A 57,671-nucleotide genomic window follows, 5' to 3' on the forward strand; every position below is an offset into this window, starting at 1 on the left:
GTGGTCAATTACAAGGTCTACAGTAATTTCTGGATTAATTTTATCAGGATCCCCGCCCATATCTGCCATTGCTTTACGAAGCGAAGCCAAATCTACAACAGCTGGAACACCTGTGAAGTCTTGTAAGATTACACGAGATGGTTTAAACGGAACATCGATATCTTGAACATCTTTTGTTCCCCATTTCGCTAAATTTGTAACATGTTCTTCTGTAATTACGCGTCCATCTACTTGACGAAGTACAGATTCAAGTAAAACTTTAACGGAATATGGTAATTGAGATACGTTGCCAACCCCTGCGTTTTCAAGCGCTTTCAATTGATAATAATGATACGTTTTTCCATCTAGTTCAAAAGTTGCACGTGATTGAAATGGATTATGTTTGACCATTATGTTTCCCCCCTGTTAAACGTGACTAAGTTGTCTGAATATAAAATGTAGACAAACTTTTCAATACCTTACGATAATATCTTATTACAACTTTCTAAATAAGTAAATAATAAGAAACTTATGGATTATCATAAGTTTTCTTTATCTTTCTAAATTTGAATAGTGTCCATGCTCTTTATTAATACTATTACTATAAAGTAAAGCACTCTTTCAGCGTTTTACTTTACGTTCATATATGCTATGAACGACTCATGGTTCGTCTATAAAAAACATTATAGAGGTGAGAAAAATGGGTAAACGAAAAGCCAATCACATTATTTCAGGAATGAATGCTGCATCCGCACAAGGACAAGGAACTGGTTATAACGAAGAGTTCGCAAACGAACCTTTAACACCAGCGCAGCGACAAAATAATAAGAAACGAAAAAAGAATCAGTAACGAAAAATCCCAAAAGGTACACCTTTTGGGATTTTTTTTAATGTTTATAACGTAACAACTCCGAAACTGTTACAAATCGATACCCCTGCTTTTTCAGCTCAGGTAAAATTTTTGCTAATGCCTCCACTGTTTGACTACGATCACTTCCTCCATCGTGCAACAGTACAATATCTCCACTTTTAGCATTTTTCACAACATGATTTACAATGGATTCTGTACCTGGATTCGCCCAATCACGAGGGTCTTGATGCCATGACCATAGAACAATTTGATACCCAGCTTTTTTTGCCGTAGTAAATACAGCATCATTAATATATCCACCTGGTGGACGAAACAATAAAGGTTCTTTCGCCCATTTTTCAAAATATTTCTTTCCATTTAAAATATCATTTTCTAATTTTTCATCTGACGAATTGCTCGCATACAAATGATTCATCGTATGATTTCCAACTTCATGTCCTTCTTTTAACACTTGCTTTACTAAATATGGATTACGCTGAACTCGAAATCCAATCATAAAAAAAGTCGCTTCTGCCTTATATTGATGTAATAAATCTAGAATTTGCGGCGTATATGTTGGATCTGGTCCATCATCAAACGTAATTGCAATAACCTTTTCATTATTTGGCACTTCCCACGTTACATAGCCAGTTGGCTCTAGTTCTTTTCTGAGCAACATTTTCGCTTCCACTTTTTCCACTTGAAATATATGTACTGCGCATAGTAAAGAAAAAACTAATAGAAAAACCTTCTGTTTCAACATAGCGTTCGTTAAAGTAATAAGGTTGTCGAATACACAACAACCTCATTTACTTTTCTAATTGATCTACATTTCGCATAATATTTTGGAGATTATTTTCGTATTGCTCAAGTTGTGGACGTTGTGTTTCCGAAGCTACTTCTAGCGCATTTTGAATCTGTTCATACGCTTCCTGGACCTCTTGGCGTAACTCTTTTAAATCATGACCGTAGTTTGGATCATTTTTTACAATGTTGTTAAATGTATTTTCTGCTTGTGTAACTCCTTGCTGTGCAGCTTGAAAAGCTTGTTGTTTATCTTTATGATATGGCATTATACAATCCCCTTTCTATAATAGTTAGTCCCATTTATCTTTACCTTTTTTTCTAAAAACATTCTCGTATAAATTCGCAAACTTCTCTCATTCTAATAGGAAGAGGAGGTGTTATATACAATGGGCAAAAACAATCGTGAATCTAAAGAAAAAAAAGGCCAACCTGAACCATTAAGCGGATCTCATAAAGTAAAAAACCGTAACCATTCTCGTCAAAAAAATCATGCGCATCATGATATGTAAAACAAAATATTCACACTAGCTACCTTTGCCACATACAATGTTTATATTTTTTCATTTATTCTTCACCTCTAGTTCATTCATGCATAACATAGTATGAATTGAGATTTTACGGAGGGTGTCTTACATGGGCAAGAAAAAGAAGGATTGTCTTTTTCATGTTGATGGTTTCGAAGAATGGATGGATCAATTTTGTTCTGATTCTTGTAGTAACTTTAGTTTTCCAAATCAAATTCATATTGACCTTTGTGAAACAGAACAAGAATACATTTTGGAAACAGATGTACCAAATGCAACTGCACAAAATGTACTCATTAAAAAGATGGAGACAGGCCTAAACATTTGCATACTTCATAAAAACACTTCTTTACAGCGGATCATTCCTTTACCTGCTAATATCATTTACAAGAAGATGCTAGCCTGCTTAGAGAATGGATATTTAGCCATTCATATTTCCAAAAACGAAGTTGCCAATAAGCATGAAAACAAAGTTCTTTTTTCAAATTAAGGATCACTATAAATTCAAATATAAGCCCCAGTAACTTGCTGGGGCTTATTTTATTTCACTTGTATTTCAATATTAGAATCTCTATCATATCTTTTGTTCAATAAACCTTTTGTAACTAAAAGTACAGGAAATGCTACAGTTGAAAATATAGCTAGCGCTGCAAATACTACAAACCCATTTTGATACCCGTAATAATCGAGAAGTACTCCCCCAAACCAAGGACCAATTACTCCTCCAATTCCTGAAAATCCCATCGCTCCGAAGTATGTTCCTTTCAGATTGGAATCAGCGATCTCATCAATAAATACATCTGTCATTGAGAACATTAAAACTTCTCCAAATGTAAAAACAATTGTACAAATAGCTGCCCCTAACATGGATTCTACTAGTCCAAATCCAAACAATCCCCCGCTCACAAATAACGTTCCAACCATAATAGACGCTAATGGCGTATACTTTTTACACATTTGAATAACAGGGTATTGAATAACTACTACCGTAATTGCATTTAAAGCTAGCATATATGAGAACAACTTCACTCCATCCTGAAATATATGTGCATTTGCAAAATATTGAGATACTGTCGTGGTTAAATGTGAAAAACCACTATTACTCAAAATAATCCCGACTAAAGCAACTAGAAATACTACATCCTTTCGCAAAATGCGAATTGCATTTAACATTGTAACAGGCTTATCTGTATTTACTTTCTTTTGTTCAAGTGGGTACTTCTTAAATTGGAACGCTAATATAGCTGTATATAGAATGTATACTCCAGCTGCTACTAAAAAAGGGATTGTTGATTTTGCACTTCCGATCTGTAATCCGACAAGTGGGCCAATCGCTACCCCAACATTTATTGCACCGTAACGCAAATTATATACGAGTAAACGATACTCTGGTTTCGTTAAATCTGATAATAAAGCTCTTGATGTCGGTTCAAAAAAAGACCGACATAACCCATTCAAAGCGTTTAATAGAAAGAAACTAAAAACATGATCTGCAACTGAAAACCCTATAAATACAAAAACCCAAACGATCATGGACCATATCATAATCGTTTTCCGGCCAAATCGATCCGATAAATTCCCCCCAATAAAACTAGCAAAAACTCCAACAAGCGCACTCGTTCCAATGATAGCACCGGTCATTCCAGCTGATACGTCTTTAACAGTCGTTAAATAAATCGCTAAAAAAGGAATGCTCATTGAAGTTGCAAACCTAGCAAATAATGTCCCTATAATGATACTCATTCCAAGTGGATGAATATTTTGTAACTTCCCCTTCATCTTTAAACCTACTCTCCCTTTTCTTACATAAAAAAAGAAAGCAAAGGATCTGCTTTCTTTTTCCTTTTTCTATACTTGAGATGTTTATACCCGAGCTGTTCTCGTTATCTCCATATCAATTCCATATGTAAACTGTATTTCTTTACAAACATCTTTAATCAAAATAGCTACATTATACTTTTCATTAAATTCTAAAACAATGCTTTCTACTTCTTCATATGTATACTTATATTCGCCAGTGATTACACTTTTTAAATCAAAGCATTCATTAACACAAAGCTGGACGAGTAATTGATCATACTTCTCCATTACATCTTCTTTTTTCCAAAGTAACTCCTTTACATATAACCGATCAAATTTCACACTTTCTCGATTACATTCCGTTAAAATCCGGGTCATCTCATTTAATTCTCGATATAATTCGGAAATATTTCTGCTTAAACTAAGCAGCTTATCTACGCCGTTTTCATATAACATATTCATTCCACCCCCGCATTTTCTTCTTATTATAGCAAGAAAATTCTAAAAATAGTTTCTTTCTTCTGAAATATTAGGAAACTAATTTCAATTGCTTTACAATGAAACTAGCTAACACGAAAGGGGAAAGAAAATTGGAGCAAAAATTATATTACAACGATGCTTATCAGCAAACCTTTACAACTAAAGTTATAAAACAAGAGCATGATACAGAAGGAAACTTATATGTTGTTTTAAATGAAACTACATTTTATCCAACAGGCGGCGGACAACCACATGACACTGGAACTTTAAATGGCATTCCGGTAATTAATGTTGAAGAAATAGATGGAGAAATTCGTCATTTCATAGTAGAACAATTACATACAGAAGAAGTAGACGGGAAAATAGATTGGCAACGTCGTTTTGACCATATGCAACAACATACGGCTCAGCACATTTTATCCGCTGCTTTTTGGGATCACTTTAACATACCGACGATCGGGTTCCATCTTGGAAAAGAAACTATAACCATTGATTTAGAAACTGCTAACCTTTCTACAGAAACTGTTGAGAAGGCCGCACAAATTGCTAATCAAATTGTTTTTGAAAACCACCCTATTCGTATTGAATGGATGAACTTAGAAGAGGCCAAAGTGTTACCCCTTCGCAAAGAACCAACTATGACAGAAAATATACGGGTTGTTATCATCGAAAACTATGACTACAACGGTTGTGGTGGAACACATCCGAAACGTACAGGTGAAGTAGGTCCTATTCAAGTACTTAATTGGGAGCGCAATAAAGGTGGCATCCGCTTAACATTTATCGCTGGTTGGCGCACACTTAAACTAATGGGACAACAGCAACAAATTATGAAAGATGTTTCTAAACAATTAAACAGTAGCGAAACTGATATTCCAGCAAAAGTAGCACAGATTCTTACTTCTCAAAAAGAAAACGAAAAAGCAGTACAAGCAATGAATGAAAAATTATTATTTGCAGAAGCGAATGAACTATTACAACAATCTGAAGAAATACATGCTGGAACACTTATCTCTCGAGCATTTACAAATCGCTCTATGCAAGAAGTCGCAAAACTAGCTGCTATCATTACAGAACAACAAGAGCATGCAATTACGTATTTCGTCATTGAAAATGATGACAAACTACAATGTATTTTTGCTTGTGGTAAAGCAGTGACACTCGATATGAATGCTCTTTTAAAAGATGCCCTTCCTACAATTGAAGGAAAAGGTGGCGGAAATAAAAAGAGTGCTCGTGGTGGCGGGAAAGCGATTATGACTGGGGACAAGTTTTTAAATCAACTTGTTTCTTCTTTACAATCAGCTTTGTAAAACATTTTTGTGAAGGATAGCTACCAGCTATCCTTCATCTATACTTACAAACCAATATTTCGTTTCAATCCTTGATAACTCCCTGCATTCGCAAACCCTTCATTTACAAGCTTTATAAAAGTTTCCGAAAAACCGTACTGACTTAATTCTATAATTGGTACCATTTGCACATCATGAATCGGATTATTATCAAATTCATTAGAAGGAAGTATAATTTCACCTTCTACCTTTTCAAGTAAAAATGTAATATGTAATAAAGATGGAAGAGCATCTGGTTTATCACAAACATAGAGTAGCTTCTTAATTTTAACTTCTAACCCTGTTTCTTCTCTCATTTCTCGAATCATTGCTTCTTCTAACGTTTCACCGTTCTCTACTCTTCCTCCAGGTAAAGACCAATTCCGGTTAGAAACTTTTTGGTTTACTAACAATACCTTTTCATCTTCAATTAAAATTCCAGTAACACGAACTTGCATTACATTTTCCATATGTACTCTCCTCTTCCCATTAAATTTACAAATTAATCCTTCCCTAAAAAGAACGTACGTTTTATAATTAAAGAAAATTATGGAAGAAAGAAGTTGTTACATTCATGCGTCCACCTTTAACAAAAACTATATCTCTTGAAGATTTCCAAAACTATTATTGGTTAAAAACAGAACTGCAAACATTTTGTCGTGAGCACGATTTACCAGCTAGTGGCTCTAAAATTGAAATAACAGAGCGTATCTCACATTATTTAAATACAGGTAAAATATTCAAAAATAGTTTTCATCAAAAAGTAAGTAAAGCTCCCCTCTCTCATAAAGACCTTTCTCTTCAAGCGATTATCACTGAAAATCACCGCTGTAGTGAAGATGTGCGTGCTTTTTTTAAAGAAAAAATTGGAGCAAACTTCCGCTTTACAGTAGCTCTTCAAAAGTTCTTTAAAGAGAATATCGGAAAAACATATGAAGACGCTATAACGTTTTGGTATGAGGAAAACGAACGTAAAAAAGACCCCACATATAAAACAACTATCGGTACACAATTTGAATATAATCGTTTTACTCGCGACTTTTTCGAAGATCCAAATAATAAAGGAAAATCAAAAAGTGATGCTATCGCTGCTTGGAACGAAATAAAAGCAAAGCCTGGTAGCAATGTTTATGTTCCTCAAAAAGTAGAAAACTAGTTAACTTGCTAGTCTTCTACTTTTTCAAATAAAAGAGCAAGCCCAATTCCCCCACCAATTCCTAATGTCGCAATTCCATATTTCATATGCTCTCTTTTAGCCTGATAAAACAAGCGCGTTACAAGCATAGCTCCAGACGCACCGTACGGATGACCAAGCGCTATTGCACCACCATTTACATTTAACTTTTCATACGGAATTTGTAACTCCTTTGCACAAGCCACAATTTTTGAAGCAAATGCTTCATTTATTTCAAAACAATCAATGTCCTCTACTTTTAAATTCATTTCACTTAATAATTTATTCACTGCAAATATCGGACCAGTCCCTGGAAGATTCGGATCCACTCCAACTACAGCACTACGAACGAAACGAAGAACAGGCTTATATCCTAATTTCCGAGCTTGCCCCTCTTCCATTACAAGAACAGCACATGCTCCGTCGTTTACACCACACGAATTCCCTGCTGTTACCGTTCCATTTTGTAAAAATACAGGTTTCGTTCTCTTAATCATTCTTTCATAATTCATTTCTCGCTTAATAGATTCATCTAATAATCCATTAAGTGATAATATTTCATCTTGTATATATCCATTTTCTAACGCTTGTAATGTCCGGTTATAACTAAGACAAGCGTACTCGTCTTGCATTTCCCTCGTTATGTTATAACGCTCCGCGACATATTCAGCCGCTACTCCCATATCTGGATCCCCAATTGTTTCAGGCGAAAACCGCGCTCTATTTTGAAAAGGTGACGTACTTGTACTCTCTACTCCCCCGGCGATATAACAATTACCTGCTCCCCCTTGAATGAGATGACACGCCGTACGTACTGCCTCCAATCCAGCACCACATTGCCGGTCAATCGTTACACCAGGAATATGATAACCGAGCCCTGCTTCTAAAGCAGATAATCTTGCAACGTTACCTCCTGGTCCAACGACATTTCCTAATATGACATCATCTATTTCTCTCTCAATTCCTTTACTTAGAAACGTAAGAAGCGGCGCTACTAATTGCTGAACTTCATAATCTTTTAACATCCCATTCTTCTTACCGATGGGTGTTCTTTTCGCCTCCACAATAACCGCTCTATTCATATATCTTCTCCTGGTTTTCAATCATATTTTTTGCTGCAACACGAGCAATCTTCCCGCTATTTGTATAAGGTATTTCATCAACAAAATGCCATTCTTTCGGTATTTTAAAAGAGGATAATCGTTGTAAGCAAAAACTCTTTAATTGTTGCTTCGTAGCACTTCCTTTTACGATAGCGACAGGCTTTTCACCCCAATAATTATCTTTCACACCAACTACAACAATTTCTTCAACAGCTGGATGCGTATATAACAAACTTTCTATCTCTTCTGGGTAAATATTGATTCCTCCAAATAAAATCATGTTCTTCTCTCTACCAACAATATATATAAAGCCTTCTTCATCTTGGTAACCCACATCCTGCACTGTCATCCAACCATCCTTGGACAATTGCGGGATTATAGCTCCATCCGATACATAGCCCATAAAAAACTGATCACTTTTTACATAAACAGTTCCTACCTCGCCTACCTGTACTTCTTCTCCTACTTCATTACATACTCGAACTTGTACATTATGACAGGGTTTCCCTACTGAATTCGGCTTTCTTTCACTCTCTTTATCGACCAATGCCGTTACAAAGCTTAGCTCCGATGCACCATAAAATTCATATCTTTTTGCATAAGGAAACATATTCTTCATCTTTTCTTTCGCTTCAGCTTCCCATTTCGCTCCTGACGAAATAATTTTCATTTCACCTTCAATTACTTTATTTTCTTTATACAAAGACTCAAGCATTGTAGGAACTGTATACATTACAGAAATATTCTCTACCTTTATACTAGATAGCACTTGAACTGGTACAAACTTTCTCATTATGTGTACCGTTTGCCCTAAAAACAATGCACTTATTGCCCCATATAAGAATAAAGAATGAACAAGCGTCCCAGCTATTAAAATAGAATCTGTATTTTTCATATGAAAGTCATGTACATTACAATCAAAACTATGTACCCATGACTGTTGAGCACGTAAAAATGCTTTTGCTTTCCCAGTCGATCCTGATGTAAATCCCATATAAAAAGGAGCGTTTTGTACATTTTCTACAGGATTATATGCAGGAGGATAGTTCTCAATCATTTCTTTCCATTCTTCAATCTCAATAACCCTTCCTTCTTCGCACGATATATCACTAAGCCTATACTGCTCCGCCACAATAATATCCGGTTTACTAATCGATATTCTTTCTTTAAGTTCATCTCGTTTCCATTTTATATCTAACGGCACACAAACCCATCCAGCCATTGCGGAACCCGCAAATATTTGTAAAAACTCAGTACAATTTTCTAATACAATTGCTACTGTTTTATTCTTCGATTCTTTTTCATTCAACCAGTTTGCTACTTTACAAACTGACTCGAACCAATCTTTATATGTTAACACTCTATCATTTTCTTTAATCGCTATTTTATTCGGTTGTAAAGAGGCATACTTTTTGTATTCTTTTGTAATCCCCATATGTGACGTCCTTTCTTTACAAAATAATAAAGAGAAACACGCAAGTAACGTGTTTCTCCTTTTTCTTATCCTGCATTTGTAATTTTTTTATTCTTTAAAGCAGGCGTAATAATATGTTTCAATGAGCGATGTAATCTTGTCACAAGAATCGCTGCTATAGTCGCCTTTATGCAATCACCTGGTAAAAATACGACACTTACTTTCATCGTTTCCCATACGGAAATATCCATTACGAAAGCTTGGACAATGATACCAAATACATAAACTACGAAAATACCACCAATTATATTAATGCATAATACTTTTATAATAGAAACTTCACGTAAACGCTCAATTAAATATCCAATGACAAACGCTCCAACGATATAACCAAGTAAATATCCTGCACTTGGCCCAACAAATACACTTGGACCCCCGCGTCCACCAGCAAGTAATGGTGCTCCAACTCCAACTATAAGTAAGAAAATAAGCTGACTTAATGCACCGAGACGTGATCCTAACAGTCCACCAGCAAGCATAACACCAAGTGATTGTAATGTAATCGGAACTGGTGTAATAGCAAGAGCAATTGGAGGTATTAACCCTAACACTCCCATAATAGAACTAAATAAAGCGACGAAAACTAAGTTTTTTGTATTCATATTTGCTTCTCCTATTTGTAAACTTAAATTAGATTTTAGATAACATATTATAGGAGTTATATTATCTTTCTATCCACCCTTTGTCAACCTTATTTCTACATAAGTTTACAAATGTAAATTCAATCACTTCTCTTTATGCAAATGCTCAAGTTCTTTCCTAAGCGCCTGTTTTAAAAACTTCCCAACAGATGTTTTCGGAATTTCCTCCATAAATACAATATCGTCTGGTAACCACCACTTCGCAAACTGTGGTTTTAAAAATTCATATAGTTCCTCTTTTGTAACAGTGCTATTTTTCTTTTGTACAACGCAGGCAACTGGACGCTCTTGCCACTGCGGGTGTGGAATTGCAACGACAGCCGCTTCAAATATAGCGTCATGTGCCATTAGAGCATTTTCAAGGTCAACGGAGGAAATCCATTCTCCACCGCTTTTAATAACATCCTTCGTACGATCAACAATTTTGACGCAACCTTCCTCATCGACTGTAACGACATCGCCAGTATATAACCATCCATCACGGAACCCTTCCACCGTACGCTCATCGTTATAATAGCTTGCAGCGATCCATGGCGCTCGTAAACATAGTTCTCCCATCTCCGTACCATCCCACTTCACTTCACCATTTGTACCGACTACTTTCATCTCTACACCAGGGACAAGATATCCTTGCTTCGATCTTATCTCAAGTTGTTCTTCATACGCCAAATCTGTTTCATAGCTTTTTAGACGTGCAAGCGTTACGAGTGGACTCGTTTCAGTCATGCCATATGCATGTACGAAAGGAACATTATATTTTTGCTCAAACGCTTTAATAACGCTTTTCGGTGCAGCTGCGCCTCCGCATAGTAATCTCGTTATACTAGATAAATCATAACTATTATTTTCTAACTCTTGTAAAACACCGAGCCAAATTGTCGGCACACCCGCAGCTATCGTTACTTTTTCAGTTTGAATCATTTCTAATAAAATTTTCGGAGTAAACATCGGTCCCGGAAGAACTTGTTTTGACCCAAACCAAGTAGCTGCAAAAGGAAGTCCCCAAGCGTTCACATGAAACATTGGCACAATAGCCATTGCTGCATCACTTTCCGATAAAGCTGTCGTATCCGCTAATCCAAGTGCCATACAGTGCAACACTGTACTACGATGTGTATAAACAACACCTTTTGGATTCCCTGTAGTCGCTGACGTATAACACATACCAGCAGGTGTAGTTTCATCAATATCTTTAACAAATTGGAAATTTGGGTCGCCGTCTTCTAAAAGTTTCTCATAATGATATACAGGCTGAAGGGTAGTTTTTGGGAGCTCCTCTTTATCAGTCATAATAATATATGCTTGTACAGTCGATAATTCAGACTGGATATTCTCAATGAGTGGTACAAGATCTTCATCAATAAGTAAAATACGATCTTCTGCATGTTGAATAATGTATGAAATATGTTGAGGAGATAAACGAATATTAATTGTGTGTAATACGGAAGCAATACCTGGAATAGCAAAATATGCTTCTACATGTCGATGATGATTCCACGCTAACGTTCCTATGCGCTCGCCTTCTTTAATTCCAAGCTTTTTTAACGCACTGGAAAGTCTTCTTGTCCTTTCCCCTAGCTGCTTATACGTTAATGTCGTAACTGTATCATGTGTCCGTGAAATGATTTCTTTCTTTGGGAATAGTTTTTCTGCCCTTTCCATCATAGAACTAATTGTTAGAGGTACATTCATCATCATATTGTTTACATCCTCCCTTTAAAGCGTTTTCATTTCGTTCATTATAACAGACTTCCACAAATAATTACGACATTTTTCTGTATTTTCTGAATTATTTCTTTGGAAATAATTCTACTAAATAAGAACCATGTTTTAAATACACACGATACAAAACATGGTTCTCTCCAATTTAAAAACTATCTACCTTTTTTCTTACTTTCTTTTTTAACTTAAAAATGAAACGATTACTGTACTCTTCATTTTCAACTAAAAGTTTATACGTTTCTAACACTCCTAAAACACGAACGAAAAGATAGAAACCTATAGCAATAAGAACAACACAGTAAGGATAATACTGCACGAGCTCTCCTGAAGTGATATGCTTTTTCTCAAACAAAAATGGTATTGCTCCTGCCGCGATAAAACAAAATCCAACGATCACTACTGCCGCATACTTCTTCTTAATAGTCGCATATCTTTTTGTCAATTCTTTTAGAAAGTTTTGATCAAATAGTAGTTCTTCCTTTTTTAATACATTGTATCGACTCTCTTCTATCGTTACAGGTACCATCATCGCTCCAATTCCAAGGACAGCAATGATAATGACAAGGAATGTAGACATTGTTGCATTTTCTTTAAATAATAAATACGGTATTGTAGATAAAATAAGCAAGCTAAATCCTAATGCGATATATTTAGAAATTTTTTGCCCATACACTACATACCCTTCCGCCATTTCCTTACTTACATAATAACCATTTTCCTTTTCATTACTTTGCTCAGCAGTTTCTTTTAATAAGTAATCAAGAGAGACTTCAAATATATTTCCAATCATTATTAGTTTTTCAGTTTCAGGAAAACCTTGACCATTCTCCCATTTACTAACTGCTTGCCTTGTTGTGTTTAAATTTTCAGCTAATGCTTCTTGAGAGAGGCCCTTTTCCTTTCTTAATTTAAATAACTTCTCACCAAATCCCATATGTGTATCCCCCTTTGCTTTCTTAACTAAATTGTATGTAAACATTGCTCTCATCTCTATCTTCCTGCGGTTGCACTTTGTCAACTTACGGTTGCGATTATGTTATATAGCGGTTTTGTATACGATTTAGCTGTTTTTTCTATGATTATTACGTTAATAAAATAACACCTCTCAATAACCAATTATAACGATTAAAGGTGATTATTGTTAAAAAAAACAAAAAACTCCTTTATTCATTTAAAGGAGTTTTCGTTATGAACCATTCTAAGATGACTACTTTTTCTTCTATATATTTTTCCGTTTATGTAATGAATGATGAGCATCTCATACAGTATATGTTTTTATCTCTTTTTTTAAGGCGTACTCATATATATGTAAAATGTCACTTGTATTAACTTAATGTAAGATGTTTCGTATACGACGTTTTATATTACCACTTCTCAATAATCATAACGGCTTCTGCTTAAACTTTTCATAATTCCGTACCTTTAATAAAAGGATATTCCCGCAATCCGTACAAACATAAGCATCTACTGGAGATGATGTAAACATCGTTTCCTTTTTCCGTATTTGTGCATATCCGACAAACTCACCTTCTCCTATGTTTTGAGAACCACAATTAGAGCATGTCTGCACGTCTTTCTGTTTCATGAGAGCACCACCTTTAATCTGTTTTCACTCCCTTCGACAGTTCACTTCCATTTCCCTTTCAAAAAACTTCTTATTCTCTTACATTTCAACAGGAATCTCAGAACAAAAATCGTATATGTACTATGAAATATATTTATTGACGGAGGAATTTTATCCTTTTCGGCAAGAAGACTACATCTGATTTGTGCTACGGGTGAAGCCCAACAATTCAGGTGGAGATGAATTGCCGTCAGTCAATAGGCTGAACTCTCTGAGAAAGGTGGTGAAAACAATGGCTAGAAAGAAAGCAGTGAAAGTATTACGTAAACAAAAGAAAAGAGAAAACATGCAACGATTCACTCAGAAACAGAATATCGGACGAGCTTGCCTCACGGCAAAAGAATTTTGTTTACTTCAACGCATGTCGCATAGTTCAAAAGCATTGCGAAATGTTGGATTGTACACCATTAAACAAAGTTATTTGAACCATAATAAAATGGCTACTGTAAAAGAAGTGGACACTGCCATGCAAGCCGATATGAACTACTCGGGCATTCAATCAAACTCTGTTCAAGCCATTCGTAGAGCCTTATATACAGAGGTGAAGAGCTTTTTTAAAGCATTGGAACAGTGGAAGAAAAATCCTGAAACATTCACGGGTCGTCCTAAGTTTCCGAATTATTCTGGTTCAACTGACAAACGAATCATTGAAATCTATCAAGTTCCAAAAGTGGATGATAACGGGTATTGGATGATTCCGATGAATGTTGCATTCAGAAAAAAATTCGGTTCCATTAAAATACGTATGCCTAAAAATTTAAGAAATAAAAAAATCTCCTACATTGAGATTGTACCCAAGCAAAAAGGTCGGTTCTTTGAGGTGCATTATACATATGAGATGCACGTTTCTCAAATGAAGAAACAATCCACGACTACTAGTAACGCTTTGAGTTGCGATTTAGGTGTAGACAGATTAGTAAGTTGTGCAACAAATACAGGTGATACATTCTTAATTGATGGAAAAAAACTAAAATCTATTAACCAGTACTTCAACAAAATGATACGTAATCTGCAACGGGAAAATATGGGAAACGGACTTTCGAAACGTGTTGTAACGAATCAAATGGCTGCACTTTGGCATAAACGAGAACGACAAATAAATGGTTACATTTCACAAACTGTAGGCCTGTTGTTCAAAAAAGTGAAAGCATGCAACATAGATACGGTTATCGTAGGGTATAACGCTGGTTGGAAACAAAAATCTGATATGGGAAAAAAGAATAATCAAAAATTTGTTCAAATCCCATTTCAAAAATTGATTTCAGCAATTGAGAATAAATGTGTAAAAGAAGGCATTCGATTTTTGAAACAAGAAGAAAGCTATACTTCAAAAGCTAGTTTCCTAGACAAAGATAGGATTCCTGTTTGGTCTAAGGATGATGGGACTCATTATCGCTTTAGTGGCAAACGAATCACTCGTGGTCTGTACCAAAGTAAAGCAGGAACATGTATCCATGCTGATATTAATGGTGCATTGAATACATTGCAAAAATCAAGAGTTGTAGAATTGAATGAAAATCTCAAAGTGAAAACGCCGATTCTATTAGAAGTGCAAAAACGTAAGGCTGTTGCTTCGTGCATAGCTTAGTAGGTGTGTCAACCATCCATGTGTACTCGACTTGTCGGGGCTTGTAGCACACGCCGGATTAATCTGAGTGGTGGCTTCTTCCACAAGGAAGAATTGCTCTTTTTCGAAAGGGTGGTGCAAGTGGGAAAACAATAGTTCGTTGCCAGTACCAACCAAAAACTTACTTGGGGTGTTACCGTAAGGTGGCATGAATTCTAGAGCGTCAAACTGTCTAGCGATAGACGAAAAGACCTAGGGTTCTAACTCAAGCCCCCACTGAAACGTTTCACCTCAGTGGGGGTAGTTGACGAGTACTATTATGACACTCAATACAGCACAAGAAATTGAAAACGCAGAAATAGATATGCTATCTTCTAGATTAAAAGCATTACAAGCGATAGCTGGAAATCCAATGCAAGTACAAATGAAAAAGTTCGGGAGTGCCACTGCCTTTTCATCAAAAGTAATTGCTGGTCCTGCTTTTAACACAGTAAAGGGTATTGCATTCACAAGTACAGATGAGATAGATGAAATCATCTCTTATTATCAATCACTACACATCCCTTGTCGTTTTGAAATTACACCGGCTCAAGGCACAACTGAACTATTTCAATACTTATCTCAAAAAGGCTTTTACCAATCTAGCTTCCATACCGCTTTATATAGCATACCGGAACAAGATTTTCCACTTCCCCCTTCTAACATTTCAGTACGCAAACTAAAAGAAAATGAGTTTCATAATTTTGCAGATATTTATGTTCAGGGATTTAGTATGCCTTTATTCACAAAAGATAGTGTTCGTCAAAATAATGAAATTCTTTACAATCAGCCAGGATGGCATTTTTTCATAGCCGAAGTTCAAAACACTCCAGCTAGTATAGGGGTACTCTATATAAAGTGAAACTATAATCAGTGGGGGTTTTGTTCATCCCCCACTGATTATTAGCCCTCACCAATCGGGCGTTTACGGGCAGTTTATCTCCCACCTAACTTCTTTGCTCCACCTGAATTTTGAGGTGGGAGTTTTACTGCCCGTTAATGCGGGATAAATAACGGTGTCGCCTCACTAGCTGCTTCTGCTACTTTGCCAGAATTTCAACGTAAAGGTTGTCATACCGCATTAATTCAAAAACGAATTGAGACCGCTGTTGAATCCAATTGCAATTTAATAGTTGGACAAGCTCGATTTGGTAGCGGCAGTCAAAATAATATGGAACGTGCCCATATGAAAATTGCTTATACAAAATCAATATGGACTGCTAAAAACACAATCGGTAATGTAAAAGAAAAAACACATGAATATACAGAGCATAAAGAAAACAAATAAAAAAGAGCCATCTGGCTCTTTTTTATTTACCCTCATTCTTCTCTAACACATATAAATCTTCTTCAATATTAGATAATTTTTCAGTTACAAGCTTTCTTGCATCTCCAATTGCTTGATTGTATGCAAATGGCCCTACTAACTTTATCATTTCTTCTATTAAACGTTCTGCTTGGAAACGTCCAATCTCATCTAAATCTTCTTCAACGAAAAATTGCTGAATTTGTGCTACAAGCTCTTCTTTTTTATCAGTCGGTATTTTTATGTTCATCATCATTAGTTACCCCTCTATATTTAAGATAATACTTTTCTTAACTCTACCATAGAAAAACGATTTCCTGGACAAGTTTTTGTAACCCCTTCTAACTCCCTATGGCCGAGTATATTTCCTTTCTCTATGGCAAACTGCTTCATAAACATTTTACATACAGAATATAATGAATTCATTTGTGCAGTAGTTGGATCATATTTATCAAAATTTCCCGTCATACATATTCCAATTGTATCACTATTATTATCTTTCGCATGTGCCCCAATATGTAAACCTCGCCCTTCGACTACAGTTCCATCTTCCTCAATAAAATAATTGTAACCAATCCCGCTCCATCCTCTTACCTTTTGATGAAATTCGTGAGTTTTATACACATCCCATCCATCTTCTGACGTATGATGGATAATCAGCTTTTTTACCTTTTCTAAAGGAACTAACTCATCTTGAAACGTTAAATTTGCACATTTAATTTCCATATGAACATTCTCCTCTTACAAATCGATCATAATAACTGTTTTATCATCTGGTCTTATTCTATTTTCTTCTTCTAGCCTTTCAATGATTGCTACATATTCTTTTATACTATTCTTTCTTATATATATCACAATTTGTTCTAACGACCACTCTGGATGGAACAATCCGTCCGAACAAATAAAGATTCCACTTACTTCAGCTACATGTAATTCACCATATTGTAAATAATCCATAGCTTCTTTCATCCCATTTGCAACTGAGTAGCCATTTGGCATATTTGCAAGATATCGATTGTATTTTAACTGCTCCCGAACATCTTGAAAAACGTGTTCTTCCGGGACTGGTAAACCTTTTTTACGATCCTCTTCTCTCTTCTTTTTTGCACGTTTACTAATTCCTTGAACCGTATCTTTCGTTAATACTCTCATCGCTCCATCCTGAAGTATTGCAACGATCATACAATCACCTAACTGTGCATATTCAAGTTTCTCGCCTTCTATTTGAACTGCTGCAATACATGTACACCATAGATGGTCTTTTTTTCTCGTATCAACCTTGTACTCTAGCATCTTGTTTTGCAATAATTCATTCGCCTTTGCAACTTCACCTTGTAAACTATTAATCTCCCGTAACGAAGTAAAATGACTTGCAAATAAATGCGAAGCGATGTATGCTCCATTATGTCCTTCTTCATCACAAAATGGGACAAGTGGCGTTGCACCATCACATACACCGTACATCATGTTATGTTCATTACAAAAAAATGAATCCTCACATTCTTGTTTTAAAGGACTTTTCTGTTGATATGTTGTTATCTTCATATCTGTATCCCCTTTCAAATCATAAAATACTCAAATACTCAAATTGTTTAGATTAATCTAATTTTCCGAAATAAACTGTTTTTACCTAAAACTTTCAATTTCATATATAATCTTGAAATAATATGATTTTTCAGTGAAGGACGGGAAAAAGATGGTCAGATTTCTTGGTGTTATTTTTGGTTCTATTATTATTGCAATTGCCTTTAATCTTTTCCTTATCCCCCATAAAATTTTAAGTAGTGGAATTGGCGGAATTGCTATTATTTTAGGAATTGCAACCCCTGTGAACACAGGCATTATTAACTTTGTATTGAACTTACCTATCCTTATTTTAGGATACATAGGTCTTGGAAAAAAAGTAATTTTTAACACAGTTGTCTCTGTAATTGTATTATCTGTTGCACTATATTATATTCCTGTAAAAGTCGTAGCAACAGATCCACTTTTATCATCTGTATTTGGCGGTGTCATCGCCGGAGCTGGTATTGGTCTTGTCTTTAACTGCCATGGTTCAACTGGTGGATTTGATATTATCGGTATGTTGTTATCTCGCAAGCGAGATATTAAACTTGGTGGATTCCTTATTGCATTAAATACTGTTGTTGTTGTCATTGCGGGATTTTTCTTCACTTGGGATGTTGCCCTTACAAGCTTACTTTCAATTTATGTAACTGGTAAAGTAATTGATGCCGTTCATACAAAACATCGTAAAGTTACACTTATGATTGTAACAAATCAAGCGGAAGAAATGAAAAAAAAGCTTCTTTCAACTGTAGTACGCGGAATTACGTTACTTGATGGTGAAGGTGCTTATTCAAACGAAAAAAAACGTGTACTTATGACAGTCGTTTCTCGTGAAGAATTAGCAAGTATGAAACTAACGATTTCCGAAATTGATCCTCATGCATTCGTTAATATTACAGAAACTGTTGAAGTGTTAGGATTGTTTAGAAAAGCATAAAAAACTAGGTGGACCTTAACCTAGTTTTTATTTTGCATAAATTCAATTCGATTTCCAAACGGATCTGATACGTAAAATCGAATCACGTCTGGTCGTGCATTATCATCTATTACTTCAACACCTTTCTTTATTAACTCTTGTTTAAATTCATCAATTTTCAAAACATAAAAAGCTGGATGCGCTTTTTTAGCTGGATTAAAGTTTTGCTCAACTCCGATATGAATCTCTTGATTTCCACACTTAAACCAACACCCACCACGCTTCTTTAATTCCTCCGGCTTTGGAATTTCCTCCATTCCAATTTTATTACCATAAAATTCTCGCGCTTCTTCTTCACATCCTACGGGCGCAGCTACTTGTACATGATTAATTCCTTGAATATAATTTTTCATATTACTTCCCCCTCTTCTATTCTAATCGTATAACGAAAACACATTCATGTAACTTACAGAAAATTAATTAAGCAATATAAGATTCTCTTATTACTACCTTTTATACCTTCCACTAATAATAAAAAAAGAAAATTTATTCTGTAATTTCCATTTTTTATAGAAATAAACGTCACACCTATATTATAGTTATTAATAGATCCATCTTTTTTAGATGCTAATTGTACGGAGGAAATATTATGAGTCGTAAAAAATATTCATCTACTCAAAAAAAGCGTCATCCGAACGTATCTGGACGCCTGCGAAACCATATACAAAATCGTTCTTTAGCAGAAATGTACGCATCTCTTTTCGAACATAACCCTGATAGTATTATTTCATTGAATTTAGAAGGAGTTATTTTACATATTAATCCCTCTGCTGAAAGAATATTAGGTTATACTTCTAACGAATTAGAGCGAAAAACAATCACTTCTATTTTAGAAGCACATATTTCTGATCAAGTGCTACAATACATAAAAAATACTGCAGCTGACAATCAAAAAGAGTATATCGTCTCTATTTATCATAAAGACGGATATTTACTAGATGTCGTAACAAAACTAGTTCCTATTTTTGTTAAAAATCGTTTAACAGGTGTATACGCCATTATGAAACCCCTTGAAAAATCAGAAAGAATTGAGAAAGTATTACAAGAGAGTGAGAAACGATTACGCACATTAATGAATTCAATGCCTGCATTTGTTATTTTTAAGGATCATGAAGGACGCTGGCTTGAAGCAAATGACTATGCGCTTTCTTGTTTCAATTTCCATAACGTACCTTATCATGGAAAAAGAGATAATGAACTCATTCAATATAACGAAGCGTACCGCGAATCTTTTTTGCATTGTGAAGAAGTCGATGAACTAACATGGCAAAAGGGACAAATTCTTCACGGAGAGGAATTTATTATACATAGAGATGATTTCGACCTAGTTTTAAGTATTTCAAAGGTCCCACTCTTCCATCCTGATGGCTCACGCAAAGGTCTTATAGTGATGGGAAGGGACGTTACCGAACTAAAAGAAACTGAAAAGTTATTACGAAAATCCGAAAAGCTTGCAGTAGTAGGACAACTGACAGCTGGAATTGCCCATGAAATTAGAAACCCGCTCACTTCATTAAAAGGATTTTTAACATTATTACATCCAGAAATAAATGAGGAAAATAAATGGTATGTGGACGTTATGTTGAGTGAGATTTCACAAATGGAATCTATAACAAGCCAATTTATGGCGATGTCTAAACCACAAGTGTTATCTATTCATACATGCAACGTACAAACATTAATTGAAGAAGTTGTAACTTTTATTTTACCAACAGCAATTATGCATAGCGTTCATATCATCATGGACCATTTCGATTATATTTCTGACATTCAATGTGACAGTAATCAATTAAAACAAGTTTTTATTAACATAGTAAAAAATGCGATTGAGGCTATGCCTGATGGTGGTAACATATTCATTCAAACAACTTCGTTAGAAAATGATTTTGTTTCAATACGCATTATCGATGAAGGTTGTGGGATTCCTGAAGAGCGTATGGCTCGTCTTGGCGAACCTTTTTATAGCTTGAAAGAAAAAGGAACTGGCCTTGGCTTAATGATGTGCTATAAAATCATTCAAGAGCATCACGGGAAATTATTCATTTCAAGTGAATTAAACATAGGAACAACTGTCGATATCCAATTACCAGTTGCTACAGCTCAGCCTGTAACAAACTCTTAACTATGGTACATGAATATAGTAAAAGATATCTGTTATAAGTAGTTCAGTTATTGTGGAAAACATCTACACTAATACGCTAAAAAGCTCAAAGTCCCTATATGACTCTGAGCTTTATTTTTGTATACGATTTATTTTATTAAATCCACTCTTTTCCATGTTTACGAATAAACTGAATATCATTTTCATAATGTTCAAGATGCCCTTCATCTATCATCTTTTGGAAGTTCATATCGCCTTCTAGTGCTTTTCTTTTCATGTATTTACATAATCCTTCTAATCGTAGAAGTACCATCTCCAAATAATCCTCGGCGATGCCATCACTTTTATAGGACTCAAAAAACAATTTAACTCTTTGCTTTATGCGGTCTGCATGCTGTAATGAATTATAATAAACCGCCGCACCTGTTTCCTTATAATAAACTCTACTTAATGGGACACAAGTGTAAAGAGTATAGGCTATGTCCCAAAGTCTTGGTCCAGGACCAGCAACATCAAAATCAATAATACCTACTGGTTTTTCGTTATTAAAAATAATGTTGTATATTGCAAAATCATTGTGGCATACAACCTCTATTTTATTTGGAGTATTATCCATCGGTTTCCAATCATCTGATAACGGGAAATCACTCACAGCATCATGATAAAGACGGAGCATCTTCGCTATTTCTTTTAAAACATCATTAGACCACATGTACTCTTTTAAAGGGTAATTACCAGCTTCTCCTTCAATAAATGATAATGTCTCTCTATCTTTATCATCAATACCTAAAAACTTTGGTGCATAACTAAAACCTTTGTTTTCCAAATGATTTAATAGCTTATGAATTTTGGTACTGCCTTGCTTTAATTCTCGTCGAACAGTATCTTCCGAACGATATACGTTTGAGACATTCCCTCCCGTTAGCATTTCTTCATTTTCGTAGTTTGACATCTAATAGTTCCCCTCCATTATTCTACATTTCCTTTATATTTTAACATAACTTTCCTATTCTCTTTTAACCCCTTAAATTGCAACAAAAAAATCGAGTATAAAATCTTTATGATTTTACACTCGATTTAGTCTACTATTTATGCATGTAAAAATATTTTTTCATACCATTCTGTTGCCTTCTCTACTTCATTCATCGTTAATTGATGTCCTCTATTTTCCCAATGCATTGTTACATTAGCATCTACATTTTCTAATAGCATCTTCAATTCCTCTGACTCAGAAGGTGAACAAATTGGATCATTTGTTCCAGCAGCAATAAACACTGCTTTCTCTCCTAAATTAGGAAGTTCTATCCCTCTTCTTGGGACCATTGGATGATGAAGAATGGCACCTTTTAATGCATTTTCATAATGGAATAATAAACTCGCTGCAATATTTGCTCCATTTGAATACCCAACAGCTACGATATTATCTCTATCAAATTCATATGTTTTTGCTGCTTCATTTAAAAATTCATTTAATTCCTTCGTACGGAAAACAAGATCCTCTTCATCAAAAATACCTTCTGCTAATCGGCGGAAGAAACGAGGCATCCCATTTTCTAATACATTTCCACGAACACTTAAGACAGAAGCTTCCCTATCAATTCTTTCTGCAAGCGGTAATAAATCTAATTCATTTCCTCCCGTACCATGAAGCAATAATAGTGTTGGTTTTGACTCATCTTTTCCTTTTTGAAAAACATGTTTCATCATTTTTCTCCCCTTTCAATTCCTTGTATAATTAGTATAATTCTCTTACTTAAATTGGTAATAACCCTTGTTCAATCTGTTTTCTATGCTGATTATATCGCTCTGGTAATTTTAATTCCTCACCCATCGTCTTCTCCACGCCCTTTTTTATTTCATTACAAAAAACGTTTATTTGCTAAAATTCATTATTCATTTTGTCCATATGATAAAGTTCAATCCGCAATGCTATTTTATCTCAATTTTGAGATGCCTCTCAAAAAAACTAACACATTTCATCTCTCTCAGAAAATATCTTGAATTCGAGATAATCCGCAAAAAAAACTACAGTTCTTATGATTATATTTAAAATATTGATTTTATGTTTTTGACTATCCTTCAAAAATACCTTGAATTCGAGATTTATTATAGTCTAATTAGTTTTTATTGTCAATGCGTATATCGTTTCATTTTTTCATCAAAAACAATATTCTGATAACTCATCTCCATCAAATAATTTGTTTGAAAAAGAGCAACAGACAAGCGGGAACATTCATGTAATAAACTTCTACTTTTCCCATAACCAAAAAAGCCATACAAATGTATGACTTTGTACTCATATTTTTTGTTCAGCTACATATTTACTTACCAATTACGGAAGGAAACAATTCCGAAAGTGGAACTACTCTCCCCATCTCATCTTTAAACACAATATGCTCTCTCGTTAAATGGCGCGGGCTCTTTACCCCCGCCGCTGCCGCTAATGAAAACAAACTATATCTCATGCTAATAATGTAGTTCATTACTCGCCATTTCTTCTCATATGGATCTAACGCTTTTTGGTAGTGTGGATTCGTAGTTGCAACACCCGATGGGCATTGCCCTGAATTACATTGAAGCGCCATAATACAGCCACTTGCCATCATAAAGCCGCGTGCTGAATTTACGGCATCTGCACCGATAGCTAAAGCAATCGCTACTTTATCTGGTGTGATTAATTTCCCTGAGGCAAACACCTTTAATTTATCCCGAACACCGTAATGATTCGCCGTATCAATAAATGTAAGTAATGCCGGTATAAGCGGTAACCCCATACTATCTGCCATCGATTTATACGTTGCACCTGATCCACCTTCTGAACCGTCGATTGTAATAAAATCTGGATAGATGTTTAATTCTTTCATTGTTTTTAATAAATCTTCCAAAGGCTTCTGTTGACCAATTACAATTTTCATGCCCACTGGTTTACCACCATTTTCTTGCAAATCTTGAATAAAATATAAAGCCTCTGCCGCACTATTAATAAATGAAAATCGATTTGGCGAATTAATCGTTTCACCTTCTCGTACTTTCCGAACGGAAGCGATTTTCTCATTTACCTTCTGTCCTTCTAAATGACCACCACGTATTTTTGCTCCTTGCCCAAATTTCAATTCAAACGCTTTAATATTATTTTCTTTCGCCTTCTCCATAAATTCCTTCATCGAAAAATTCCCGTCCTCGTCACGGTATCCGAATAATCCAGGACCAATTTGCGCAACGATATTCGCACCCGTATGTAAATGTTCTGGAATTACGCCCCCTTCCCCAGTATTAATCCACGAACCACCTGCCATTTTTGCACCAAACCCAGCTGATAAAATATAATTTTCTCCAATCGCACCGTAAGATGTAGCTGACGCTCCAAACATCCCATACAGTTTCCATGGATATTTACGATTTTCGCCGACTATAATTGCATCATCTTCTTCATACAACCAAAGGTTTGTTGTATCCGCTGTCAATTTTTCTCTTCTTGAAAATAACCCTTCTTTATGAATCATATACTTTTTCCCCTCACGTTCTTGCGTGAGATTCACACTTAATTCATCTGTTAATGTGGGGAATAATGTATTAGCAATATAATAGCCAGATTCCTCAAAATCCCGTTTTGATCCAAAACCAAGTATTTCAGAACGGTATTTTGCTAGAAACATAACACTTTGAAAATCGTAGCGCGAAAAAGGCTTTCCGTCAGTATCATGATCAAACCAATATTGCCTAAATTCTGGGCCTATTTTTTCGAGTAAATAGCGCATTCTACCTAAGTATGGATGCAGTTTTAATATAGAATGATGCGTCCGTTTTTTAATAAAAAATGTAATGATAAAAAAGACAATTAAAAGTAGCATCAAAAAGAGCAATATACTAATAATAACGAGTAGCGCTTCACTCATTCCGCTTCCCCCTATATATGAAATTCCATAATAAAAAGAGAACACTCGATGTGTTCTCTTTTTATCCTTATTCACACTAACGTAGCAAGATGCTCTTTCGCGTCATATTCAACTAAACTTTCAGCATTTTTAATTCGATGAACAAAATCTGGGTTAGCGATTAATGGTCTTCCGAACGCCGCTACATCAATTGTTCCTTCTTGCAATGCTTCTTCTGCCTCTTTCGGATTCAAATTACCCACCCCAACAATAGTACCATCCCAGTATTTTCTTACTAATTGATGAAAATTCTTTCCGTCAGCAATAACTTGCGTATAATTCATCGTTGAAGGGTGAATCATCGTTAATCCAACTTCTTTGAACATATTTACAAAAGTTTCAATCGCAAATTCTGGGTTTCCCCACATATAGGCAGGGTTATCACCTTTAAAGGCAGAGAAGCGAAGCAGCGTTTTATTAGCTCCAACTGCTTCAATTACAGCCTCCGTTACTTCTTTCATAAATGTTAACCTTTGCTTTAAGTCCCCGCCATATTTATCTGTGCGCTTATTTGCAAATTCATAAGTAAATTGATCAATTAAATATCCATGTGCACCGTGAATTTCTACTCCATCAAACCCAGCTTCGATTGCGTTTTTTGCAGCTTGTGCATATTGACCGATAACTTCTTTTATTTCTTCTATTGTCATTGCTTCTGGTATATCAAACGGTTTACGAAAACGCGGAACATTACCCTCCGCAGCAATAGCAGACGGTGCTTGCGGCATTTGACCACCAATTATTTCGTGATGACTCATACGTCCAACATGCCATATTTGAGCAATAATCGTTCCGCCTTCTTTATGTACTGCCTCTGTAACAGGTTTCCAAGAATCAATTTGCGCTTGTGTATAAATACCTGGCACTCCTGGATTCCCTTTTGCTCTCGGGCTAATGACAATTCCTTCTGTAATAATTAATCCAATCCCATCCGCAGCACGTTTTTGGTAATACTCTACTACATCAGTACCAACTACCCCAGTCTCATTATTTGCAAAACATCTCGTCATCGGTGCCATCGCTATGCGATTACGAAGAGACCAAGATCCAATTTGAATCGGATCAAACACCTTTGTTTCATCAATGTTTTCAAAAGATCCCCAATTATTTATATTTGTTCCTGCATAAATATTTGCTGCTTTATTGTTTGAACTTGTCATTTTTCTTCCCCCTTATAAAAAAATTACTATAATCGCATCATACTTACTTTTAAATAGTAACGTCAATTTATACGTCTTTAACATTAAATATTCGAATATTAAACAAATAGAATAATAAAAACAAAAATTAAAAAGGTTTCCTAAGTAGGAAACCTTTTTTAGTTGACCATATAAGGCTAACAATTCGTTTATCTCTTTTAAATAAAGAAAATAAACAATTATTATCTCCTCACATATGGAAAATCTCTTAACAATAGAAGTGGGAGTGGTTCAGTATTCTTCTAAAAATAATAACTTATATACCTAAAACAATGAAAGCCCTACCTCTCTTTCATCCTTACGGCTCCTCGTCCGTGCCAGTGTGAATCAGGATTGCAAAAATCAAGTAACTATTTTATCGAGTTATTTAATTAAACTTCGAACATTCGTAAAAGAAATTAAAAAATAAAAATGGATTAAATTGTAGTAATAACAAAAGAGGTTAATGCTCTAAAAGTGGTTTGAAAGAGTTGAATGTCTTTGAAATGATTGATTTTCTATAATTATATTCCCAAAAAATTCAAGATCTTTTTTGGGATGTAATACATTATCTACAATGAATCTTAACAAAAGCTTTTTATTTGATTTTCTGTGATACCTTCAATTAATCCCAGCTCACTAATCAAAAATTCATGTGCGTTATCTAACATTTTCTTTTCGCTTGCATTAAGTGCTTTTTCTTTCTGCATACGTAATAAATCACGTACAACTTCAGCACCTTCTTGTATTTTACCCGTTTTTATTTTATCAGTGTTCAATTTATACCTTTGTTTCCACGTAAGTAATCTATCTGATTCCCCATGCTGAAAAATATCTATTATGTTTGTTAATGCCTTTATATCTGTAACTGGTCGTATATTTGAATTCAATATTTTCCCCATAGGAATCATTACTTCCATATTACTAGCCGACATTTTTATAACATAATACTGTCTTTTTTCTCCTGAGATTTCCTTTTCTTCTATGGCTTTAATTATACCTGCTCCGTGCATTGGATAAACGATGTTATCGCCAATTTGAAACAAATAATCCACCTCCATATATGGTAACCTTCTCAATCTTAACACACATTTATTTTTTTAGCAAAATTTTTATAATATCACAAAATTATTTTCTATGTCAATTTATTTACACATAAAAATTCAAGCTGTACAGAAACACTAAAAAACCCGCATTTTGTTACATTTTCCACACACATATCTATTCTAATTTCACATTCTCATTTAACATAAAAACACATTACTACATATGAGTAGTAATGTGTTTTTTATAAGGTATAGGAAAACATTCACTTTTAATTTTACGTCTATATACTAACCTGCTTACGAACTGTTTCTCGCGCTAAAAGAAAACTCATAATCACTTGCGCAGCTACTCTACTCGTCATATCTCTAAAATCAAGAGTTGGATCAATTTCTACTATATCCATCCCTTGAACGAGTGGCTCTTTACCAAGGAATTCAATTGCATCAAGTAAAGTTGTACTATCCATTCCACCAGGACCGATTGCTGGACAGCCTGGCGCAAACGCTTGGTCTAATACGTCCATATCAAGAGAAATATAAATAGAAGTCACACCTTGTTTTCTTAATACTTCAATACTTTCTGAAATAAGATCTTTTATTTCTCGCTCTCTTACATCTTTCATTGTATACACTGTCACGCCATGCTCTTTTGCATATTCATGGTACGCTCGTGCATTTGAAAAATTACGAATCCCAATTTGAACGAGTTGTTTTCCTGTAATTACATCATTTTCTAGTAAACTACGGAACGGTGTACCATTTGATGGACCACCATCATCTAAATTACGTAAATCATGATGGGCATCAAATTGAATAATACCGACCTTTCCTTTACTATTTGCAAACCCCGTTATACTCGGAAAACTAATCGAGTGGTCACCACCAAGAACGATTGGTATCATTTTCGGATTTACTTTCGTCAAGTGACCAACTGTTTTCGCAATTCGGTTATGACTCTCTTTTATATCTGTCACATGCATCGTAATATCACCGCAATCATGAAGAACACTTTCTTTCATATCATGTTCTTCTGTAATTGCGTACGTGCTATATGCATCTAACATTGAACGAATTGTTTTTGGTGCAAAACATGCTCCTGAATGACTAATAGATGGTTTAGAAAGGGGTGCTCCAATTAAGGCAGCACCGAATATTTCCTCTCCTTCCTCCCAATCTTTAATCATTTCGCTCCATTTCGTTACTTCGCGATCGATAAACTTTGCATTTTTCTTTAAATAGTGGCCGTGCTCCACGATTGTTCACCTCTTGTATATGCGATATTACCATTCTTCCATACTGTATTTACATGACTTACGCCGTAATGGTACGGTACGTAAGCGTAATTATACGCATCCCATAAAACTAAATCCGCCTTACGACCAACTCTAATTTTCCCAGCTACATCGCCTCGATTAATGGCATAAGATGAGTTAACTGTTACCGCATTCCAGACTTCTTCTGGTGTCATTTTCAGTTTCAGCATCGCAATGCTCATAATAAGCTGAATGTTTTCAGTTGGACAGCTACCTGGGTTAAAGTCTGTAGCTAAAGCAACCGCAACACCTTCATCGATCATTTTGCGACCGCGTGCGAAACTTTCTTTATTTAAATAGAAAGTTGTTCCTGGTAATAAAGTTGCTACTGTATTAGAATTCGCAAGCATTTCAATTCCTTTATCAGAAGCGCCAACTAAATGGTCCGCTGACGCTGCACCGATTTCAGCCGCTGCTTCCGCACCACCAAGAGGGTCGATTTCATCTGCATGAATTTTCACATCAAAGCCCAGCTCTTTCGCTTTTAATAAAAATTCTTTTGATTCTTCTACAGAGAACACACCTGTTTCACAGAAAATATCAACGAACTCAGCTAATTGCTTCTCTTTCATCTCTGGTAATAGATCTAGCATCCATTGTAAAAATTCTTTCGATCTTCCTTTATACTCTTTCGGAACTGCATGAGCACCTAAAAATGTTGAAACTAAATCAATTGAATGCTCTTTTTGTAATTGTGCAGTTACCTCTAATTGTTTCCATTCCGTCTCATCATCTAATCCGTAACCACTCTTCGCTTCTACGGTTGTTACACCGAAAGATAGCATACGGTCTAAATGAAATTTCGCTTTTTGAACAAGTTCTTCTTTCGATGCTTGTTTCGTTGCATTTACAGTTGAAAGAATACCTCCGCCTTGTTCTAAAATTTCTAGGTACGGAACTCCTTGTAATTTTAGCGCGATTTCATTTTCACGAGATCCACCAAATACAAGATGAGTATGCGGATCTACAAGACCAGGAGAAACCATTTTCCCACCGCAATCAATAACCTCTTTCGCTTGTAATCCTTTAGCTTCTTCCGCTGTTCCAACGAAAGTAATTACGCCGTTTTCGATTCCAACAGCACCGTTTTCAATAACAGGAAGCGTGTTCATCGCTTCCTGTCTTAACAAGCCATCTTCTTGATCCATTGTTAGTAATTGACCGATATTTATTAGTAAAGTGTCCAGCATGTTTCTTCCTCCTTATTTCATCATTGGAATGTTAACGCCTTTTTCTTTCGCAGTTTGAATCGCTAAGTCATAGCCAGCATCAACGTGACGAACAACACCCATACCAGGGTCAGAAGTTAATACGCGTTCAATACGTTTTGCCGCTGCTTCTGTTCCATCTGCAACGATAACCATTCCAGCATGAAGTGAATAACCCATACCAACGCCACCACCGTGGTGAACAGATACCCAGCTTGCACCGTTTACACTGTTAATTAATGCATTTAAAATTGGCCAGTCTGCTACTGCATCACTACCGTCTTTCATAGATTCTGTTTCACGGTTTGGAGATGCTACTGATCCGCAATCTAAATGGTCACGGCCGATAACGATCGGTGCTGATAATTCACCATTAGCCACCATTTCATTAATAATGCGGCCAAATTTTGCACGCTCACCATAACCAAGCCAACAAATACGTGATGGAAGACCTTGGAACTCCACTTGCTGACGTGCCATACGAATCCAATTACATAAATGCTCATTATCCGCGAACTCGCGTAAAATAACTTCGTCTGTTTTATAAATATCTTCTGGATCACCAGAAAGTGCTACCCAGCGGAATGGTCCTTTTCCTTCACAGAATAATGGACGGATAAATGCTGGAACGAATCCTGGGAAATCGAAAGCATTTTTTAATCCTTCATCGAAAGCAACTTGGCGAATGTTATTTCCGTAATCAAATGTAATCGCACCTTTTTCTTGCATTGCAAGCATTGCTTCTACATGTTTTTTCATACTTTCTTTTGATAATTGTACGTAACGTTCTGGATCTTCTTCACGAAGTTTCTCTGCTTCTTCTACTGTATAACCTACTGGAATATAACCATTTAATGGATCATGAGCAGATGTTTGATCCGTAACTAAATCTGGCGTAATATTACGCTTCACTAGCTCTGGTAAAATCTCTGCCGCATTTCCTAACAGTCCAATTGAAATTGGCTCTTTCTTCTCTTTATACTCGTTCGCAATAGTTAACGCTTCTTCTAAAGACTCTGTATACAGATCACAATATCTCTTTTCAATACGACGGTCGATACTACGCTTATCTACATCAATAGCAATTACAACACCGCCGTTCATCGTTACAGCAAGAGGTTGTGCGCCACCCATGCCACCTAAACCAGCAGTAATCGTTACAGTACCTTTTAATGAACCATCGAAATGTTGACGTGCCGCTTCACCAAATGTTTCATATGTTCCTTGTAAAATCCCTTGTGTTCCAATGTAAATCCAGCTACCTGCTGTCATTTGTCCGTACATCATAAGACCTTTTTTCTCTAGTTCACGGAAGTGATCCCAGTTCGCCCATTTTGGTACTAAGTTTGAGTTCGCTAAAAGAACGCGAGGCGCATCTTCATGTGATTTAAAAATTGCAACTGGTTTTCCTGATTGAACAAGTAACGTTTCGTCGCTTTCTAACGTTTTTAATGAATCAACAATTGCATGGTAGCTTTCCCAGTTACGAGCTGCCCGGCCAATTCCGCCGTATACAACTAATTCTTCTGGTTTTTCAGCTACTTCAGGATCTAAATTGTTCATTAACATTCGAAGTGCAGCTTCTTGAACCCATCCTTTCGTTTGTAACTCAGTACCTCTTGCCGCACGAATTGTTTGTTGTACTTTTTCCATTTCAATCTCTCCCTTTTCTCATTTTATAGTGCTGCATTTACATCCAATCTTTCCTTTATTGAATAGTTCGTTTTTAACCAATGCGCGATATTTTCGATATCCGTTGAGAATATACGGTCATTTGTAATAGAAGGCACTTGCTGACGACCTTGATGATAGAACGTTTTTGTAACTGTACTCATGTTTTCAATCCCGCGATATTCTGCTGCTTGCATCGCACAGATCATCTCAATTGCAAGAACGCGTCTTGCATTTTGAATAATTTGATGCGCATGACGTGAAGCGATTGTTCCCATACTTACGTGATCTTCTTGGTTAGCTGACGACGGAATTGAATCTACACTCGCTGGATGAGCTAATGTTTTATTTTCTGAAACGAGTGAAGCCGCTGCATATTGCATAATCATGGCACCTGATTGAAGTCCTGGTTCTGGACTTAAAAATGGTGGTAAGTCATTTAATTGCGGATTTACTAGGCGTTCAATACGGCGCTCTGAAATATTTGCAAGCTCCGCCATCCCTACTTTTAAGAAGTCCATTGCAAATGCAATTGGTTGTCCGTGGAAATTACCACCAGAAATTACTTTTTCCCCGCCATCAAAAATAAGTGGATTATCTGTTGCTGCATTCATTTCAATTTCTAATTTTTCTTTCACATAATTTAAAACTTGCCAAGAAGCACCGTGAACTTGCGGGATACAACGAAGTGAATATGCATCTTGTACACGAAGTTCTCCTTGTTTTGTCACAAGTTTACTATCATGAAGAATATCACGAATTCTGCTTGCCACTTCCACTTGCTCTTTATAACCACGCGCTTTATGAACATTTTCATCGAATGCATCAATAATGCCGCGTAATCCTTCCATTGTCATCGATGCAATTAATTCTGATTGATAAGCACTTGCTTCAGCTTCTATATAAGAAAGAACCCCTTGCGCTGTCATCGCCTGCGTACCATTGATTAACGCAAGACCTTCTTTTGCTTCAAGTTCAATAGGTTCAAGTCCTTCTTCTGTAAGAGCAACCATCGCATGAACTCGTTTTCCTTTGTAGAACACTTCACCTTCACCTAATAAAACGAGAGCAAGATGAGATAAAGGTGCTAAATCACCGCTCGCTCCTAGTGATCCTTGTTGCGGAACGACTGGATGAATTTTACGATTTACAAACTCAAGAAGCATATTTACAACAAGTGGTCTAACACCCGATACTCCTTTTAACATCGTATTAGCTCGTAAAATTAACATACCGCGTGATACTTCTTCCGGGAATGGATCGCCTATTCCGCACGCATGTGACTGAATTAAATTATGCTGAAGTGCCTTTACATCATCTTTTTGAATAAGTACATCACTAAACTTTCCAAATCCAGTTGTAATACCATAAACGACTTTTCCGTCCTCTACGATTTTCTCAACTACTTCGCGGCACTCCGCTACCTTTTGCATACTATTTGGACAAGCTGTTACACCTTCACCTTCAAGTAACAACCTCTTCATTTCTTCAACTGTCAATGTATGTCCTGTTAACGTAATCATTCTTTTTCCTCCTTATAAAGGCAAAAGGGGACCTTATCTTTTTAAGACAGACTTCTGTCCTAAAAAATAAGGCCCCCTTCTAACTAATAGACTATGGGCAAATCATATGTGATTAATTCCTAAACCAATCGCCTCATGCTCAGATCCTTTTACAGGTGCACCAATCGTTCCATAAAGTGCAACAGCAACCCATTCGCCTTCTTTTTTTCCGTCGTATGGTGTACCGCGCACAATCGCAAAGCGAAGTCCTACTGTACGAAGAACGTCTGCTAACTGAATTTGACCTCTCGTCACTCCGTACAAAGCTTCCATAATTGCATGATAAAGTGCATGTGTTTCTCTGTAAACATCTGTTTCAATAACTCGGTTGCTCTTAGCCGCTGTTTCCATTGCTGCTACTACTTTTTGCGAATTCATAGAACCAACTTTCCCAGTACAATATTTCCAACCTTTTGGAATAGATAATACGGGACTTTCATTCTCATCCGCAAGTGCCAACAGCATAGCCATACGACCAATTCGATGTGTTCCTTGAAGAAGCATGTGACTCTCTCATTTCTTTTGAATTATTTGAATATTACTTAATTTAAGAATATATGAAAACGGTTAAATCGTCAATAGTTTAAAATATTATTCAAGCAATTTTTTATCCCTCTCATACTTGTACTTGTGTACACAATTTATTTACAGATTTTTTTCAGACGTGCTATAGTCTCACTAACAGATGCAAAGGGGCGAGATTTCAGTGGCGAAGCGAAAGGATATTCATTTTCGAATTGAAGAAAAATTACTTGCAAGGTTTGAATCGGCACTCCATTACGAAAGTTTAAATAAAACAGACGTATTAACACATGCGATTCAGCAATTTTGCATAAAGGTGGAATGTGAAAAAATGAATGATGTAAAACGCCAATACAACGTTAGTAACCATTTACAAACACGTATCGATACGCATACATATTTCGAAGAGAAACGAGTGAATGTAGATGAAATCGTCATTGAACATTTACAACTTCAAGGGAAAGAAAAAATATTAGAGGTCGGATGCGCTAACGGAAAATTCCTTTCCCTTTTGCAAACGAATGGTCATAAAGGACATCTAACTGGTTTTGATCAATCGGAAACTATGCTTTCTGAAGCTACAATAAAGAATAATATAATCGAATGGAAACTGGGTGATGCTAGTAAACTTCCTTTCGAAGCTAATTGTTATGATTGGGTAATCGCAAGGCATATGTTATACCACATGAAAGATGTCGAAAAAACAATTCAAGGATTCCATAAAGTAATTCGTCCCGGCGGCGCACTTTTAGCTACAACAAATTCTAAAGTTTCATTACCTCGTATAGATGAAATGTGTAACAAAATGTTAGTCGCATTTGATTTACCAAAAACATCACCGTCAGCAGCTCCATTTTGTTTAGAAAATGGTAAAGATCTATTACACTCTGTTTTTTCAACTGTTGAAGAAACAATTATTCATAATGCACTTGTTTTTCATCATGCCACTCCAATCATTAACTATATTTCTAGCATGTTTCCGTCGCTGAATATACCTGATAATATGTCCCTTCACACCGAAATGAAGGACTGGCTAAAAAAAGAAATAGATAATGAATTAACAATTCATGACGGTATATGGAGCGATCCGAAAACGTTAGTAATTTATCGATGTAAAAAGAAATAAGCTAGCATTCGCTAGCTTTTACACGTTTTCCGGTAAAAGATTCTCCATCATCATATTGCCCTTGCCACTATAAAAATTTATATTATGTTCATTCGCTACCCCAAAATAAGAGGCAATCGCTATTCCAAATGGTACAAATGCATGTCCTTGTGCTGTAATAATATTTGCGTGCTGTACAACTTCTTCATACACAAAATTTTCTACTGGAAAACAATCTAATTTTTGATAATCTATGGTCGCTGTATAAGAAATTTCTTTAAATAAACCTGCTCTTGCTAACGCATACGGTCCAGCACAAATCGCTGCCACTAATTTTTCTTGTTCAGAGAATTGACGAATAACTGAAAAAAGCAGTTCTGCCTCTTTCATATGTATTTCATCTCCACCTGGAATAAGAATCCCCTCATACTCTTCCACACGCACTTCATTTAATTCTATGTGCGGTTGTACTTGCAAGCCCGTTTCACTTATAACCATTTCTTTCGTTACACCCGCTGTAATAATCTCATATTTATTTTTCAGCAATGCCGTTGCTACCGTAATTTCAAACTCCGCAAATGTTGGGTATACGAATAATAATATTTTTTTCATAGTCCTTTCTCCTTTAGCCACCCTATAAAATATGCCTCTAATTCGTCCACTGCTAGTACATTAGTGTTCACATAAGTTATAGGAAATTGTTTATACCATTTCTTTTCGATTTCTACTAATTTAAATTGTTCATCAAATGTACTTCGATTTCTTGCCCTATCATTATTTTTTCTATCATACAAATTCTCTTTCGAAACATCTAAATAAAAAATTGCATCTGAACGACATTCTCTTAATTTATACAATTCATCTTTTAATTCTGTTTCTATATCCCACTCTTTCCCTATCATCTTCGGATAAAAAAGTGTATAAAATTCAATATCTTCTGGTCCGCGATCAAAAATTATGACTGAACTTTTCACATTTTGAAACTCTTTTATTTTTGCTTCAATAAACATTTTTTGATTTGTAATAAACCCCTCTTTTGAGTTCATATCTAAATACAATTCTTTTCTTTTTTCTACAATTGGATATGGATTTTCATATATAATTGAAAGCCCATATTGCTCTAACCTTTTTGCCAATGTTGTTTTTCCACTTGCCATCGGTCCTTGGAGTGAAATTACGTATGCCATCCTTCTCATTCCCTTACACTGTAATACATACATAAATAATATACAGAATTTTAAAAACTATCAACAAAATATATACTAGCTTGTTTCTTATTCTTATCTAACTTATAATAAAAAATAGAGACTATGACGGACGCATAAATAATGTAAGCTTGGAAATCCAAGCTTACATTATTTTTTGCTTCCACTTTTCTTATAAAAAGAGTATACTAACATGGAACGTATGTTCTTAATGATTACATACAGTAAGGGGATAGAACAATGGTATACGACACAAAAGCAATTTCTTGGAATGAATCTTTAAAACAACTTCAACGCCGCTATACAAATAAACAAGTTGACCGAAAAGAATTTGAAGATATCGAACTGATGGAATTCTTCCGCGATAACAACTACATTTCTTTACCTACACATATAAGCGGCCTATCAACAACACGTTTTACTTCTTACTCTATTTTCACAACCGAAGATAAAGATCGTAAAGTTGGCACACTTATCATTGAATACGTAGAAGATGACAATGATATTTTACGCGTTGAACAACTATACTTCGTTTAAATCACAACGCTTGGTCAAAATGACCAAGCGTTCTTGCTTTCTATGAATCTCACTGTTTATAATATGAATAAAAGAAAACCACAATCATTAAGGGGGGGTACGCTTGCTCGAAGGATGGTTCAGTTGGTTCATTGTATTATGGACTGTCATTTTATTAGGGCTTATGTCTATCGGTGGATACTTTATGTTCAGAAAATTTTTAAAACGATTACCAAAAGAAGACGGTATGTCTATTTTAGATTGGGAAGCACACTACATAAATAAAACGAGACATTTATGGGCTGACGAGCAAAAACAATTGTTAGAAGAGCTCGTAAGTCCTGTTCCAGAACTATTTCGCGATGTTGCTAAATCAAAAATTGCTGGCAAAATTGGAGAGCTTGCCTTACAAGAAAATGCCTCCCAAATTACACAAGATTTAATTATTAAAGGATATATTATTGCCACACCAAAGCGTGATCATAAATTTTTAGTTAAAAAATTGCAAGAAAAAGAGATTGATTATTCGAATTATAAAACTTTACTTGCAAAATAATCTTCATTTTTTATTTCCCTATTTTCGACAAGTTACGTTTTATACGTCGTGGTTGGGACAGAAGGTGCTAACAATACCAATAAAAAATACAGCGTCAAAGACGCTGTATTTTTTATTTTATACATATACAGTTTTAAGTTAGTTTCATATCTTTCTCATTATAAAAACCATCTTCTTTTTCCATTTCCTTCTGTAATTTCGTAAAGGAACGGTACATTGCAATTCTCCATGAAACAATCATTGCAAACGCAAGTAAGAAGAACATACCGCTAAGTTGTCCTAAATCAAGAGATTGGCTTAAGTATGTTTTAAACACGATACGCACTACAAGTAATCCAATTAAAATAAATACAAATGCTTTTGAACGCTTCAAATAAATCTCTTGTCCGCGTATTTCAAATTTAGATGTTTTAATAAGAAAAATGGAGAAAAATAGACCAACGACAATCGCTTCTAACATTTCTGCTGGAGTTAATCGAAAATCTGGAAAAACATACATCAATGCTCCTGTGCTCATAAAAAACGGTGGGAGTATAATTTTTTTCAATGTTGCAGGTTTCTTAGCTGCTTTTAAACGAATAAACATCGCACCGACAGCCATACAAACAGCAACGATACTTGATAACAAAACTATGTTCATATTTTCTCATCCTTTTTTGTGGCTATATGCAAAATATAATTTCATTATATGCTTTTCCGTTAGTATTTCCAACATTTTCACAGAATAATACTAAAAACCGGTAAATCCACCAAATAAACTTGAGAAATATACGATAATTTTCGTCATCCAATTAAAGTATAGGAAGATCCCCATAACGATCATTATGTATCCTCCGACTTTCATGAACGCCATACTATTTCTTTTAATCCAAGACATTTTCGTAATAAAGAATGAAAGTACGAAAAAGGGAATCGCAAATCCAAGTATGTAAGCAATCATATAAATCATTGCCGATTCTGGATTTGTTGCAGCTAATCCAATTACAGACACTAATATAGGCCCCGTACAAGGTGTCCATCCAGCGGCAAATGCTAATCCAATTAGAACTGAACCAAAATAACCACTCGGACGGTTTTTAAAAGTAAATTTACGATCTTGCATTAAAAACTTCGGCTTAAATACACCGACAATAATAAGACCGAACACGATGATAAATATACCACCTAGCTGTCTAATTAAATCTTTATAATCCGTAAAAATTCCTCCGATAAAACTTGTACCAAATCCAATTGCGATAAATATAATCGAAAATCCAAGTAAGAAAAACGCTGTATGTATCATACTTCTTTTGCGAAGCATTGCATTTTCTTCTTTCAATTCAGAAACCGACATACCTGTTATGTATGATAAAAATGCCGGATAAAGCGGTAAGCAACATGGGGATATAAATGATAAGAACCCAGCTCCAAACGCTAAAAAAATACTAATATCTTGCATTATTCCACTCCTCTCCTCCTCCATATTGTAGCAAAAACAATTGAAAATACTATGGACATTTCATGAATTCACTTTTCCAACGTGACAATAAGAAAAACTACCCTTCCACACAGTTTCTAATAAAACGTTTTCATTTCCTTCTATTATATAGAAAAATCTCAATTGAATTATGAAACTCTTTCTAATTGTTACTAACATAACAAAGGTTCCACAGTTTCTCAAATCATTAGCACATTACAATTAACTTCACACATATTAAGCCTAAAAAATTTTTTCAAATGCTGTCTTTATACAATGTAAAGCTGATTTTACAATACTTTAATTATTATTAATTTCAAGATTATGCATAAATATCATACTTTTATTATTATTCTATAAAATTTCGCACTTTTCTTTCATTTGACCCTTCATTTTTAATTTTGTATACTTCCCTCTAGTTATATATGTCCGTTACGGAACAATTTCATATAGATGGGAGGAATTTTTCATGCTTCGTTATTCTCTTTTAGTTTTATTAGGAGCGTGTAGTTATGGGGTTTTAGCTATTTTTGTTAAACTTGCATATGCAGAAGGATTTTCACTTGGAGAGGTAATTGGTAGCCAGTATTTGTTCGGTTGGATTATTTTACTTGCTATTACACTTCTATTTTCTAGACATCGTGTTCCACTAAAACAAATGTTAATTTTATTCGTCGCAGGTACGTCTGCAAGTTTTACTGGAATTTTTTATTACGCTTCTTTAAAAACTGTACCAGCTTCTATTGCAATTATACTTTTATTCCAATTCGTTTGGGTTGGAATTATTATTGAAGCAATTACAACGAAAACATTACCTTCAAGAGAAAAAGTTATTTCAGTAATCTTCTTACTTGCAGGTACATTTTTATCAAGTGGGTTATTAGAAACATCAGCTGGTGATTTCGATACGACTGGAATCATTTTAGGCTTATTATCTGCTATTACATTTGCAACATACATTTTCGTAAGTGGTAAAGTTGCCGTTGAAGTACCTTCGTTACCACGCGGTGTCCTTTTAATGGCTGGCGCTTTAACTTTAGTCATGATTGTATTCCCGCCAACATTTATTTTTAACGGAGCAATTTCTCAAGGCCTTTGGAAATACGGCTTAGGATTAGGAATATTTAGTATCGTTATTCCGTCCATTGCCTTTACAATCGGTATTCCAAAAATCGGATCTGGCTTAGCAACTATTCTTGGTGCAGCAGAACTGCCAGTTACAACAATTATGTCTGTATTCGTTTTAAAAGAAGCTGTACTATCTTCACAATGGGTCGGTGTATCACTTATTTTAATCGGTATTGCAATCCCGCAAATTGCATATGCAATGCGTGGACGTTATAAAAAACAGCATACTCATAAAAAAGTTGCAGCATAAACGAGAGAGGATTTTCATTTGAAAATCCTCTCTTTTATTATTGTGTTATATAATTAATACAAATATTTCACTTAAGAAAGAGGGGATAATAAGTGGCATCCATTCCAAATCAATTAACAGAAAAACTTATTTCTATTCGTCGCCATTTACACGAATACCCAGAACTATCGTACGAAGAATTTGAAACAACAAAAGCAATAAAAAATTGGTTAAAAGAAGCTAATATTACTATTATTGATTCCAGTTTAGAAACAGGAATTATCGCTGAAATTTCTGGTAATAAAAACGGACCGGTGGTAGCGCTTCGTGCTGATATCGATGCCCTTCCTATCCAAGAAGAAACAGACCTTCCATACACTTCAAAAATACAAGGTAAAATGCATGCTTGTGGGCATGATTTTCATACAGCTGCTATATTGGGTGCGGCTTACTTATTAAAAGAAAAAGAAGCTTCTCTTAACGGAACTGTGCGTTTTATATTCCAAGCTGCTGAAGAAAGTGGAAACGGAGCATGTAAAGTTGTTGAAGCTGGACATTTAAAGAATGTGCAAGCCGTTTTTGGTATGCATAATAAGCCCGATTTACCAGTAGGTACAATCGGTATTAAAGACGGTCCACTAATGGCTGGAGTAGATCGATTTGAAATTGAAATTCATGGTGTTGGAACACATGCAGCTGTGCCTGATGCCGGCGTCGATCCTATCGTTGCATCATCTCAAATCGTTATGGCACTTCAAACAATTGTAAGCCGAAATATTAGTTCTTCTCATAACGCTGTCGTAAGTGTAACAAACATTCATTCAGGGAATACGTGGAACGTTATTCCCGAAAAAGCAATATTAGAAGGAACTGTCCGTACATTCCAAGCTAAAACACGTGAAAAGATTCCGGCATTAATGGAACGTATCATTAAAGGCATTTCTGATGCACTAGGTGTAAAAACAGAATTTCGATTTTACCCAGGTCCTCCTGCTGTTCAAAACGATAAAGTACTCACTGATTTTTCTATTCAGATTGCAGAGAAAATGAATCTAAACGTTATCTCTCCTACACCATCAATGGCAGGAGAAGACTTTTCTTTTTACCAACAAGAAATACCAGGTTCATTCGTCTTTATGGGAACAAGCGGTACACATGAATGGCATCATCCAGCTTTTACAGTAGATGAAGAAGCATTACCTATTAGCGCGGAGTATTTCGCCTTATTAGCCGAAGAAGCTATTCATCAATTATCACAAACAAAAAGCCGTTAAGTTACCCTTAACGGCTTTTGCTTTTGCTTATGCTGTTAAATCTCGTTTTACAAATACAGTATAGGACACCCCTAAAAATACAGCTAAGTATAGAAGAAGCATACAAGAAGCGAATGGGAATGTTACTCCATCAATAAAGCTCCCGCCCTTTGAAAGCCCATATAAATCTGTATTCGCTGGTAATAAATATTTCGCCCATTCATATCTTGCTGCCGGAATTAGCGCTATTCCCCCTGATAATGCAAGAAATAGAGAAATCCCGATTGCACCTCCGCTCGATCTCGTTAAAACAGAAATCATAAATGCAAATGCAGCATACACCAGAGTTGGTAGCCACGATAAAATATAATATTTACTTGCTTCTACGAAAATATTTTGTTTTATTATATTTCCGTTTTGAACGACAAATTCAGTCCAAGCTGGTTGTTGGAATTTATAAATAATTAGCCCACATAATACGGAAAAAATCATATTAAATATAAATAATAATGCCGAAAATATAACGATTGCCAAAAACTTAGATGTTAAAATTTTAAATCGACTCGCCGGACGAATCGTTAAAAATTTATATGTTCCCCAGCTATATTCATTCGCAAAAATTGTACTCGCATATACGAGAATAAACGGAAGTAAAATAGGAAAAACAATAAAACCAGTATCTCTCATGAAAGAAAGTGGAGAACTACTTGCTGGCGCTGTATTCGTATCTAAATGCTTCATTTTAAGCTGGTATTCCTTTACAAGCTCGTCTCCTGACTTTTCTGTTAAAATATCCTCTTTTTTCATGCCGAGCTTTTTCTCAATTTCTACAGTGCGTTCTGTATAATCCGCTTTCCACCCTTTTGTTTCTGGCTCTAAATACTTTACCGTAACCCATCCTAACCCAATAATTAATACCGCAATAGCTGCAAAAGGAATAATCGTTCGCTTTCGCTTAAATATTTTATACAGCTCGTTATAAACTAAATTAAACAATATCTTTTCCCCCTGTTAATTCTAAAAACTGCTCTTCTAGCGTTTTTCTTTCTTCATATACACGATAAACTTGAATATTTTTCTCCATCAATGTACGAAGAATATTTGGAATTTCTTCATCTTTCACGTTTATAATTAATTCGTTTTCTTTTACTAAAACATCGTATTCTAAAACCTCTGCCGCTTTATTCGCATCATCTACACGGATATGTATTTCTTCTGTTTCTTCCTTTTGATCATTTTGAATATTTTGTGTTGCGACATATTCTCCGTGCTGAATAATAATAACCCTGTCACACATTAATTCAACTTCTGAGAGTAAGTGACTAGAGACAAGAACAGCTTTCCCTTGTTCATGTGCAATTTTCTTTATGTACATCCGCATTTCATGTATACCACTAGGATCTAATCCGTTCGTTGGTTCGTCTAGTATTAATACATCTGGATTATGTATAAGTGCCTGAGCAATTCCTAAACGTTGTCTCATACCGAGTGAATATGCTTTTACTTTACGGTCAATCACTTGTCCCATTCCTAATAGTCGCACAACTTCATCGATACGCTCTTCAGTTACATTTCCATTCATTCGTCCGAAATATGTTAAATTTTCATAGCCGCTTAAGAAAGGATAGAATTCTGGTGTCTCAATTACAGCGCCAATTTTCGCAGCAGTTTTTTCAAATTGCTGTTTTACAGATTGACCATCAATCCATACTTCTCCTTCTGTCATACGAATCATTCCGACCATCATTCGCATTAATGTCGTTTTTCCAGCACCATTTGGTCCTAATAAGCCAACTACTTCACCTTTTTTCACTTCAAAACTAATATTTTCTACTAACGTCTTTGAACCAATTCGCTTTGTTAATCGATCAACTTTTACGATTGCTTGCTCATTTATCATTCCATACAACCTTTCTTCTTAACTCTTTTTTTCAGTTCTTCCCACTGTATCATGATTAATAACATGTGTAAAATGAAGAAAAAGCCATGATTTCTCATGCCTTTTTCCTTGTTTCATATGACTTTTCACCCTTTAACCTTTGTATAAACCTACAACATTGCCACATTGATATTATAATGACGGTTATCATAACAACTGCTGTTACCATTATCGCATACGTCGTAATCGGTGCATTTGTTACTCCTTGGATTCCTACTGCTTTCATAAAAATAATAATAAATAATTTCAAAAATAACATACCATGAATTAATCCGAAAACGAAAGCTCCTCCGTAAATTAATAATTGCTCATGACACAATAAACATAACATTTCCTTTCTCGTCATATTCACTACTTCGTACGATTTAAACTCCTCTCTTCTTACCTGTAAAAAAGAGGCTGTCATTTTATAAGTAATGAAAATACATACAAAAACTACAAATAGAAACATAGCATAAAACCACTTTACAAATATAAGTGTATATCCCGCTTTATTTGTTACAACTTCATTGAATCGGAATGATATCATAAAAAAACAAATCATTGTATTCATAGCAATCCACGTAAATTGTTTTAACCTTTTGGTAGCAAATGTTTGTATATTTTTTCTCGCTAACCGACATAAAGACATAGATCCCTTCCCCTACCTTACTTCATAACATACGCATTCTATACTACTAGTATATAAAAATATGACATTTTAAACATCGCACTTCAATCGGAATCTTTACTAAGCCTTTAGTCCTAGAAATAAAACTATTTACATACTATAATTACAAAAAAAGGGAGGGGTTATATGCGTGTAAAATTACTGTTTATTCTTTCTTTGTTACTTTTCACTAGTTGTAGCCCACTAAAAAACAACGAAGACGCCACTGTTAAACCATACAAGTTAACAAAAGAACAATCTGATATTTTACAAATGACTCCTATACAAGAAGGAAATAGAATGTTTTATGATGTTACAGTCAAGAATAATAAAGATGAACTACATGCTACGATTGAATATTATCAAAATGGTAAAAAAGTGAAAGAGATTGCTAACATAGCTTCATCACATTTTTTAGAAAAGAAAATAAGGCTTTCTTTCATACCACCATATTTCCAATTTGATAAAGATGTACAAGAAAAAGGTCAATGGTACATTAATATCGAAGGTGGTTCAACACTTGTTCCTGCAGTAGCTCCTCCAAGCATAAATAGTTCTGCAACCACTACAATTCAATCTACTAAAAACGTAAAATACAATCAAAAAACGATTTTAGCCGCTGTAATAAAAACAAGTAAAGATACTTTAAGTGTTCCTAAAATTGATGAAGAACCAGGCATTGAGTTACTCTTAAAAGAAAACGAACACGTTTATCTATTTAGTATCGAGCTAAAAAAAGAAAAATAAAGAGGAAAGGCAACTCAAATGCCTTTCCTCTTTATTTTTTAACAAGGTGTACTTTTATATATATAAATTAAATCGCTTTTTCGTCACGATTACTACTCGTCCTTCTCATCTCCTATTTCTATTCGTTTCTTCTCTCTTGCAATTTTCAAAAACTCTAACAACTCTGGATTGTTATTCATTTTTTTATAAGCCACTGACATTTCTGCAACAAAATTAGAATCACATAACTCTTTATATACAACTTCTGTTTTATACAATTTATTTGCGGATACAGGTATTACTGTAATTCCAATACCTGCTGCTACAAGCCCCATGACAGTTTGATACTCCGTTGCTTCTTGTACAATATGCGGACTAAAACCTACATCGCGGCAAAGCGATAAAATTGTATCGTATAACGCTGGCCATACTGGTCTCGTAATAAATACGAAAGGTTCATCCCTTAAATCTTCGATATGTAGTTCGTCCTTTTCAGCAAGTGGATGTGCCTTCGGTAAACATAACGTACACGAAAGTTTTTGAATTGGTTCTAACTCAAGTAATTGCGTTGGAATTGGCGGACGTAAAAATCCAATATCAATTCGATTATCATGAAGTGCATGCACCTGATCCGGTGTTGACAATTCATGTAATGCAACAGACACTCTTGGAAATTTCTTTCTATACTCCCTGACGATTGACGGTAAAATATCATAAATCGCCGCACCTACAAAACCAATTGAAAGTGATCCCACTTCTCCCCTTTGAGCACTTTGTGCGACTTCTACTGCTTTTTCAATTTGTTCAAATGCTTTTTTTACTTCTTTTAAAAACATTTCTCCCGCTTCTGTTAATTCAACCTTTCTCTTCGTTCTTGAAAATAACATAACTCCCATTTCTTTTTCTAATTGCTGAATTTGTTGACTAAGCGGTGGTTGTGTCATTTGTAGACGAGCAGCCGCTCGTCCAAAGTGCAATTCCTCTGCCACTACAACAAAATATTGCAAATGCCGTAATTCCATTTTGGACACCCTTTTCATTTTCGATTAATACATCTAATATATTAATAACATATAATTTATATATTAGACAAATATTTCGAATGAACGTATAGTAGAAATTGCGAATTATTTTTTACAATTTTTATGTAAAAAAACAAAAAGGTGGTTACTGTATGAAATGGTGGAAGTTAAGCGGACAAATTTTATTATTATTTTGTTTCGCTTGGACAGGTGAATGGATTTCAAAACAGGCACACCTCCCAGTTCCAGGAAGTATAATCGGTATTTTTTTATTATTAATCTCATTAAAATTTAACATAGTGAAAAAAGAATGGATACAAGACGGTGCAGACTTTTTATTAAAAGAACTTATTTTATTTTTCATCCCTTCTGCAGTCGCTGTCATTCGTTACAAAGATACATTATCACAATATGGAATCGATCTCATTTTAATTATCGTGATTAGTACACTTTGTGTCACTCTCGTAACAGGACTTTTAACAGAATTGCTATTAAAGCGGAAAGGATCCACACAATGATCGGCTTTCTTTGTTTACTATTAACACTATTCACATATTGGGTATCTAAAAAAATGTATCAACGCTGGAATTGGAGTTTGCTTTCTCCCCTTCTTGTATGCCCAATCATTTTAATTGCTTTATTACTTGGATTAGATACACCATACGAAACCTACGAATCTGGTAGTCATTGGCTAACAGAATTATTAAAACCTGCTACAGTTGCTTTCGCATGGCCAATCTATAAACACTTTAATTTATTAAAAAAACATGGAACGGCCATTTTAATTAATGTCATTGTTGGTTCATTTCTATCGGTTATTACTTCCGCACTATTAGCTGATTTTTTTCAAATTGACTCTACAATAGAACAAAGTTTAGCACCGCACATTGTAACAACACCTATTGCAATGGCTATTTCAGAAATGATTGGCGGCATGTCACAATTAACAGCCGTTTTCGTCGTATTAACTGCCTTAACTGGAGCATTACTCGGTCCTACGCTCATACGCATATGCCGTATTAAAACAGCGCTCGCAAAAGGGATAATGCTAGGTACTAGCGCGAATGGAACCGGAACATCAAAAGCATTTGAAATCGGTCCTGTAGAAGGTACAATTGCAAGTTTATCAATGCTTTTAACAGCTGGAGCTAGTTTAGTTATCGTTCCGCTTTTCTTATCTTGGATACAATAAAAAAGAAAGTGTTTAAACACTTCTTTTTTATTTGTATATTTATATAATAGATCATAGCCTTCCGGAAACGATAAAGATAATTTTTTCACTTCATCTATTTCATGTATTAACTCATCAGGGGCTTGTATTTTCATGTTACCGCCTATTAACTTTACCATATAGTAATACACATGAACTGGTACCCCATATGTTATCCCCGTTTCTTCCCATACTTCACGAACACAACACCCTTCAAGCTCTTCTCCCTCTTCTTGTCCTCCGCTCGGCACAGACCATCGCTTCTCTTCATTTACTTTTCCTTGTAATACCACTAGAAATTCATTCTTTTCATTCATACATATAGCTGCCGTACCAATCCATCTTTTCATCCTATCTCCCCATACTAAATTTCTATCTTTTTTATATTTATCCTTGAAAAAAGAGGAAAAAAGTAAAAAGATGACGAAAGTTTACATCAACTTCATGAGCAGTCCCTTCTTAGAAATTCAATATGGAAGGATGAAATTATGATTTCTAAATATGTTGTGGAGTGTGTCTTTTGTGAAGAAAACCGAAAACCTCGGCAAGCCATTGTCACAGTGCCTGCTACTTCTCAGCTACTAGCAATCCAAAAAGTACGGGCTGAATGCAAACGCCGCTTTGGAAAAACTTTATTATTGCAAACAGAAATTAAAGAAGAATTACTCTTTGAACAAAAAGAAAGCTGACCATAAATTGGCCAGCTTTCTTATCCGATCATATTTTCACATGAAGATTAGGGGCATCCTCTTTAAGGATCGGGATTTACCCATTATGTGCGTTCCATAATGGTCATCGAACAATATATTTCTATACAATAAACTATTGAATAGAATAGGGCAAAACTTGTTCGCATTTTTAGAAAAGGGATAGGGATATAATTCAAGTAATACTTCGAATACTCGAACTTTACACTTATTATATTAAAGCAAATCTTTTTATATGGGAAATATGAATTACTTACATAATTCATTCGTAAAATATATTAATATGTTTCTATATATTCTCTTTAATCTACTAACAACATACATCCAGCTAATATTGGTGTCATAATCATCGAAAACCTTAGAAGCATGCGAGGTGCATAATTTGTAAACTTAGCTCCTATATATGCGCCTAACATTGTCCCGATTAAAACTTGTACTAATAATACATAATCTAAATACCCTTCCGAACTATATCCAAGCCCACCTCCAATTGCGATTGGTAATATAACGAGCATTGTCGTCCCTACAGATTGACGGATCGTTAAACCTAATAGAACCATTAACCCGAGTTGGATAAAGGGTGCTGAACCAATCCCAAACGAACCAGCTAAAATTCCAGTAACCAGTCCGAGACATATACATTTAATCAAGTTATCCTTCGTAAGTTCTTTTCCCTCTTTTAAAGACGACTGCTCCCTGTTTTGAAACATAATCAATCGAATAAACATAAAAATTGCAGATAAAAATAACATACCCGCTGTAAACCAATGCAACAGATGTGCTGGTATTAGCGAACCAAACTTTGAACCAATAAAGGAACCAATTGCTCCAAATCCCCCAACAATCCCACCTATTACAAACACAACATTCCCTTCTCGGTAATGACTTACTACTCCAGATAATGTTGTAAATGCCATAGCAGTTAAAGATGTTGCAAGCGCAACATGAATAGGGATATGGAATACTAGAGTGAGTATCGCGATGATAAATCCTGCTCCTCCTGCTCCGACAAATCCTAATAAAACTCCCATTAATAACATTGTTATAATAATTGCCACATACTCCCCCTCCAATACCCCAATTATCTATCATATGCGCACTTCTATACAAACAAAAAGCACCCTAAATGGATGCTCTTTCTACTTTTCTATATTGATAATATGTACTTACTCTTGATTAATCAAAATAACAGCAGGACCAGAAACAACTACTCCGGCCACTTCTATCTTTTCAAATTCCATCACTGTAATAGATATAACTCCTTCTCTTTCCATCAATTCCTTACTCAGGACTTCAGTCGGTATTGATTTCACCGTCCTACCTCCTTTTCATTTTATACAAAATTACAAAAACTACCCAATGCCTCTAAATATATGCATCACCTCCACTTTCATTCCTTATTCCAGTCAAAATTCACATCCCCTTTCTATAACATATTGAAAAATAAAAAGCACTCGCCAAAGCGAATGCCTTTCCATTATTTACTCTCTATTACTTTTAACATTCTATTAATAAATGCTGCCGATTCCCCACGTGTTGCAGAACCTTTTGGCATAAACTCATTATTCTCATTCCCTTTTACGATACCTAACCCATAAACACGTTGAACCATATCAATAACGAAAATAAACGCAATGTACATTAATATATACAAACAAAAATAAATGTACAACATTCCCCACAATATAGCGCTTTTACCTTTCCAAATAACACCTTCTTTATCCCACTATTTGCGGACAGTTAGACTCCCACCTCAAAATTCGGCTGTACAGGGTAGGAGCCGGGTTGCCCATAAAACCCTACTGATTAAAATTTTACTTTATTTTCACTTGGCAACATAATTCATCTGACCAATCATATCTTTAATCTTTTGTAGTTCTCGTGCTGTATATATTACTTTACTTGTTAAAACTTCATTTCTGAAAAACGTTACAATTTCCTCTCTATCTTTAAATCTCGGCAATTCTTCATTAGAAAGATCAATAACTTCTTTTCCACTTTCATTTTCAAAATATACAATCGGTTTTACTTTTTCCTTTACAATATCTACTTGCATTTCTTCCAAACAATTATATAAAGTTTGAGATAGTATTTTCGCTTTATACGCTGGATTCCCTTCATTTCTTACTTGCATAGTTAATGAAGTTCCCTCCGTAATAAATTCAAACGTCTCTTCTTTTTCAATTTCATGTTGATACTTACCAATTTCCTCCATCATAAATGAACATACACCAGCATTTTCTCTCGTTAAACCATGAATTAATGTCCCCGTCCATTCTTTCGTCTCAAGTAGATAAATGCCAGTTTTACATAAGATGAGGTGATGGATTCGATTATCATTTATGTCACGTTTATCTCTATATTTATTGCGTATCATAAAAACGTTCGGTATAATATGAAACTCTTCTTCTAGTATTATTCCTTGCTCAACGAAACCTCGCTTCATATAATGTAATGTTTCATGCGCATTCACTTCAGCACCATTTTTGGTATATTCTCGTAAATCCGCAATTAAATTTTGAAACATATGTATTTCACTACTATGCTTATCTTGCATTTCACTACGTTCTTTACTATGTTGAACAGCCAATTGATTTTTCATCATACGCATATTTTCAAGTTCTCTAGCTGTATTCACTTGTAAATCATTATATTTTTTCTGTTCCATATTCTTTAAAGTATCCTGTTGTTCTTTATGCCCTGTAATCGTAGCTGCAATCTCATTTTCATACGTTTCAATCGCTTGTTTTTTTTCAAACTCTACTTGCTGACTCTCTGATTCTAACTGTTTATTTTTATAAAACAGTACAAACACTACAGCTAATAATATTAAAATCCCACCTATTAGCACATACTCCATATTATTACTCCTTTATTTCATTTCCGATTATTTTTAAACATATATCAAATACATTATACTATGTTATCAATATATACTTTGTAAAAATTATATATTTTTCATAAAAAAGCACCTTAAGCAAAATACCACTTTATTGTCCACAAGAAATTTCATTGCATACTTTTACTACTTCAATGAATTAAAAACAGACCTTATAATTACAAGGCCTGTTGCAAACTCCCTTTATTTTGTAGTAAGTACATATTGTAGTAAAGTCCTTGTTCACTAAGCAATTCTTGATGTGTTCCTCTTTCTATGATTTCCCCTTCATGCATAACAAATATTTGATCCGCATCTTGGATTGTAGACAATCTGTGTGCAATCGCTATCGTTGTTCTACCTTTTCGCATTTGCTGCAATGCCGTTTGGATCGCCTCCTCTGTTTCTGTATCAATATTTGCCGTCGCTTCATCTAACACTAATACTTTCGGATTAGTTGCTATCGTTCTAGCAAAAGCAATTAATTGCCTTTGACCACTAGAAAACGCAGCTCCTCTTTCGACTACTTCTGTATCATACTGCTCCGATAATTTTTCAATAAACGTATTCGCTTGCACAAATCGCGCTGCTTCTTCTATCTCTTCATCCGTTATCTCTTCATTATACATACGAATGTTTTGCTTTACATTTCCAGCAAATAAAAATGCATCTTGCAGCACAAGACCAATTTTCTTTCGAATTTCTTGTTCTTCAAACTTCTCTAAACCCACTCCGTCTATTACAATATTACCTGATTTAATATTGTAAAATCTCATTAATAAATTCATAATTGTACTCTTACCGCTACCAGTGTGTCCAACGAAAGCAACCGTTTGCCCTGGCTTTACGTGAAAAGATACATTTTTTAAAACGTCACGCTTTCCATCATATGAAAAAGTAACATCTTTAAACTGAATTTCCCCGTTAACTACTCGTGGATTTTCACTCCCCATTTGAACAGGAGCTAAATCTTTATCGTCCATTAAATGAAATACACGCGATGATGAAACGAGCGCTTGTTGGAAGAAAGATAGTTTCATCATCATCTCATTTACCGGCTGGAAGAAACGATGAATATAGTTAACGAAAGCATATAAAACCCCTACTTCAACAGGACTCTTTAAAGCGTCAATTCCAAATAAACCAAGAACTAACGCAATTGCTACAATATGAACAAGATCTGTTGCTGGACGTAAAAGTAATGCATCTAATTTCAATGTACGACGTCCAGCACTATAATGCTTGTTGTTCACTTCTTCAAACTCTTTTCTCATCCGCTTTTCTTGCCGGAACACTTGAACAATATTCATCCCTTGAATGGATTCATTTAACTTTGCATTTAATACACTCAGTTGATTACGTACCTCTAAATAAAAAGCTGCACTTTTCCGTCGATACAGCACCATAATCGCAAACATAATTGGAATTAATATGAGAGAGAATAGCGCTAATTTTACATCTAGTAAAAACATCGCTACTAAAATCCCCACTAAAAAGACTACATTTTTCACGAATGTTGATAGTACACTAACATAAAAATCCTTAATTGCTTCCGTATCATTCGTTATACGAGATACAAGTGTACCAATCGGCGTACGATCAAAGAAACTTAATGACAATTTTTGAACATGGTCATACACTTCAACTCGCATATCTTGAACAATCTTAAAAGCGATATTTTGAAAGTACAATAAGTCTAAATACGTAAATAATACTTTTAATAAGTGAGCAATAATATACACTACAAATAGAGTTACAAGTGCTGATTGTTCAAAGTTACGTGGTACTAAGTGTTCATCAAGAAATTGTTTAATTAAAAAAGGACCCATCATTTCAGCTACAGTTGCACCAACTAGAAATAAAAATGCTAATGCTAATAACCCTTTATATGGTCTCATATAAGAAAGCAATCTCCTTAAATCACTCCGCTTTTTCTCAGCCATCATACGCCTCCTTTCTCTACCAACGCCTCTAACTGCTGGCTTTCATACATTTCTTTATACCAACCATTTTCGTTCATTAGTTGTTCATGTGTTCCTCGCTGCATAACCTTACCTTCATCAATAACAAGAATAAGATTTGCATGCTGAATTGCACTTAAACGGTGCGCAGTAATAATCATCGTTTTTTCTGCTCTTTCTCGTTTCAATGCAGTTAATATAGTTTCTTCTGTTTTTGCATCTACAGCTGATAAACAATCATCTAAAATTAAAATTTCAGCATTCGTTAATAACGCACGTGCAATTGAAATCCGCTGTTTTTGGCCTCCTGATAGCGAAACCCCTCTTTCACCTACTACCGTGTCATATCCTTCCGAAAATTGAATAATATCATTATGAATACAAGCAATCTCAGCAGCCCTGCTAATTTCTTTATATGTAGCATCGGCCTTTCCAAAAGCAATGTTCTCCCCAATACTCGCTGAAAATAAAAAATGATCTTGCGGTACGTATGAAATTGCAGAGCGTACACCGTGAAGTGTTAAATCTCGAATATCCCGCTCACCAACTTTTAATTCACCATTAAAGTGGTCATACTCGCGAATTAAACATTTTAATAACGTCGTCTTCCCTGCACCGGTACGCCCGACAATTCCTAACGTTTCACCTTTTCTTAAATTAAAGTAAATATCTTTTAAGTTTAATAGTTCATTCTTTTTATAAGAAAACGAATCAACAGCAAACGAGACATCACCACTTGCTATAGCATGTATAGCATTTTCCTTATTCACTACATCCGAAGTTTGTGAAAGTATTTTCTCCACACGATCATACGAAGCACGTCCACGCTCCATAATATTAAATAGCCATCCAAAAGCTAACATTGGCCATACAAGAGTCCCTAAGTATGTTGTAAATGTTACCAATTCCCCTACAGTTAATTCACCCCGTACGACTAATAATGATCCGTAACAAATTGCGATTAAAAATGAAAATCCGACAATTAAGGAAATCGTTGGATCGAATAACGAGTCAATACGTGCAACTAACATATTTTTATGTACGACATCTTCCGATTTTTTCCGAAACGCTTGTAAATCCTCTTTCTCTTGTCCAAGTGAGCGAATTACCTTCATCCCACTCATACTTTCTTGTACTTTATCATTGATTTCAGAAAACGATTGCTGCGCTTTATGAAATCTTCTATGCAATAAAGTTCCATAATAATTTGTAGAAATAGCTACAATTGGCATCGGAATTAAACTTAATAACGTTAACTTCCAGCTAATTGTAAACCCCATCGCTACGAGTACACATCCTCCAACAGCTAATGAATCAACGAGTGTTAACACACCTGACCCAGCAGTTTGCTGAATCGCCTGAATATCATTTGTCGCATGTGCCATCAAATCGCCCGTACGACGTGATTGATAAAAGGATGGGCTCATCTTTGTAAAATGTTCATATAAATTCTTTCGCAATTGACGAGCTAGTTTTAAAGAAGATCCAAAAATCATAATACGCCATAAGTAACGTAATATATACATCGTCATTCCTACAACTACTAATAGAATAACCCAGTTCAACAATTTTTCAGACGTTAATGTTCCATTATTAATTTCATCTACTACAATTCCTAGTACCCTTGGTGCTACAAGTTCAAGAAGCGCGACACCAAATAACATAATAATTCCAATTATGTACGCTCGTTTTTCTTGTTTAAAAAACCAAGCTAAATTAAAAAATACTTTCATATTTATCCTCCTCCCTTAAAATGAGCGATATTTTCAGTTTATCAAAAATACAGAATTTTTAAAAGTTTTAAATATCTTTTATATCCAAAAGAAAAGGGCACTCGGTAAGAGTGCCCTTTTGCGCTTATTTTGTTTGTTGCTTATTCATCGCGCTCATCATTTGATTGATTTTCTTTTGGGAAGGTTTTTGTCCCATTTGCATCATCATCATTTTTAACATTTGTTCGTTAATTGGTGGATTTTTTTGTAAGTAATTCATCATATATTTGCGGGCAATGAAAAATCCTAACGCCACGCCTGCTACTAGTGCTACTACGCCCACTAGAATACCTAACCACATTGGCATATCTTTTCCTCCTTCATGTTGTCTACCTTACAGTGTACTAAAACCTTTTCAATAAGACAAGATACTATTCGACATTTTTTACACATATGTTCGTACTTGTTTGAGAGGATTTAACCATCCGTACTTTTTATTTTCATAATCCATCGCTAAAAATGTTAACTCACACTTTCTAAGCACCTCAAAGAAAGTTGTTTCCATGGATACATTTCCAGAAGTATTCATTCGAATATATTGTGGTTTCACCATTATTTCGCCATATTCGGCTCCTGTATAGAGCGTATGAGTATGATGTGTTCTTTCATATTTGCCAAGAACATGCAAAGCTTGTTCTAATTTATGATGAAGTTTCATTACTTGTAATGGCATCGTAATATACGTCATTTGTTTATATAATACTTTCTTCTCCGAAAGGGACCCAGATTCTGAAAATCGAGCAAATAAATCAAAAAACAAATATTCACGACCAAAGTAAGCTTTCGCAATATCCTCTTGAATTAAATACAATTCATACGTTTTCATTTTTTCCCTCCCGATCTGGACAACCTTTTCCCTACATTATATAAGAAAAAATTTGCAATGATTGTCTGACTACGGAGAGAGAAAAAACTTTTCCTGTCGAAAAAACTCAATTACATAGAAAAATCTCCCCATGCTGGAGAGATTTTTCTAAAATCATTAAAGCATTTCTTTTACTTTGCGAACAACGTTCTCTACAGTAAATCCATACTCTTCCATAATCTTCTCACCAGGAGCAGAAGCACCGAATGTGTCGATACCTAGTACATCTCCATCAAGACCTACGTAACGGTGCCATCCGAATGTAGCACCCATTTCAATTGCGAAACGTTTCGTTACTGCTTTTGGTAGTACAGATTCTTTGTACTCAGCAGTTTGAGCTTCAAATCGATCCATAGATGGCATGCTAACAACAGCTGCATCAACGCCGTCTGCTGCTAAAGCTTTTTGCGCTTCGATTGCTAAGCTTACTTCAGACCCAGTTGCAAGTAGGATTACATCAGCCGTTTCTTTCTTGCTTGCAGAAACTACATATGCACCTTTTGCTACTTTTTCATAAGTATCGTCTTTTGCACCTTCTAATGTCGGAAGATCTTGACGAGTTAACACTAATGCAGTTGGTGTTTTTGTAGATTCTAAAGCTAATCTCCAAGCTGCAACAGATTCGTTACCGTCAGCTGGACGAATAACAGAAACGTTTGGCATTGCACGAAGTGCTGCTAATTGTTCAACCGGCTCATGCGTTGGACCATCTTCACCAACAGCGATACTGTCGTGTGTGAATACATACGTTACAGGCAATTGCATTAATGCTGCAAGACGAATTGCTGGACGTAAGTAGTCAGAGAATACGAAGAACGTACCACCGTAAGTTTTTAAACCGCCATGTAGTGCAATACCGTTCATTGCTGCACCCATCGCAAACTCACGAACACCGTACCAAATGTTTTTACCGCTGTAATCAGCTCTTGTGAAGTCTTTTTCGTTATTCATGTATGTTTTGTTAGAACCAGCAAGGTCAGCTGATCCACCAAAGAATGATGGTACAGACTCTGCAATAGCATTAATTACAGCACCTGAAGAATTACGTGTTGCTGCTTTTGATCCTAATTCATAAGTTGGTAAGCTTTGTTCCCAACCTTCTGGAAGAAGACCATTCATTGCTGCTTGCAGCTCGTTTGCTAATTCTGGATATGCTTGTACATATTCACCGAGCATCGTGTTCCATGCAGCTTGTGCAGTCTCACCAGCATCTTGTACCGTTTTACGGAAGTTGTCATATACTTCTTCTGCTACATGGAAATCTTGTTCAGCAGTCCAAGCATATGCTTCTTTCGTTAATTTTGTTTCGTCTACACCAAGTGGAGAACCGTGTGAAGCTGATTTTCCTGATTTGTTTGGAGAACCGAAACCAATTGTCGTTCTTACTTCAATTAGCGTTGGGCGTTTTTCGTCAGCTTTCGCTTCTTCAATTGCTTTTGCAATTGCTTCAATATCGTTTCCATCCTCAACACGGATTACTTGCCAGCCGTATGCTTTGTAACGATCTTCTACACTTTCAGAGAATGAGCGATTTAAATCGCCATCTAATGAAATATCGTTTGAATCGTAAAGCACAACAAGACGACCTAATTGTAAATGAGCAGCTAATGAAGATGCTTCAGCAGAAACGCCTTCCATTAAATCGCCATCACCACAAATAGCGTATGTATGATGATCTACTACATTGTACGCATCACGGTTATACTTTGCTGCTAAATGTCTTTCAGCCATCGCCATACCAACAGCTGTTGCAATACCTTGTCCAAGTGGACCAGTTGTTGCGTCTATACCTGCTGTGTGACCATACTCAGGATGTCCTGGAGTTTTGCTTCCCCATTGACGGAAGTTCTTTAAGTCATCCATTGTTAAGTCATAACCAGATAGATGAAGTAGGCTGTATAGTAACATTGAACCATGACCTGCAGATAATACGAAACGATCGCGGTTAAACCACGTTGGGTTATTTGGATTGTGTTTCATAAATTGAGTCCATAATGTATAAGCCATTGGTGCTGCACCCATTGGCATTCCTGGGTGACCAGAATTTGCTTTTTCAATCGCATCAATGGATAATGTGCGAATCGTGTTGATAGAAAGTTGTTCGATTGAATGTGACATGCTATTCTTCCCTTCGCGTATGTTAGTAAACGTTTTATACATTTATATGATAGCTTCCCACGCAAGATTATACAACATGTATCGGCAAATATGTTGATGTTTTTTTGATTTTTTATAAAAAAACCAATGTTTCCGGCAATGTATGGGTATTCAATATGACATACTTTTTTAATGTTTTTATTTTAAAAATAAAGGGAATTATCTGTATATTTATACAAATATATGAACTTCTTCTATACCAACTTTTTTGATAAACACTAAAAAAATACAAAAAAAGCATCTAACTTCGATGCTTTTAAAATTCGTTAAATAATCCGTTTTCGAATCGAACTTGAAATAAAATCAATTATAATTACCATTAAAATGATGCCTAATAAAATAATTCCCACGCGGGACCAATTCCGTGAACTCAGTGCAAAAATTAATGGAGTACCAATACCACCTGCTCCAATAACACCTAAAATCGCAGCGGATCGTACATTAATTTCGAATCTGTATAACGTATACGATAGAAAATCCGGTAACACTTGTGGTAATACTGCATACCAAAGTATTTGAAACCGATTTGCACCTGTTGCGATTAACGCTTCCGTCGGTCCCTTGTCTATATTCTCAATTCCTTCCGAATATAGTTTCCCTAACATTCCGATAGAGTGTAATCCTAAAGCTAGAACTCCGGCGAAAGAGCCTGGACCGACAGCTTTTATAAATAAAAGGGCCATAACTAATTCAGGAAATGTACGAACAAAACTAAGTACAAATTTCCCAGTTACTGAAGTTAATTTTCCACTACTCATATTCGTTGCCGCCCAAAAAGCAAATGGAACAGATAAAAAGGCAGAAATAAATGTACCTAATATCGCAATTGCCAATG

The 57,671-nt window shown here is 35.4% G+C and carries 61 protein-coding genes and 5 pseudogenes (2 of these 66 running past the window's edge); 19 read left to right on the forward strand and 47 right to left on the reverse strand.

Annotated features, from left to right (window positions below):
• Nucleotides 1–390, reverse strand: the 5' portion of a protein-coding gene (gene acnA / locus MHB76_RS16895) for an aconitate hydratase AcnA (RefSeq protein WP_340987203.1). 2,334 nt of this gene lie to the left of the window's left edge; the window shows 390 of its 2,724 coding nt (coding positions 1–390); its start codon is at nt 388–390; its stop codon lies beyond the left edge, outside the window.
• A 289-nt stretch (nt 391–679) separates the two neighbouring features.
• On the opposite strand from acnA, the gene sspO reads away from it, so the two are divergent.
• Complete coding sequence (sspO, locus tag MHB76_RS16900) at nt 680–829, forward strand: small acid-soluble spore protein O (RefSeq protein ID WP_016105827.1); 150 nt, start codon at nt 680–682, stop codon at nt 827–829.
• A 37-nt stretch (nt 830–866) separates the two neighbouring features.
• On the opposite strand, the gene pdaB is transcribed toward sspO, so the two are convergent.
• Nucleotides 867–1,592 (reverse strand): polysaccharide deacetylase family sporulation protein PdaB, encoded by a 726-nt coding sequence (gene pdaB, locus MHB76_RS16905; RefSeq protein WP_078174172.1) that lies wholly within the window; start codon nt 1,590–1,592, stop codon nt 867–869.
• A gap of 46 nt (nt 1,593–1,638) precedes the next feature.
• Nucleotides 1,639–1,902, reverse strand: a complete 264-nt coding sequence (locus MHB76_RS16910; protein ID WP_016105829.1) for a hypothetical protein — start codon at nt 1,900–1,902, stop codon at nt 1,639–1,641.
• A gap of 120 nt (nt 1,903–2,022) precedes the next feature.
• Here MHB76_RS16910 and MHB76_RS16915 point away from each other — a divergent pair, with 120 nt between their 5' ends.
• On the forward strand, nt 2,023–2,145 hold the full coding sequence (locus MHB76_RS16915) for a small acid-soluble spore protein P (RefSeq protein ID WP_000517651.1): 123 nt from the start codon (nt 2,023–2,025) through the stop codon (nt 2,143–2,145).
• A 124-nt stretch (nt 2,146–2,269) separates the two neighbouring features.
• Nucleotides 2,270–2,650, forward strand: coding sequence for an Hsp20/alpha crystallin family protein (locus tag MHB76_RS16920; RefSeq protein WP_078174173.1), 381 nt, complete (start codon nt 2,270–2,272; stop codon nt 2,648–2,650).
• 50 nt (nt 2,651–2,700) lie between these two features.
• On the opposite strand, the gene MHB76_RS16925 is transcribed toward MHB76_RS16920, so the two are convergent.
• Together MHB76_RS16925 and MHB76_RS16930 are read right to left on the reverse strand one after the other, a co-directional pair.
• On the reverse strand, nt 2,701–3,939 hold the full coding sequence (locus MHB76_RS16925) for an MDR family MFS transporter (protein WP_078174174.1): 1,239 nt from the start codon (nt 3,937–3,939) through the stop codon (nt 2,701–2,703).
• Nucleotides 3,940–4,023: 84 nt separating this feature from the next.
• A complete protein-coding gene (locus MHB76_RS16930) occupies nt 4,024–4,422 on the reverse strand; it encodes a hypothetical protein (RefSeq protein WP_088079095.1) in 399 nt (132 codons plus the stop codon).
• Nucleotides 4,423–4,550: 128 nt separating this feature from the next.
• Here MHB76_RS16930 and MHB76_RS16935 point away from each other — a divergent pair, with 128 nt between their 5' ends.
• Nucleotides 4,551–5,753: an alanyl-tRNA editing protein gene (locus tag MHB76_RS16935; protein WP_176108002.1), complete on the forward strand. Its 1,203-nt coding sequence runs from the start codon at nt 4,551–4,553 to the stop codon at nt 5,751–5,753.
• Between the two features lie 44 nt (nt 5,754–5,797).
• Here the strand turns inward: MHB76_RS16935 and MHB76_RS16940 are convergent, their stop codons facing one another.
• A complete protein-coding gene (locus MHB76_RS16940) occupies nt 5,798–6,241 on the reverse strand; it encodes an NUDIX hydrolase (protein ID WP_078174177.1) in 444 nt (147 codons plus the stop codon).
• A gap of 104 nt (nt 6,242–6,345) precedes the next feature.
• Here MHB76_RS16940 and MHB76_RS16945 point away from each other — a divergent pair, with 104 nt between their 5' ends.
• Nucleotides 6,346–6,927, forward strand: a complete 582-nt coding sequence (locus MHB76_RS16945; RefSeq protein WP_078174178.1) for a DUF6434 domain-containing protein — start codon at nt 6,346–6,348, stop codon at nt 6,925–6,927.
• 8 nt (nt 6,928–6,935) lie between these two features.
• Here MHB76_RS16945 and MHB76_RS16950 read toward each other — a convergent pair whose 3' ends face one another.
• The 6 genes from MHB76_RS16950 to MHB76_RS16975 form a co-directional block, all read right to left on the reverse strand.
• A complete protein-coding gene (locus tag MHB76_RS16950; RefSeq protein ID WP_078174179.1) occupies nt 6,936–8,027 on the reverse strand; it encodes an acetyl-CoA C-acyltransferase in 1,092 nt (363 codons plus the stop codon).
• Nucleotides 8,020–9,483: an acyl-CoA synthetase gene (locus MHB76_RS16955; protein ID WP_078174180.1), complete on the reverse strand. Its 1,464-nt coding sequence runs from the start codon at nt 9,481–9,483 to the stop codon at nt 8,020–8,022. The genes MHB76_RS16950 and MHB76_RS16955 overlap by 8 nt, the downstream gene beginning before the upstream one ends.
• 65 nt (nt 9,484–9,548) lie before the next feature.
• On the reverse strand, nt 9,549–10,124 hold the full coding sequence (locus MHB76_RS16960; RefSeq protein WP_002111152.1) for a biotin transporter BioY: 576 nt from the start codon (nt 10,122–10,124) through the stop codon (nt 9,549–9,551).
• A gap of 123 nt (nt 10,125–10,247) precedes the next feature.
• Nucleotides 10,248–11,861 carry a long-chain fatty acid--CoA ligase gene (locus tag MHB76_RS16965; RefSeq protein ID WP_078174181.1) on the reverse strand — a complete coding sequence of 538 codons (1,614 nt, stop codon included), beginning with the start codon at nt 11,859–11,861 and terminating at the stop codon, nt 10,248–10,250.
• A 169-nt stretch (nt 11,862–12,030) separates the two neighbouring features.
• Nucleotides 12,031–12,819, reverse strand: a complete 789-nt coding sequence (locus MHB76_RS16970; protein WP_337360638.1) for a helix-turn-helix domain-containing protein — start codon at nt 12,817–12,819, stop codon at nt 12,031–12,033.
• 447 nt (nt 12,820–13,266) lie between these two features.
• Nucleotides 13,267–13,470 carry a hypothetical protein gene (locus MHB76_RS16975; RefSeq protein WP_078174182.1) on the reverse strand — a complete coding sequence of 68 codons (204 nt, stop codon included), beginning with the start codon at nt 13,468–13,470 and terminating at the stop codon, nt 13,267–13,269.
• Nucleotides 13,471–13,741: 271 nt separating this feature from the next.
• Between MHB76_RS16975 and MHB76_RS16980 the strand changes: the two genes are divergently transcribed.
• From MHB76_RS16980 to MHB76_RS16990, 3 genes and pseudogenes are all read left to right on the forward strand, one after another.
• The gene (locus tag MHB76_RS16980; protein ID WP_340987215.1) at nt 13,742–15,097 is read left to right on the forward strand and encodes a transposase; all 1,356 of its coding nucleotides are present in this window, start codon (nt 13,742–13,744) and stop codon (nt 15,095–15,097) included.
• A gap of 298 nt (nt 15,098–15,395) precedes the next feature.
• A pseudogene (locus tag MHB76_RS16985) lies at nt 15,396–15,971 on the forward strand (GNAT family N-acetyltransferase); the annotation flags it as partial.
• A 153-nt stretch (nt 15,972–16,124) separates the two neighbouring features.
• A pseudogene (locus tag MHB76_RS16990) lies at nt 16,125–16,403 on the forward strand (hypothetical protein); the annotation flags it as partial.
• A 22-nt stretch (nt 16,404–16,425) separates the two neighbouring features.
• Here MHB76_RS16990 and MHB76_RS16995 read toward each other — a convergent pair.
• Genes MHB76_RS16995 through MHB76_RS17005 form a run of 3 tightly spaced genes read right to left on the reverse strand, consistent with a single transcriptional unit; the run spans nt 16,426 to nt 17,966 of the window.
• Nucleotides 16,426–16,677, reverse strand: a complete 252-nt coding sequence (locus MHB76_RS16995; RefSeq protein ID WP_002111161.1) for a DUF2164 domain-containing protein — start codon at nt 16,675–16,677, stop codon at nt 16,426–16,428.
• Nucleotides 16,678–16,694: 17 nt separating this feature from the next.
• The gene (locus MHB76_RS17000) at nt 16,695–17,147 is read right to left on the reverse strand and encodes a peptidoglycan recognition protein family protein (RefSeq protein WP_078174966.1); all 453 of its coding nucleotides are present in this window, start codon (nt 17,145–17,147) and stop codon (nt 16,695–16,697) included.
• Between the two features lie 15 nt (nt 17,148–17,162).
• Nucleotides 17,163–17,966 carry a protein phosphatase 2C domain-containing protein gene (locus MHB76_RS17005; RefSeq protein ID WP_078174967.1) on the reverse strand — a complete coding sequence of 268 codons (804 nt, stop codon included), beginning with the start codon at nt 17,964–17,966 and terminating at the stop codon, nt 17,163–17,165.
• Between the two features lie 151 nt (nt 17,967–18,117).
• On the opposite strand from MHB76_RS17005, the gene MHB76_RS17010 reads away from it, so the two are divergent.
• On the forward strand, nt 18,118–18,927 hold the full coding sequence (locus MHB76_RS17010; protein WP_002146290.1) for a YitT family protein: 810 nt from the start codon (nt 18,118–18,120) through the stop codon (nt 18,925–18,927).
• Nucleotides 18,928–18,947: 20 nt separating this feature from the next.
• On the opposite strand, the gene MHB76_RS17015 is transcribed toward MHB76_RS17010, so the two are convergent.
• Nucleotides 18,948–19,319: a VOC family protein gene (locus tag MHB76_RS17015; protein ID WP_078174968.1), complete on the reverse strand. Its 372-nt coding sequence runs from the start codon at nt 19,317–19,319 to the stop codon at nt 18,948–18,950.
• 236 nt (nt 19,320–19,555) lie between these two features.
• On the opposite strand from MHB76_RS17015, the gene MHB76_RS17020 reads away from it, so the two are divergent.
• Nucleotides 19,556–21,088: a BA3702 family sensor histidine kinase gene (locus tag MHB76_RS17020; RefSeq protein WP_016105841.1), complete on the forward strand. Its 1,533-nt coding sequence runs from the start codon at nt 19,556–19,558 to the stop codon at nt 21,086–21,088.
• Between the two features lie 136 nt (nt 21,089–21,224).
• On the opposite strand, the gene MHB76_RS17025 is transcribed toward MHB76_RS17020, so the two are convergent.
• From MHB76_RS17025 to hutP, 11 genes and pseudogenes are all read right to left on the reverse strand, one after another.
• On the reverse strand, nt 21,225–22,019 hold the full coding sequence (locus MHB76_RS17025) for a phosphotransferase (protein WP_078174969.1): 795 nt from the start codon (nt 22,017–22,019) through the stop codon (nt 21,225–21,227).
• A 137-nt stretch (nt 22,020–22,156) separates the two neighbouring features.
• The gene (locus MHB76_RS17030; RefSeq protein WP_078174970.1) at nt 22,157–22,771 is read right to left on the reverse strand and encodes an alpha/beta hydrolase; all 615 of its coding nucleotides are present in this window, start codon (nt 22,769–22,771) and stop codon (nt 22,157–22,159) included.
• Nucleotides 22,772–22,820: 49 nt separating this feature from the next.
• Nucleotides 22,821–22,904, reverse strand: a pseudogene (locus tag MHB76_RS17035) (VOC family protein); the annotation flags it as partial.
• A 484-nt stretch (nt 22,905–23,388) separates the two neighbouring features.
• Nucleotides 23,389–24,963 carry an FMN-binding glutamate synthase family protein gene (locus tag MHB76_RS17040; RefSeq protein WP_078174971.1) on the reverse strand — a complete coding sequence of 525 codons (1,575 nt, stop codon included), beginning with the start codon at nt 24,961–24,963 and terminating at the stop codon, nt 23,389–23,391.
• A gap of 71 nt (nt 24,964–25,034) precedes the next feature.
• Complete coding sequence (locus MHB76_RS17045; protein ID WP_016105845.1) at nt 25,035–26,162, reverse strand: alkene reductase; 1,128 nt, start codon at nt 26,160–26,162, stop codon at nt 25,035–25,037.
• 602 nt (nt 26,163–26,764) lie between these two features.
• Complete coding sequence (locus MHB76_RS17050; RefSeq protein ID WP_176108044.1) at nt 26,765–27,226, reverse strand: CarD family transcriptional regulator; 462 nt, start codon at nt 27,224–27,226, stop codon at nt 26,765–26,767.
• Nucleotides 27,227–27,507: 281 nt separating this feature from the next.
• Nucleotides 27,508–28,479 carry a formimidoylglutamase gene (gene hutG / locus MHB76_RS17055; protein ID WP_016105847.1) on the reverse strand — a complete coding sequence of 324 codons (972 nt, stop codon included), beginning with the start codon at nt 28,477–28,479 and terminating at the stop codon, nt 27,508–27,510.
• The gene (gene hutI, locus MHB76_RS17060; RefSeq protein ID WP_002111179.1) at nt 28,458–29,729 is read right to left on the reverse strand and encodes an imidazolonepropionase; all 1,272 of its coding nucleotides are present in this window, start codon (nt 29,727–29,729) and stop codon (nt 28,458–28,460) included. Before hutI ends, hutG begins: the two co-directional genes overlap by 22 nt.
• 12 nt (nt 29,730–29,741) lie before the next feature.
• Entirely contained in the window at nt 29,742–31,400 is a 1,659-nt protein-coding gene (hutU, locus tag MHB76_RS17065) for a urocanate hydratase (protein WP_016105848.1), read from the reverse strand.
• 23 nt (nt 31,401–31,423) lie between these two features.
• Nucleotides 31,424–32,941, reverse strand: coding sequence for a histidine ammonia-lyase (gene hutH / locus MHB76_RS17070; protein ID WP_002066582.1), 1,518 nt, complete (start codon nt 32,939–32,941; stop codon nt 31,424–31,426).
• A gap of 102 nt (nt 32,942–33,043) precedes the next feature.
• Nucleotides 33,044–33,484 (reverse strand): hut operon transcriptional regulator HutP, encoded by a 441-nt coding sequence (hutP, locus tag MHB76_RS17075; RefSeq protein WP_000926519.1) that lies wholly within the window; start codon nt 33,482–33,484, stop codon nt 33,044–33,046.
• Nucleotides 33,485–33,686: 202 nt separating this feature from the next.
• Between hutP and MHB76_RS17080 the strand changes: the two genes are divergently transcribed.
• Complete coding sequence (locus tag MHB76_RS17080; RefSeq protein WP_016105849.1) at nt 33,687–34,628, forward strand: class I SAM-dependent methyltransferase; 942 nt, start codon at nt 33,687–33,689, stop codon at nt 34,626–34,628.
• Nucleotides 34,629–34,646: 18 nt separating this feature from the next.
• Here the strand turns inward: MHB76_RS17080 and MHB76_RS17085 are convergent, their stop codons facing one another.
• Both MHB76_RS17085 and MHB76_RS17090 read right to left on the reverse strand, forming a co-directional pair.
• Nucleotides 34,647–35,219, reverse strand: a complete 573-nt coding sequence (locus tag MHB76_RS17085; protein WP_016105850.1) for a DJ-1/PfpI family protein — start codon at nt 35,217–35,219, stop codon at nt 34,647–34,649.
• Nucleotides 35,216–35,794, reverse strand: a complete 579-nt coding sequence (locus MHB76_RS17090; RefSeq protein ID WP_078174972.1) for an AAA family ATPase — start codon at nt 35,792–35,794, stop codon at nt 35,216–35,218. Before MHB76_RS17090 ends, MHB76_RS17085 begins: the two co-directional genes overlap by 4 nt.
• A gap of 258 nt (nt 35,795–36,052) precedes the next feature.
• Here MHB76_RS17090 and MHB76_RS17095 point away from each other — a divergent pair, with 258 nt between their 5' ends.
• Both MHB76_RS17095 and MHB76_RS17100 read left to right on the forward strand, forming a co-directional pair.
• Nucleotides 36,053–36,349 carry a hypothetical protein gene (locus MHB76_RS17095; protein WP_002199653.1) on the forward strand — a complete coding sequence of 99 codons (297 nt, stop codon included), beginning with the start codon at nt 36,053–36,055 and terminating at the stop codon, nt 36,347–36,349.
• A 103-nt stretch (nt 36,350–36,452) separates the two neighbouring features.
• Nucleotides 36,453–36,884, forward strand: a complete 432-nt coding sequence (locus MHB76_RS17100) for a DUF2621 domain-containing protein (RefSeq protein WP_002121475.1) — start codon at nt 36,453–36,455, stop codon at nt 36,882–36,884.
• Between the two features lie 133 nt (nt 36,885–37,017).
• On the opposite strand, the gene MHB76_RS17105 is transcribed toward MHB76_RS17100, so the two are convergent.
• The 3 genes from MHB76_RS17105 to MHB76_RS17115 all read right to left on the reverse strand — a co-directional run bounded on the left by MHB76_RS17105 (nt 37,018) and on the right by MHB76_RS17115 (nt 38,490).
• Nucleotides 37,018–37,524 (reverse strand): CcdC family protein, encoded by a 507-nt coding sequence (locus MHB76_RS17105; protein WP_002111187.1) that lies wholly within the window; start codon nt 37,522–37,524, stop codon nt 37,018–37,020.
• Nucleotides 37,525–37,614: 90 nt separating this feature from the next.
• Complete coding sequence (gene ccdA / locus MHB76_RS17110) at nt 37,615–38,322, reverse strand: cytochrome c-type biogenesis protein CcdA (RefSeq protein WP_001152675.1); 708 nt, start codon at nt 38,320–38,322, stop codon at nt 37,615–37,617.
• 60 nt (nt 38,323–38,382) lie between these two features.
• Nucleotides 38,383–38,490, reverse strand: a complete 108-nt coding sequence (locus MHB76_RS17115; protein ID WP_340988204.1) for a peptidase T — start codon at nt 38,488–38,490, stop codon at nt 38,383–38,385.
• Nucleotides 38,491–38,809: 319 nt separating this feature from the next.
• Here MHB76_RS17115 and MHB76_RS17120 point away from each other — a divergent pair, with 319 nt between their 5' ends.
• Both MHB76_RS17120 and MHB76_RS17125 read left to right on the forward strand, forming a co-directional pair.
• Entirely contained in the window at nt 38,810–39,718 is a 909-nt protein-coding gene (locus MHB76_RS17120) for an EamA family transporter (protein ID WP_002111188.1), read from the forward strand.
• A 92-nt stretch (nt 39,719–39,810) separates the two neighbouring features.
• Entirely contained in the window at nt 39,811–40,971 is a 1,161-nt protein-coding gene (locus MHB76_RS17125) for a M20 peptidase aminoacylase family protein (protein WP_002111189.1), read from the forward strand.
• A gap of 27 nt (nt 40,972–40,998) precedes the next feature.
• Here MHB76_RS17125 and MHB76_RS17130 read toward each other — a convergent pair whose 3' ends face one another.
• The 3 genes from MHB76_RS17130 to MHB76_RS17140 all read right to left on the reverse strand — a co-directional run bounded on the left by MHB76_RS17130 (nt 40,999) and on the right by MHB76_RS17140 (nt 43,520).
• Nucleotides 40,999–41,946, reverse strand: coding sequence for an ABC transporter permease (locus MHB76_RS17130; RefSeq protein ID WP_078174974.1), 948 nt, complete (start codon nt 41,944–41,946; stop codon nt 40,999–41,001).
• Nucleotides 41,939–42,850 (reverse strand): ABC transporter ATP-binding protein, encoded by a 912-nt coding sequence (locus MHB76_RS17135; RefSeq protein WP_002111191.1) that lies wholly within the window; start codon nt 42,848–42,850, stop codon nt 41,939–41,941. The genes MHB76_RS17130 and MHB76_RS17135 overlap by 8 nt, the downstream gene beginning before the upstream one ends.
• Before the next feature lie 94 nt (nt 42,851–42,944).
• Nucleotides 42,945–43,520, reverse strand: a complete 576-nt coding sequence (locus MHB76_RS17140) for an FtsX-like permease family protein (RefSeq protein WP_078174975.1) — start codon at nt 43,518–43,520, stop codon at nt 42,945–42,947.
• Nucleotides 43,521–43,685: 165 nt separating this feature from the next.
• Between MHB76_RS17140 and MHB76_RS17145 the strand changes: the two genes are divergently transcribed.
• On the forward strand, nt 43,686–44,285 hold the full coding sequence (locus MHB76_RS17145; RefSeq protein ID WP_078174976.1) for a histidine kinase: 600 nt from the start codon (nt 43,686–43,688) through the stop codon (nt 44,283–44,285).
• Nucleotides 44,286–44,377: 92 nt separating this feature from the next.
• On the opposite strand, the gene alsR is transcribed toward MHB76_RS17145, so the two are convergent.
• Complete coding sequence (gene alsR / locus MHB76_RS17150) at nt 44,378–45,286, reverse strand: acetoin biosynthesis transcriptional regulator AlsR (RefSeq protein WP_078174977.1); 909 nt, start codon at nt 45,284–45,286, stop codon at nt 44,378–44,380.
• 152 nt (nt 45,287–45,438) lie between these two features.
• On the opposite strand from alsR, the gene MHB76_RS17155 reads away from it, so the two are divergent.
• Together MHB76_RS17155 and MHB76_RS17160 are read left to right on the forward strand one after the other, a co-directional pair.
• Entirely contained in the window at nt 45,439–45,804 is a 366-nt protein-coding gene (locus tag MHB76_RS17155; protein WP_002111194.1) for a CidA/LrgA family holin-like protein, read from the forward strand.
• Nucleotides 45,801–46,478, forward strand: coding sequence for an LrgB family protein (locus tag MHB76_RS17160; RefSeq protein ID WP_002111197.1), 678 nt, complete (start codon nt 45,801–45,803; stop codon nt 46,476–46,478). The genes MHB76_RS17155 and MHB76_RS17160 overlap by 4 nt, the downstream gene beginning before the upstream one ends.
• Before the next feature lie 23 nt (nt 46,479–46,501).
• Here MHB76_RS17160 and MHB76_RS17165 read toward each other — a convergent pair.
• Nucleotides 46,502–46,846, reverse strand: a pseudogene (locus MHB76_RS17165) (NUDIX hydrolase); the annotation flags it as partial.
• Between the two features lie 138 nt (nt 46,847–46,984).
• On the opposite strand from MHB76_RS17165, the gene MHB76_RS17170 reads away from it, so the two are divergent.
• The gene (locus tag MHB76_RS17170; protein ID WP_002121502.1) at nt 46,985–47,185 is read left to right on the forward strand and encodes a DUF3903 domain-containing protein; all 201 of its coding nucleotides are present in this window, start codon (nt 46,985–46,987) and stop codon (nt 47,183–47,185) included.
• 320 nt (nt 47,186–47,505) lie between these two features.
• Here MHB76_RS17170 and MHB76_RS17175 read toward each other — a convergent pair whose 3' ends face one another.
• The 10 genes and pseudogenes from MHB76_RS17175 to phnE all read right to left on the reverse strand — a co-directional run.
• Nucleotides 47,506–48,261 carry a sulfite exporter TauE/SafE family protein gene (locus MHB76_RS17175; protein WP_002160876.1) on the reverse strand — a complete coding sequence of 252 codons (756 nt, stop codon included), beginning with the start codon at nt 48,259–48,261 and terminating at the stop codon, nt 47,506–47,508.
• A 108-nt stretch (nt 48,262–48,369) separates the two neighbouring features.
• Nucleotides 48,370–48,516 (reverse strand): BC1881 family protein, encoded by a 147-nt coding sequence (locus tag MHB76_RS17180; protein WP_000836278.1) that lies wholly within the window; start codon nt 48,514–48,516, stop codon nt 48,370–48,372.
• 164 nt (nt 48,517–48,680) lie between these two features.
• Nucleotides 48,681–48,812: pseudogene (locus MHB76_RS17185) on the reverse strand (S-layer homology domain-containing protein); the annotation flags it as partial.
• 216 nt (nt 48,813–49,028) lie between these two features.
• The gene (locus MHB76_RS17190) at nt 49,029–50,063 is read right to left on the reverse strand and encodes a nuclease-related domain-containing protein (protein ID WP_078174980.1); all 1,035 of its coding nucleotides are present in this window, start codon (nt 50,061–50,063) and stop codon (nt 49,029–49,031) included.
• A 197-nt stretch (nt 50,064–50,260) separates the two neighbouring features.
• Nucleotides 50,261–52,024, reverse strand: a complete 1,764-nt coding sequence (locus MHB76_RS17195; protein WP_078174981.1) for an ABC transporter ATP-binding protein — start codon at nt 52,022–52,024, stop codon at nt 50,261–50,263.
• Nucleotides 52,024–53,775: an ABC transporter transmembrane domain-containing protein gene (locus MHB76_RS17200; protein ID WP_078174982.1), complete on the reverse strand. Its 1,752-nt coding sequence runs from the start codon at nt 53,773–53,775 to the stop codon at nt 52,024–52,026. Before MHB76_RS17200 ends, MHB76_RS17195 begins: the two co-directional genes overlap by 1 nt.
• A 124-nt stretch (nt 53,776–53,899) precedes the next feature.
• Nucleotides 53,900–54,121: a YneF family protein gene (locus MHB76_RS17205; protein ID WP_001132292.1), complete on the reverse strand. Its 222-nt coding sequence runs from the start codon at nt 54,119–54,121 to the stop codon at nt 53,900–53,902.
• 78 nt (nt 54,122–54,199) lie between these two features.
• The gene (gene sirA / locus MHB76_RS17210; RefSeq protein ID WP_002160871.1) at nt 54,200–54,640 is read right to left on the reverse strand and encodes a sporulation inhibitor of replication protein SirA; all 441 of its coding nucleotides are present in this window, start codon (nt 54,638–54,640) and stop codon (nt 54,200–54,202) included.
• 156 nt (nt 54,641–54,796) lie between these two features.
• Nucleotides 54,797–56,797: a transketolase gene (tkt, locus tag MHB76_RS17215; protein ID WP_078174983.1), complete on the reverse strand. Its 2,001-nt coding sequence runs from the start codon at nt 56,795–56,797 to the stop codon at nt 54,797–54,799.
• 305 nt (nt 56,798–57,102) lie between these two features.
• A protein-coding gene (gene phnE, locus MHB76_RS17220) for a phosphonate ABC transporter, permease protein PhnE (RefSeq protein WP_002160869.1) crosses the window boundary here: on the reverse strand, nt 57,103–57,671 show its 3' portion. 235 nt of this gene lie beyond the right edge of the window; only the last 569 of its 804 coding nucleotides appear in the window; its start codon lies off the right edge, out of view — the gene reads right to left on this strand; the stop codon is at nt 57,103–57,105.

It is taken from the genome of Bacillus sp. FSL M7-1345, assembly GCF_038006985.1.
Classification (GTDB): Bacteria; Bacillota; Bacilli; order Bacillales; family Bacillaceae_G; genus Bacillus_A; species Bacillus_A cereus_U.

Coding starts and splice junctions, on each gene's coding strand:
- sspO (WP_016105827.1), top strand. CDS start 680: ATGGGTAAACGAAAAGCCAATCACATTATTTCAGGAATGAATGCTGCA.
- pdaB (WP_078174172.1), bottom strand. CDS start 1,592: ATGTTGAAACAGAAGGTTTTTCTATTAGTTTTTTCTTTACTATGCGCA.
- MHB76_RS16910 (WP_016105829.1), bottom strand. CDS start 1,902: ATGCCATATCATAAAGATAAACAACAAGCTTTTCAAGCTGCACAGCAA.
- MHB76_RS16915 (WP_000517651.1), top strand. CDS start 2,023: ATGGGCAAAAACAATCGTGAATCTAAAGAAAAAAAAGGCCAACCTGAA.
- MHB76_RS16920 (WP_078174173.1), top strand. CDS start 2,270: ATGGGCAAGAAAAAGAAGGATTGTCTTTTTCATGTTGATGGTTTCGAA.
- MHB76_RS16925 (WP_078174174.1), bottom strand. CDS start 3,939: ATGAAGGGGAAGTTACAAAATATTCATCCACTTGGAATGAGTATCATT.
- MHB76_RS16930 (WP_088079095.1), bottom strand. CDS start 4,422: ATGAATATGTTATATGAAAACGGCGTAGATAAGCTGCTTAGTTTAAGC.
- MHB76_RS16940 (WP_078174177.1), bottom strand. CDS start 6,241: ATGGAAAATGTAATGCAAGTTCGTGTTACTGGAATTTTAATTGAAGAT.
- MHB76_RS16945 (WP_078174178.1), top strand. CDS start 6,346: ATGCGTCCACCTTTAACAAAAACTATATCTCTTGAAGATTTCCAAAAC.
- MHB76_RS16950 (WP_078174179.1), bottom strand. CDS start 8,027: ATGAATAGAGCGGTTATTGTGGAGGCGAAAAGAACACCCATCGGTAAG.
- MHB76_RS16955 (WP_078174180.1), bottom strand. CDS start 9,483: ATGGGGATTACAAAAGAATACAAAAAGTATGCCTCTTTACAACCGAAT.
- MHB76_RS16960 (WP_002111152.1), bottom strand. CDS start 10,124: ATGAATACAAAAAACTTAGTTTTCGTCGCTTTATTTAGTTCTATTATG.
- MHB76_RS16965 (WP_078174181.1), bottom strand. CDS start 11,861: ATGATGATGAATGTACCTCTAACAATTAGTTCTATGATGGAAAGGGCA.
- MHB76_RS16970 (WP_337360638.1), bottom strand. CDS start 12,819: ATGGGATTTGGTGAGAAGTTATTTAAATTAAGAAAGGAAAAGGGCCTC.
- MHB76_RS16975 (WP_078174182.1), bottom strand. CDS start 13,470: ATGAAACAGAAAGACGTGCAGACATGCTCTAATTGTGGTTCTCAAAAC.
- MHB76_RS16980 (WP_340987215.1), top strand. CDS start 13,742: ATGGCTAGAAAGAAAGCAGTGAAAGTATTACGTAAACAAAAGAAAAGA.
- MHB76_RS16995 (WP_002111161.1), bottom strand. CDS start 16,677: ATGATGATGAACATAAAAATACCGACTGATAAAAAAGAAGAGCTTGTA.
- MHB76_RS17000 (WP_078174966.1), bottom strand. CDS start 17,147: ATGGAAATTAAATGTGCAAATTTAACGTTTCAAGATGAGTTAGTTCCT.
- MHB76_RS17005 (WP_078174967.1), bottom strand. CDS start 17,966: ATGAAGATAACAACATATCAACAGAAAAGTCCTTTAAAACAAGAATGT.
- MHB76_RS17010 (WP_002146290.1), top strand. CDS start 18,118: ATGGTCAGATTTCTTGGTGTTATTTTTGGTTCTATTATTATTGCAATT.
- MHB76_RS17015 (WP_078174968.1), bottom strand. CDS start 19,319: ATGAAAAATTATATTCAAGGAATTAATCATGTACAAGTAGCTGCGCCC.
- MHB76_RS17020 (WP_016105841.1), top strand. CDS start 19,556: ATGAGTCGTAAAAAATATTCATCTACTCAAAAAAAGCGTCATCCGAAC.
- MHB76_RS17025 (WP_078174969.1), bottom strand. CDS start 22,019: ATGTCAAACTACGAAAATGAAGAAATGCTAACGGGAGGGAATGTCTCA.
- MHB76_RS17030 (WP_078174970.1), bottom strand. CDS start 22,771: ATGAAACATGTTTTTCAAAAAGGAAAAGATGAGTCAAAACCAACACTA.
- MHB76_RS17040 (WP_078174971.1), bottom strand. CDS start 24,963: ATGAGTGAAGCGCTACTCGTTATTATTAGTATATTGCTCTTTTTGATG.
- MHB76_RS17045 (WP_016105845.1), bottom strand. CDS start 26,162: ATGACAAGTTCAAACAATAAAGCAGCAAATATTTATGCAGGAACAAAT.
- hutI (WP_002111179.1), bottom strand. CDS start 29,729: ATGCTGGACACTTTACTAATAAATATCGGTCAATTACTAACAATGGAT.
- hutU (WP_016105848.1), bottom strand. CDS start 31,400: ATGGAAAAAGTACAACAAACAATTCGTGCGGCAAGAGGTACTGAGTTA.
- hutH (WP_002066582.1), bottom strand. CDS start 32,941: ATGATTACGTTAACAGGACATACATTGACAGTTGAAGAAATGAAGAGG.
- hutP (WP_000926519.1), bottom strand. CDS start 33,484: ATGCTTCTTCAAGGAACACATCGAATTGGTCGTATGGCTATGCTGTTG.
- MHB76_RS17085 (WP_016105850.1), bottom strand. CDS start 35,219: ATGAAAAAAATATTATTATTCGTATACCCAACATTTGCGGAGTTTGAA.
- MHB76_RS17090 (WP_078174972.1), bottom strand. CDS start 35,794: ATGGCATACGTAATTTCACTCCAAGGACCGATGGCAAGTGGAAAAACA.
- MHB76_RS17095 (WP_002199653.1), top strand. CDS start 36,053: ATGGTATACGACACAAAAGCAATTTCTTGGAATGAATCTTTAAAACAA.
- MHB76_RS17105 (WP_002111187.1), bottom strand. CDS start 37,524: ATGAACATAGTTTTGTTATCAAGTATCGTTGCTGTTTGTATGGCTGTC.
- ccdA (WP_001152675.1), bottom strand. CDS start 38,322: ATGCAAGATATTAGTATTTTTTTAGCGTTTGGAGCTGGGTTCTTATCA.
- MHB76_RS17120 (WP_002111188.1), top strand. CDS start 38,810: ATGCTTCGTTATTCTCTTTTAGTTTTATTAGGAGCGTGTAGTTATGGG.
- MHB76_RS17135 (WP_002111191.1), bottom strand. CDS start 42,850: ATGATAAATGAGCAAGCAATCGTAAAAGTTGATCGATTAACAAAGCGA.
- MHB76_RS17140 (WP_078174975.1), bottom strand. CDS start 43,520: ATGTCTTTATGTCGGTTAGCGAGAAAAAATATACAAACATTTGCTACC.
- MHB76_RS17145 (WP_078174976.1), top strand. CDS start 43,686: ATGCGTGTAAAATTACTGTTTATTCTTTCTTTGTTACTTTTCACTAGT.
- alsR (WP_078174977.1), bottom strand. CDS start 45,286: ATGGAATTACGGCATTTGCAATATTTTGTTGTAGTGGCAGAGGAATTG.
- MHB76_RS17155 (WP_002111194.1), top strand. CDS start 45,439: ATGAAATGGTGGAAGTTAAGCGGACAAATTTTATTATTATTTTGTTTC.
- MHB76_RS17160 (WP_002111197.1), top strand. CDS start 45,801: ATGATCGGCTTTCTTTGTTTACTATTAACACTATTCACATATTGGGTA.
- MHB76_RS17170 (WP_002121502.1), top strand. CDS start 46,985: ATGATTTCTAAATATGTTGTGGAGTGTGTCTTTTGTGAAGAAAACCGA.
- MHB76_RS17190 (WP_078174980.1), bottom strand. CDS start 50,063: ATGGAGTATGTGCTAATAGGTGGGATTTTAATATTATTAGCTGTAGTG.
- MHB76_RS17195 (WP_078174981.1), bottom strand. CDS start 52,024: ATGGCTGAGAAAAAGCGGAGTGATTTAAGGAGATTGCTTTCTTATATG.
- MHB76_RS17200 (WP_078174982.1), bottom strand. CDS start 53,775: ATGAAAGTATTTTTTAATTTAGCTTGGTTTTTTAAACAAGAAAAACGA.
- MHB76_RS17205 (WP_001132292.1), bottom strand. CDS start 54,121: ATGCCAATGTGGTTAGGTATTCTAGTGGGCGTAGTAGCACTAGTAGCA.
- sirA (WP_002160871.1), bottom strand. CDS start 54,640: ATGAAAACGTATGAATTGTATTTAATTCAAGAGGATATTGCGAAAGCT.
- tkt (WP_078174983.1), bottom strand. CDS start 56,797: ATGTCACATTCAATCGAACAACTTTCTATCAACACGATTCGCACATTA.